The organism is Paenimyroides tangerinum, from assembly GCF_003865405.1.
GTDB classification, from domain to species: domain Bacteria; phylum Bacteroidota; class Bacteroidia; order Flavobacteriales; family Flavobacteriaceae; genus Flavobacterium; species Flavobacterium tangerinum.
Window position 1 is genome coordinate 1 of record NZ_RQVQ01000005.1, and the last position, 57671, is coordinate 57671.

The window sequence follows — 57671 nt, forward strand, 5'->3', positions numbered from 1 at the left end:
ATAATGTCGTAATTGATTATGTTGGATACGTAACTTATTTAATTCCAAAAGAAGATTTAAATAATCCCAATCTTACGATTTTCTTAAAACCAAGCGATGAAAACCTGGCTGAAATGATTATTGACGCTTCACCTTTTTCTCGTAAAGAAATGATGAAATGTTTCAAAAAGTATTTTCTAGGAACAACTGCAAATGGTAAAAGTTGTAAAATCTTAAACGAGAAAGCAATCGTTTTTTATTTCGATAGAAAAACAAATACTTTATTTGCTGAATCTTCAGAACCTTTAATTATTGAAAACAAAAACTTAGATTATAAAATTCGATTTGTCTTAGAAGAGTTTCAAGCCAATTTCAATGCGCGTTCTTTGGAATTCTTTAATTACAAAGGAAGTAGTTTTTTTGGATATAGCTCTTATACCGATGTCAGTTCCAATGAAAAAAGCGTTAAGCACAAGCGAAAAAAAACGTACGAAAACGGCATTCCTTTTTTTCTAAAAGCTTTGGCTACAGATGAGCTTCAAGCTAATAATATTGTTTTTTATTTAGGTCCACTTCCAACGGATGAAAAAGAATTCTTTAAAAGCGAAGAAAATGACGAAGGTTATACAATCCAAGTTTTGAAAGTGCCAATGAAGAAAGTACCTGATGTGAGTAAACTTCCAAAAAAAGATGGACGTTTTGTTATTGTTGCAGGGCAAGAAGGACCAACAAAGGAAGTTCCTACAAACTTAAATGTGTTACAATCTAAAACAAAAAATCAATCGATAGTTCAATTGAATTCAGAACAAATTCAAATCGATAAAAATGGAAATCTTCTTTATCCAAGTCAAGTGTTTTTTGGAGGTTTTTTTGGTGATTTAAAATTAGGTGATATGCTACCAGTCGATTATGAATACATAAAATAGAGCAAAAAAATGAGGTTGTTATAACCTCATTTTTTGTTTATATTCCTTGTTTCTTTACCACCGTTCGTAAAAAGATGAATGCTAATATCGCACCTGAAAAAGCCATTCCAACACCAACTAAAACTGGGGAGTTATAAGCTAATCCTAAAGTAATTGGAATTCCTCCAAAATAAGCTCCTAACGTATTTCCTAAATTAAAACTCGCTTGACCTGCTGCAGCGGCTAAAGTTTCTGCTCCTTTTGCTGTATTGATTAACATCATTTGTAACGATGAACCAATCGTAAATGAAACCATTCCAGTTACAAATGCCATTACAAACGACATATAATAAGATTCGGCTGTGAAATAAACCACGATTAAACAAAGTGCCATTGCAGTAAACGATGCCATTGCTGCTTTGGTTGGGGAAATACTATCTGCCAATTTTCCACCAATTAAGTTTCCAAAGAACATTCCTAATCCAATTAAAAACATGATGATCGGAATTTGATTTTCTGCTAATCCTCCTACATTCGTCACCATTGGTCCGATGTATGAAATCCAAGCGAATAATCCACCTGTTCCAATTGAAATAATCGCAACTAATAGCCAAGCTTCCCAACGTTTAAAAAACGAAAGTTGTCCAATGACATCATTTGATGATGAAGATTCTGTTTTTGGAAGCCAAAAGTAAATGGCTGCAAAAGTTACCAATCCTAAAAGTGCAATTATCGCATACGTATATCTCCAAGAATAATGATGTCCGATGTAAGTTCCTAATGGAACGCCTGCTAAATTTGCTATTGTCATTCCGGTAAACATAATCGCGATAGCTTGAGCTTCTTTTCCTTTTTGAGCTAATTGAGCTGCAACGACTGAGCCAACTCCGAAAAAAGCTCCGTGCGGTAATCCCGACATAAATCGAGTTATCATTAATGTTTCTTGAGTTGGTGCAATGGCAAATAATCCATTGAAAACGAAAAACAAAACCATTAAAAATAACAATACTTTTTTAGGTGGAAATTTACCTGTAAAAAGCACTAAAATTGGCGCGCCAACAACAACACCTAAAGCATAAATCGCAATTAAATGCGCAGCTTCTGGAATCGCAATATGTAAATCTTTAGCAATGTCTTGAAGAATTCCCATCATCGTAAATTCGGTCATCCCGATGGCTAAACCACCAAAAGCTAAAGCAATTAATCCTTTGTTCATAATTTTAATTTAAGCTTGCAAAATTACCACTTTTATTTTTTGATAAAAACATAAAGTATTTCCAATAGTTTATCTTTGCTCTTTATTCTAAAATATGGATGTGTTTTCACAGGTTCAATACCTAAAAAAAATAGATTATAAAGTTGAAATTTTAGCTGGATTAACCGTTGCTATGACGATGATTCCTGAATCGTTATCTTTTGCAATATTGGCTGGATTGTCTCCTTTAGTCGGACTTTACGGTGCGGTTATTATGGGAATTGTTACCGCAATTTTTGGTGGTCGTCCAGGATTAATTTCTGGTGGAGCAGGAGCTACGATTGTTGTTTTGATTGCATTGATTAATTTACACGGAGTTGAATACTTATTTGCGACTTTGATTTTAGCTGGAATTATTCAGTTTCTAGTTGGAGCTTTAAAGTTTGGAAAATTCATTCGTTTGATTCCTCAACCTGTGATGTACGGATTTTTGAACGGTTTGGCTTGTATTATTTTTATGTCGCAAATCAATCAGTTTAAAATTCAAGGAACTGATAATTGGCTTTCGGGATTACCACTTTATACAATGATCGGATTAACAGGTTTGACTATTTTGGTGGTTTATTTCTTCCCAAAAATAACCAATAAAATTCCGGCTTCATTAATTGCGATTTTAGTTGTTTTCGCAGCTGTTTACTTTTTAAATATCGAAACAAAGACGGTTGCTGATATCGCAAATATTGAAGGAAGCTTACCTTCTTTTCATATTCCAATGGTTCCATTAACATTCGAAACTCTAGAAATTATTTTTCCTTTTGCTTTAATAATGGCAGGAGTTGGTTTGATTGAAACCTTATTGACCTTAACAATGGTTGATGAAATTACAAATTCCAAAGGAAGTTCAAACAAAGAAGCAATGGCACAAGGCGGAGCTAACATTTTAAATGGTTTCTTTGGTGGAATGGGAGGTTGTGCTATGGTTGCGCAAACGTTTGTGAATTTAAATTCGGGTTCAAGAACACGAGTTTCTGGAATTGTTGCTGCTGTGACTATAATGTTGATTATTTTAGTAGGCGCTCCGTTCATTGAACAAATTCCTATGGCAGCATTAGTTGGCGTAATGATGATGGTTTCTATTGGAACGTTTCAATGGGCTTCATTTAAAGGTTTACGAAAAATGCCATTATCAGATGTTTTAATTAGTGTTTTGGTTGCCCTAATCACCATCTTTATGCACAATTTAGCTCTGGCTGTATTGGTTGGTGTGATAATTTCAGCTTTGGTTTTTGCTTGGGAAAGTTCAAAACGAATTTTAATAAAATCAAGTTTGATTAATGAAAACACAAAAGTTTATGAAGTTTCTGGACCGATTTTCTTTGGTTCAATAAGTTCATTTAATGAAAGTTTTTCTATTCAAGATGACCCAGAAGTTGTTATAGTTGATTTTAAAAACAGTAGAATTACAGATATGAGTGCGATTGAAGCTGTCAATTTATTGACTTTAAAATACGCTAAATTAAATAAGAAAGTTATTTTAAAACATTTAAGTTCGGATTCAATTTTGTTATTGAAAAATGCAAAAGGAATCATTGAAGTTAATATTGATGAAGACCCAACTTATAAAGTAATGCCATAAATGTAAAAGGAAGTTTCAGATTTTGAAACTTCCTTTTTTATTATTCTTTTCCTCTTTCGTATTGCGATGCCCAAGGGATTTCTTCGCCTAAATCAATTGCTGCTTGATAGACAAAATGTGGATTTCTTAAAAATTCACGAGCTACAAAAATCAAATCTGCTTGGTTGTTTTGTAAAATTTCTTCAGCTTGTTTAGCTGAATCAATCAATCCTACAGCTCCAGTTGTTGCACCGGTTTCTTTTTTAACTCGTTCTGCAAATGGAACTTGATAGTTTTTTGTTACCGGGATTTCTTGATGACGAACCAAACCTCCTGTCGAAATATCCATTACTTCAACACCTTTTTCTTTTAAAATCTGACAAAGTTTAACTGTTTCAAAACACGTCCATCCGCCTTCTGCCCAGTCTGTAGCAGATAAACGAACCCAAAGGGATTGTGTGGTTATTTCGGATTTTATGGCATCAACTAATTCTAAAATAAATCGAACTCGATTTTCAAAAGAACCACCATATTCGTCTTTTCTTAAATTCGTTAATGGCGAAAAAAACTGATGTGCTAAATAACCGTGAGCTCCGTGAATTTCAATGATTTCATAACCAGCTTTAACGGCTCTTGCAGCTGCAGCTTTGAATTGATTTACTATTGTTTTAATTTCTTCGATTGATAATTCGGTAGGCGGCCAATCCGTTTCATTAAACGTAAGAACAGATGGGGCAACGGTTTGCCAACCGTTTTCTTCGTTTGGTTTAAATTGGTCGCGATTAATCCAAGGTTTGTTTGTGCTTGCTTTTCTTCCAGCGTGTGAAAGCTGAATTCCAGGAATTGTTCCTTGAGATTTTATAAATGTATTGATTTCTGAAAGTTTCACGATATGTTCATCTTTCCAAATTCCCAAATCTCCAAAAGTAATTCTTCCTTCTGGGCAAACCGCAGTTGCTTCTTGAATGATTGCAGCCGCTTTTCCGATTGCATATTGACCTAAATGTACTAAATGCCAATTTTGAGCAAATCCATCTTCGGCGGTATATTGACACATTGGAGAAACAATGATTCGGTTTTGTAATGTATGATTCTTTAGATGTAGTTTTTCAAATAATTTTGACATAATTTCTCGATTTGGTATGTAAAATTACTGATTAAAGTTGATTTGATATTTATCTTTGTATCATAATATTTTGATTTATGAAGGATTCGTTGGTTAAAGTTTTTAAAAGTTGGGAGTTTGATGCCGAAGAAATTGGTGCAAAACTGATTATTGCGTTTTTAATTTTATTATTGTTCTTTTTGATCGCAAGACTTTCACGTAAAATATTTTTAAAATTAAATTCTAATCTGTTAAGCAAACATCCCGATGTTTTAAATTTATTATCTAAAATTATATATTACATATTTTTAATTTTTGGATATTTTTTATTTCTGAAAATTGTTGGTTTAGAGCAATATTTTTCTAAAATCCTTGCGGGTGCTGGAATTGTTGGAATTATTGCAGGTTTTGCTTTAAAAGATATCGCTTCAAACGCCTTTTCTGGTTTGTTGCTTTTTATTAAGAAGCCTTTTGTAAAAGGTGATTGGGTTCAGCTTGATGGACATTATGGAAAGGTTGAATTGGTTGGCTGGTTAACCACAGCTTTATCTAACAAAACGGGGCAGGAGATTTATATTTCGAATCAGTTGATTTATAGTGGAACTTTTATGAATTATTCTAAGTACAAAAAACGTAGAATTTGTCTTCAAGCTGATGTCCAAAATTTCATTGATGTTCCTAAATTGAAGCAATTGTTGAATGATGAAACTTCAAAGTTTTCGAATCTTTTACCAAATAATTTAATCAATTTTTATGTTACGAAAATTGGAGTTGATGGTGGATTTTCCTTTGAATTGTTATATTGGATACATTTTGATGAAGGACATAATTTTAGAGATTCTATTAGTAAAGCGCTTTTAATGATTAATAATATTGGATTAAATAATTCGATTACCATTAAAAATATCACTTGGCAATCGGATGAAGAAGATGAAACGTCAGCTGAAAGATTTGGAGTTGGAAGCTAGATTTAGCGGAAAGCTGGAAATAGCTTCTAATAAAAATTACTTTTCTTTGTGGTATAAATCTCTAACTTCTAATTGTTGTTTGTAACCGCGAGCAACTATTTTTTTATATCTTTTTTCAGAGCTAAAAGCATATTTTTCAACGATTGTATTAATGCATTTGATGAATTTAACCCAATAAATAGCTTTGGTTTTTGGAATTTGTAATTCGGTACAACTTGCTGTTCCGAGCATTTCCCAATTGTAACCGAGATTGGTTTTGTAAACAAAGTTTTTTAATAAGGTCGAATTGGTAAAAGTAACATTTTTAGGTTCGGTGTACAACGAATGTGCCAAAGCTACCGAATCTGTATCGGCTCCTTTTTGAGTTTTACTCCAAAGAAACAGCGCATCAACAGCTTGTTGTTCGTTTTCGACCAAAAGATGTTCTGGAATTCCGATTAAATAACCCACGTATTTCCAAAGATGTAAGGTTCCATCGATTTCTTTTTGTGTAGGATGGAAGTTTAGTTTCTTCAATCCATCGATATATGCGATTGAAAAGCCTAAATTGGTAGCCAACATATCCCAAAGATTTAAAGGGCGTCCCCAAAGTTCGGATTCCCATTCGGGATTTTTTTCTATCATAATCCTTGAATATGAATGAATTAATCGGGTGGTGACGGCGCTAAAGAATCCTTTTTCTTTTAGTTTTAATTGATTTTTTCCCGTGACATTAACCCAGAAAACTACGGTGTCTGAAAGACGTTTAACCGCACCTTTTTTCAAAGCGCCTGTAAAAATTAAAGGTTTGTTTATAGCAGATGATTCGTAGCCGCCCATTAACGAATAATCGCGTAAGGTTGCCAAACCTGAAGTTCCGGTTCTGTTGCTGAAATCACAACCTGCATCGATCAAATCGTAATTTATCCAGCTTGGAACGGTAAAGATTTGTTTGAGAAATTTTTGTGTGTTTTCAGAATACGTTTCTTTGTTATTTGGGTAGGAAGCTATGATTTGATGTAACATCCCAATGCCTTTTGCGAAACCGTATTTTACTAAATATTCTTCTGCAATGGCATCACCTAATTCGTCAACTTCAAAATAATACTTGATGTATTTTTCTGCATCTTTGGTAGTTATATTTTTCGAAAGTTTTGAATTAAAATAAATACTTGTTTTGGGATTCCAATAACTTGAAAAGGCAGTTGAATTTTCTGAAATATGTCGGGTCGGAATAGTCATTAGAGTTTAGATTTCGATTTATAAAATTACATAAAAAAAGTCGGAACAAACGTCCGACTTTTCTTAATAAAAATATAAATCAACTAATTAACTTAGAATAAATTCAAGATTGAAGAAGGACAAAGTCCCATTGCAATGTTTAATAATATAGCTAAAACAGCAACGGTTTTATAGATCCAACTGTGATTGGTTTCTGGTAATTCAGAAATTGCTTCTTGAGAATACATTTGGTTTATTACTTTGAAATAGTAGTAAACGCTAATGATTGAGTTGATAACACCGAAGATTACCAATTCTAAATGACCGCTTTGTAAGGCTGAATCAAATAGGAAGAATTTTCCAAAGAAACCTGCAAATATTGGAATTCCAGCCATTGATAATAAAGCCATTGTTAAAACAGCTGCCATCATCGGATTTTGTTTTCCCAAACCTTTGAAATGTTTGATTTTTTCGTCTTTGTAGTTTTTACAAACGGCAATGATAATTGCAAAAGCTGCAATACTCGCAAATGAATAAGCTGCTGCGTAATAGAATAATTCTGCTGTGGCATTAGCTGTATTAAACAAAGCAATCATCATAAAACCAGCGTGAGAAATACCCGAATAGGCTAACATACGTTTGATGTTATCTTGTTTTAGAGCCATGATGTTTCCAACAAACATAGTCACGATTGCCAAACAAATTAAAAGAACGGTAAATGCTTCTGAGATATAAGATTCAAAAATCGCATGTATTTTAAATAAGGTTGCCATTGCAGCGACTTTTGCCAATGTACTCATTGAAGCCGTTGTAATGGTTGGTGAACCTTGATATACGTCTGGTGCCCAAAAATGGAAAGGGAAAGCTGCGATTTTAAATAACATTCCAATGGTTACCAAAACAACTCCTAAAGAAAGGAAGTTTGGTGTTTCTGGATTTAAAATGGCGTTTGAAATGGTGTTTAAATCAAATGATGCAGTTGCTCCGTAAATCAATGCAATTCCGAATAGGATAAATCCTGAAGCAAATGAACCAAGTAAGAAATATTTCATTCCCGCTTCGTTACTTTTAATTTTTGTTGGATTGCTTCCTGCAAGAATATAAAGCGTGATTGATAAAATTTCTAAACCGATAAAGAACATCGTTAAGTTTCCGAAAGAAATCATACATACAGCACCGATTAATAGAAATATTTTTAAGGAAATATAATCGGAAATCTTTTCGTATTGTTCTTTATAAAAATCTTGGCTCATTGCGACTAAGAAAATCGTTATGACAATGAACAAACTACTAAACATTTTGCTGAAATTGGTTTCAACAATCATATTGTTATAGTTGTCTGAAAGTATTTGAACATCACAAAATGTAATTCCAAGTGCAGCCAACAAACCTAAAATGGTTAGTGGTACTATGGTTTTACGAAGGTTTATGATTTCTAAAACCAAAATTAAAACAGCTAATCCTGCTAATGCAATTAATGTATTCATAATATTTTTGAATTAAATGAAATCGGTTGCCCGAATGCATTTTAAATGATTAGTAAGTTATTAAATAGAGAAAAATAATAAATCGGTTATTGGTTTAGGATAAATTCCGAAGAAGATAACGGCAACTGCTAAAACGAATAAAACCAAAAATTCAATACTATTTAAATCTGCAAATGTTTTTACGTTTGTTTTTCCTAAAATAGCATCTTCAAACATCTTTAACATATAATAAGCTCCGAATATAATTGTTGAACCTCCAAGGATCGCGTAAATCCAACCGATTTGAGATAAACTATATAAAAGTGTAAATTCTCCAATGAAACTAAAAGTTCCTGGTAAACCGATGGATGCGAATAAGAAGATTAAAAAGAAAGAAGTAAACTTGATTGCGTGTGCACGAATTCCTCCTAAATCTTTAATTTCATAAGTTCTGTAACGTTTGTAGATGATTTCAACTAAGAAAAACAAAGCAACAATTACAATTCCGTGTGCTAACATTTGAACCACCGCTCCTTGCATTCCGTCTTGTGTAAACGTATAAGCTCCAGCTGCAATTAAACCAACGTGAGCCATTGACGAATAAGCCAATAATCGTTTTAGGTTGGTTTCGCGTAATGCGATTAATGATGCATAGATAATTCCGATGATACATAAAACCAAAACCGTATTTAAGACGCGTTCATCTACTTGCGGTGTTAACGGAAGTTGCCAACGTAATATAGAATAAACTCCCATCTTAAGCATGATTCCAGAAAGTAACATCGTTCCGATTGCAGGAGATTTTTCGTATGTGTTTGCTTGCCAAGTATGGAATGGGAAAATAGGTAACTTAATCGCATAAGCCAAGAAGAATGCTAAGAAAATCCAAGTTTGCTCATCGGCAGTCAAGCTGATTTGTGCTAAGTTTGGTAATAAGAAACTTCCTGATTTTTGATATAAATACAAGAAAGCAATTAACATAAATAACGAACCAGCAAAGGTATAAATAAAGAATTTGATGATTGCTGCTTTACGAATTTCCCACGTATCGCTTCCCCAAAGTAAAGCAATAAAGAAAATTGGTATTAAGGCTAATTCCCAGAAAATATAATATACAAATCCGTCTTCTGCTAAGAATGTTCCGGTCATAGCAAAAGCCATGAATAAAACTAAAGCAAATAATTTATGCGGGTTTTTATAATCTTTTCCAACAGCAGTTAAAAGAATTAACGGAGTTAAGAAAGTGGTTAAGGTTACCATTAACAAACTCAATCCGTCTGCTTTTAGAGAAATCCAAATGTTTGGTTTGGTCATCCATTGCGTTTGAAAAGAAACATCGATTCCGTTTTGAAATTCGCAAATGTTGAAAGCTGTTAAACCCAAGGCAACTAAACTTGTTAGTACCGCGACGTTTAAAGCCATTTTTTTACCGGCAACAAAAGTTAATATTGCTCCGATTAATAAGGTAAGTAAGATAAAAGTTACGTTCATTTTATATAAATTATCTTGCTATGAATAAATAGTAAATCATCGTACAAACTCCGAATACAAAGGCAAATAAATACAATCCGATGTTTCCGTTTTGTAATTTTTTTCCTTGGTAAGAAACTTCGCTAGCAAATTTTGCAAAGAACAGTACGATTCCAGAAATAAGTAACTCAATCACATTTTTAAAGAATCCGCCCAACATATTTAAAGGCTGAACAATGATTGCCATATAAATTTCATCTAAATAATATTTATTAGCTAATACTTTTTGGATTCCACGAACTTGATTGTCGTTAACCGGAATTTCCTGATTTTTGATGTATTTGTTGTATGCCAATCCAATTCCGATTAAAGCACCAATTACAGCAATTCCCATTAAAATATATTCCGTTGTTCCTAAATGATGTGGATGTGAGGCAGCATTATTTACAATCACCGGAGCTAAATATTCGTTTAACCAGCTATGTCCAGGTAAAGAAATCAATCCGCCAACAGCAGCTAAAATTGCTAAAACAATCAACGGAATAGTCATTGAAGCTGGACTTTCGTGTAAATGAGCTTCTTGTTCTTTTGTACCTCTAAATTTGTTGAAGAACGTTAAATATAACAATCTAAACATATAGAAAGCGGTCATGATTGAAGCTAATGAACCAATAATATATAATGGAATATTGTTATGGAAAGCAGTCATTAAAATTTCATCTTTAGAGAAGAATCCAGATAATGGTGGAATTCCAGAAATAGCTAAAGTTGAAACTAAGAATGTAGCATAAGTGATTTTCATATATTTCTTCAAACCTCCCATGTGACGCATATCTTGTTCGCCATGAATTGCGTGAATCACAGAACCCGATCCTAAGAATAAGCAAGCTTTAAAGAATGCGTGCGTGATTACGTGGAAAACTGCAATTTCATAAGCAGCAAATCCAATTGCCATAAACATCAATCCCAATTGTGAAACGGTAGAATATGCTAAAACTTTTTTGATATCGTTTTGCATCAATCCGATAGATGCAGCCATAAAAGCTGTTATTCCTCCAATTATTGCAATAATGTTTTGAACATCTGGAGTTAAATCAAAAAGGAAGTTTAAACGCGTAATCATAAAGATTCCGGCAGTTACCATCGTGGCTGCGTGAATTAATGCCGAAACCGGTGTTGGTCCTGCCATCGCATCAGGTAACCAAGTGTATAACGGTAATTGCGCACTTTTTCCGGTTGCTCCAATAAATAATGCTAAAGTAGCAAAGCTTAATAAAACTGCGAATGAAGAAGCTGTGATTCCCATCACCGTTTGTTCTCTTAACTCAACAAAATCAATTGTTCCGAAAATGTAAATGATGATAAAAGTTCCAACTAAGAAACCTAAATCTCCTACACGGTTCATGATAAAAGCTTTTTTAGAAGCGTTGTTGTATTCGCGGTTTTGATGCCAAAATCCAATCAATAAATAAGAGCATAAACCAACGCCTTCCCAACCGATGAACATCATTAATAAGTTGCTTCCAGAAACTAAAACCATCATAAAGAAGATGAATAAGTTTAAGTAAGCAAAGAACTTATGAAAGTTTTCATCTTCTTTCATATAGCTTGTTGAATATAAATGAATCAACGAACCGATTCCGGTTACAAATAATAACCAAAGCGCTGTTAGTTGGTCGAAATAGAAAGCGAAATCTATTTTGAAATTCTTTAAAGAAAACCATTCAAAAAGATGGATTCTTATAGCTTCTCCAGTTTCTTTTATATGTAAGAATAAACAAACGCTAATGATAAAAGAAATAACGATTGTTGTTGTTCCGATGATTCCAGAAAGGGATTTTCCTAATTTTTTACCGAATAAGAAATTGATTAAAAAACCTATTAACGGAATAATCAATGCGAATAAAAGTATGTTTGTATCCATTTAAATTAGCCTTTTAAGTTTTTTAATTTATCAATATCAATTGAACCAATATGTCTGTAAATCGATACCAAAATCGCTAATCCAATAGCAACTTCTGCGGCAGCAACTGCCATAGTAAAGAATACAAAAACTTGTCCTTGAGGATCTTGATGGTAGTTTGAAAACGCAACTAAAAGTAAGTTAGCAGCGTTTAACATAATTTCAATTGACATAAACATAACGATTGCGTTACGGCGATATAAGATTCCGAAAACGCCTACACTAAATAGTAAAATAGCTAAATAGATGTAGTTTTCAATTCCGATGATTTGTAAAACGTTCTCCATAATTATGCTATTTTTTTATCTTTTTTAGAAATTAATACGGCACCAATCATAGCCATTAATAATAAAACAGCTGTCATTTCAAACGGTACAACAAATTCATTCATTAATACTTTTCCTAAAACTTGAATGCTTTGGTAATCTTGTCCAGAATTTACATAAGCATCAAAAGCTGGAGCTGTTTGTGTTAATGCAGAAACCAATACTAATCCAACTAAACAGAAAGCTATAGTCGCGACAATTTTAGTTACTAATGGTTTTGAAATTTCGTTACTGATGTTCAAATTCATTAACATGATGGTGAATAACATCAAAATCATAATTGCACCAGAATACACAATAATGTGAACCATAGCTAAGAATTGTGAGTTTAATAAAGCGTAATGTCCAGCAATACTAAAAAAACAAACGACTAACCAAATGGCACTATGAATAGGATTTTTACTTAAAATGGTAATAAAAGCACTTCCTAATGTAATTGCTGAAAGCAAATAAAATAATATCTCGATCATAATTAGGCTTGCGTTTTTTGAGTGTTCTTGATAGCCATTTCTAACGGCATTACTAATTCTTCTTTTCCGAAGATGAAGCTTTCACGAGACGTATCAGAGAAAACAATTTGTTTTGACTTAGTTAAGTAAATTGCTTGTTTAGGGCAAGCTTCTTCACATAAACCACAGAAAATACAACGCAACATATTAATCTCATAGATTTCTGCGTATTTCTCTTCTCTGTATAAATGTTTTTCGTCTGCTGTGCGTTCTGCTGCTTTCATTGTGATGGCTTCCGCCGGACACGATAATGCACAAAGTCCGCAAGCGGTACAACGCTCTCTTCCTTCGTCGTCACGCATTAACATGTGTCTACCGCGGTAAACATCGCTAAACGGACGTGTTTGTTCTGGATAACTAATCGTTACCTTTTTCTTGAACATATGTTTTAAAGTAGTCCACATTCCTTTGGCAATCGCAATTATGTAAATGCGTTCAGCAAAAGTCATTTTTTTGTTGGCTACTTGTTTTTTTCTTCCTGATAATGATACCGTTTCTATTGACATTTTCAGTAGTTTATTGGTTTAATAAAATAACAACAGCAGTAATAATGATGTTGATTATCGCTAATGGAATTAATGTTTTCCAACCTAAATTCATCAATTGGTCGTAACGGAAACGAGGGATTGTCCATCGAACCCACATATATAGGAATAAGAAAAAACAGATTTTAATAAATAAAACTCCAATTCCAATTCCGTTTGCTACGTTAGTTCCCCAGTTTTCTGCTGCCCAAGTCATACCTGGATAATTGTAAGCTCCTAAGAAAAGAACTGCAAGTAGGGTAGAAGAGATGAACATAGCCGCGTATTCTGCAAATAAGAAGAATCCCATACGCATTGATGAATATTCGGTATGATAACCTCCAATTAACTCTTGTTCACATTCTGCTAAATCGAATGGTGTACGATTGGTTTCTGCAAACGAACAAACCAAGAAGATGAAGAATGCTAATGGTTGGTAGAAAATATTCCAATGCATTTCATGCTGACTTGCTGCAATATCACGTAAGCTCATTGAACTTGACATCATAATAACTGCAATTATTGAAAGTCCCATAGCAATTTCATACGAAATCATTTGAGAAGCTACACGCATCGCACTCATTAACGAATATTTATTGTTCGATGCCCAACCACCAATCATGATTCCGTAAACACTTACAGATAACACTGCGAACACATAAAGCATTGCCACGTTTATATCTGTAGCTTGAAGTAAAACTGTTCTTCCGCCAATTTCAAGTGAATCGCCCCAAGGAATTACAGCACTTGTCATCAAGGCCATAGTCATTGAGATTGTTGGACCTAATACGAATAAAAACGTATTTGGTGTGTTTGGCATAAATTCTTCTTTAGAGAATAGTTTTAAACCATCGGCAAGTGGTTGGAAAATCCCACCTGGTCCGGCACGGTTTGGTCCGCGTCTGTCTTGAATCCAAGCTGCAATCTTACGTTCAGCTAATGTACAATACATAGCAAACAACATCGTAATTGCAAAAACAATTAAGATGATTACTCCTTTTTCTATAATAATAGCTTCTTCCATAATTTATGATTTTGGCGTATTATCAATTACAGGAACATCAACCATAGAAATTTTCTTACGGTCTTGTTCACGTCCTTTCAGAATTTGTTTTTCTGTATGAATTTGAACCGGTTCCAATTTTCTTGTATAATTATTCTGATTGATAACTGAGAATTTCTCGAATTTACGAGGTCCTTCAATAACCCAATCTTTTACGTCTTTGTGATCAAAACGACATTCGTTACAAATGAATTCTTCAACTTCATGATATTCATCTTTACGTGCTGTTACACGTTGAATCTCGTTTCCGAACATCCAAAGAGTAGTTTTTCCACAACATTTATCACAATTTCTGTGCGCTGTAAATGGTTTGTTAAACCAAACTCTTGATTTAAATCTGAATGTTTTATCGGTTAAAGCTCCAACAGGACAAACGTCAATCATATTTCCTGAATATTCGTTTTCGATTGCTGCCGAAACACAAGTAGAAATTTGTGCGTGATCACCACGACCAACAACTCCATGAACGCGTCCGTCTGTTAATTGTTCAGCTGTGTAAACACAACGGTAACAAAGAATACAACGGTTCATATGTAATTGAATGTTGTTTCCTAAATCTTCAGGTTCAAATGTTCTCTTTTCTTCGTGGAAACGAGTTAATTCTTTTCCGTGGTTGTAACTTAAATTTTGTAAATCACATTCTCCCGCTTGATCACAAACAGGGCAATCTAATGGGTGATTCATCAATAAAAATTCGGTAACAGATTTGCGAGCTTCTGTAACTCTTGGAGACGAAATACTTTTCACTTCCATTCCGTCCATAACTCCAGTTACACAAGAAGCCATAAGTTTAGGCATTGGTCTTGGATCGGCTTCACTTCCTTTCGAAACTTCAACCAAGCAACAACGACATTTTCCGCCGCTTCCTTTTAATTTTGAGTAGTAACACATTGCTGGTGGAACACTTTCGCCTCCAATCAGACGAGCTGCTTGAAGAATTGTGGTTCCTGGCTCTACGTCTATTTCTTGTCCGTCTATAGTAACTTTCATGTTATTTATAGTTTCTTGGTTTACCTTTATGAGGTTAAATTGATTGTTTTTGTAATAGATGTTTCACTTTTTCAAATGGTTCATTGGTAAAGTGATCTCTGTTTTTAATTCTTTCAGGGAAACGAATATGATATTCAAACTCATCTCTGAAGTGACGAATTGCTGCTGCGACTGGCCAAGCTGCTGCATCTCCTAATGGACAAATCGTGTTTCCTTCAATTTTACTTTGGATGTCCCATAGTAAATCGATGTCTTCTATTCGTCCTTCACCGTTTTCAATGCGCCAAAGTACTTTTTCCATCCATCCTGTTCCTTCACGACAAGGAGAACATTGTCCACAACTTTCGTGATGATAAAAACGAGAGAAATTCCAAGTGTTTCTTACAATACAAGCAGTATCGTTATAAACGATGAAACCACCCGAGCCTAAAGATGAACCTGTTGCAAAACCACCATCAGCTAATGATTCGTATGTCATTAAACGGTCTTCGCCGTTAGCTGTTTTAAAAATTAAATGTTGCGGTAATATTGGAACTGAAGAACCTCCCGGAATTAATCCTTTTAACGGACGGTCATCAATCATTCCACCACAATATTCATCTGAATTCATGAATTCTTCAACTGTCATTCCCATTTCAATTTCATAAACTCCTGGTTTTTTTACGTGACCTGAAACTGAAAATAATTTAGTTCCTGTTGAGCGTCCTAAACCTATTTTTGAATATTCTTCACCTGAATTTAATACAATCCAAGGCACTGAAGCAATTGATTCTACATTGTTTACTACGGTTGGATTTTGCCATAAACCTTTAACCGCAGGAAATGGAGGTTTAATTCTTGGATTTCCTCTTTTTCCTTCTAACGATTCAATTAAAGCAGTTTCTTCACCACAGATGTAAGCACCACCTCCACAATGAACGTGTAAGTCTAAATCGTATCCTGTACCTTTGATGTTTTTTCCTAACCAACCAGCGGCATAAGCTTCTTTAATAGCTCTTTCTAAGGTTTTGAAAACCCACATATATTCTCCACGAATATAGATATATGAAAGATTAGCACCTAAAGCGAAAGAGGATACAATCATTCCTTCGATTAATAAATGCGGAATGTATTCCATTAAATAGCGGTCTTTGAAAGTTCCAGGTTCTGATTCATCGGCATTACAAACCAAATGTCTTGGATTACCTGACTTTTTATCGATGAAACTCCACTTTAGACCAACAGGGAAACCTGCTCCACCACGACCTCTAAGTCCTGAAGTTTTAACTTCTTCAGTGATGGCATCTGGATCCATTTTTAATGCTTTTTCCACCGAAGCATAACCTCCATTTCGACGGTAAACTTCGTAGGTTTTGATACCCGGAATATTAATTTTATCTAATAATATTTTTCTTCCCATGGTATTATTTATCGTGTAAAATTATTTTTCCAACTCTACAATCTTCGATTAATGAATCGATTTTTTCTTTAGTTAAATGTTCGTGATAGAAATCACCTAGTTGCAGCATTGGAGCATAACCGCAAGCTCCTAAACATTGAACGCCTACCACAGAAAACATTCCGTCTGACGTAACTTGTCCTGGTTTTACATTTAATTTTTCACATGCATATTCCATCATGTTCTCTGCTTTGTTAATGGCGCAGCAAGATGTAACACAAAATTCTAACATGTATTTGCCTATTGGTTTCTGATTGAACATCGTGTAAAACGTTGTTACTTCAAAAACTTCAATTGGTTTGATATTTAATATTTCGGCTACTTTGGTTTGAAGTTCTAAACTCAACCAATTGTCATGTGCGTCTTGAACTTCATGAAGAACTGGTAAAAGTGCCGATTTTTGTTTTCCTTCCGGATAATGACTAATCAATTCGTTGATTCTTGCCATTAATTCTGGAGTGAAATTTATGTCTTGTTTGTAGTTTGTTTTTTCCATAATTAACAGTCTAATTCTCCCGCAATAACGTTCATACTAGAAAGTGTGATAATAGCATCTGATAAACTTCTGCCTTTTACAATTTCGTTAAATGCTTGGTAATAAATAAAACATGGTCTGCGGAAGTGTAGACGATACGGAACACGACTTCCGTTTGTGATTAAGTAAAATCCTAATTCACCATTTCCACCTTCAACAGCATGATAAACTTCTGTATTTGGAACAGGTATTTCTCCCATTACAATTTTGAAGTGATAAATTAATGCTTCCATATTTTGATAAACATCTTCTTTTGGAGGAAGATAATATTCTGGAACATCTGCATGATAAGGGCCTTCTGGCATTTTAGCGATTGCTTGGCGAATTATTTTCATACTTTCCCAAACTTCAGCATTACGTACGCAAAAACGATCATAACAATCTCCGTTTTGTCCAACAGGAACATCAAAATCAAAATCCTCGTAAGAACAATAAGGTTGTGCCACACGAACATCGTAATCAATTCCAGCAGCACGAAGGTTTGGACCTGTAAAGCCGTAGCTCATTGCCATTTCTGCAGGAACAGCTCCAGCTCCGATGGTACGATCCATGAAAATTCTGTTTCGAGATAACATGTTTTCAAATTCAGACCAAACACCTGGGAATTCATTTAAGAATTCATCAATTTTTCTCCAAGCAGTTTCAGACCATTCGCGTTCAAATCCACCAATACGTCCCATGTTTGTAGTTAGACGAGCACCACAGATTTCTTCGTAGATTTCGTAAATTTTTTCACGGTATTGCATTACGTACAAGAAACCTGTTAAAGCTCCAGTGTCAACTCCCATTACTGAACTACAAATAATGTGGTCTGCAATACGAGCTAATTCCATAATAATTACACGTAAATATTGAACGCGTTTTGGGATTTCAATTCCTAAAGCTTTCTCAACCGTCATCCACCAACCTGTGTTGTTGATAGGAGATGAACAATAATTTAATCGATCGGTTAAAACGTTGATTTGGTAAAATGGACGGTTTTCAGCAATTTTTTCAAATGCTCTATGTATGTATCCAACAGTTCCTTCACCATCAAGAATTGTTTCTCCATCCATCAATAAAATGTTTTGGAAAATTCCGTGAGTAGCAGGGTGGGTTGGTCCTAAGTTTAAAACTGATAATTCAACACCGTCTTTTTTTAGGCGTTCTTCAATTTGTTTTTGAAAACGATTTTCTGGGGTTAATAGTAAGTCAGACATATGCGTTTTTTAACAATTATTAGGTATTCTTCCGAAGAAACGATCGTCTTTATCAGTACGTCCTTGGTCTTCCATCGGGAATTCTTTTCTAAGTGGGAATGATTCCATTTCATCCATATTTAAAATACGTTTCATTTGTGGATGATTATTGAATTTAATTCCATAGAAATCGTATGTTTCTCTTTCTTGCCAGTTTGCTGATTTGTAAAGATCTACCACAGAATCAACATTTGGATTATCTGTACTTGTAAAACACTTTATACGAATACGAACATTTTTATACCAATTGTGTAAATGATAAACGACAGCAAATTGTCTGTTTTTTTCGTAATCCGGAAAATGAACACCACAAACATCTGTCAAGAAATTAAAGTTTAAATCTTTATCTTCTTTCAAGAATTTAATGATTTCGTGATTTTTTTTACTGTTTATTTCAAAAGTTAAAATGTCGTGTGATTCGTGAAATTCTATAATATCTAAACCAAAAGTATCGACTAATTTCTTTTGAATGGTTTGGTTATCTAAGCTCATTTTATTTGATGTTATATGAGTTTAATAATTCTTTATATTCATCTGAACTTCTTCTTCTAACAGATTCGCTTTTAACGATTTCTTGTAAAGTTAAGATTCCATCTAAAATTTGTTCTGGACGTGGTGGACAACCAGGTACGTAAACATCAACTGGAATTACTTTATCGATTCCTTGTAAAACAGAATAGGTATCGAAAACACCTCCTGAAGATGCACAAGCTCCAACTGCAATAACCCATCTTGGTTCTGCCATTTGTTCGTAAACTTGACGTAAGATTGGTGCCATTTTTTTAGAGATTGTTCCCATTACCAGAAGCATATCCGCTTGACGGGGAGAGAAACTCATACGTTCAGCTCCAAAACGACCAATGTCATAAGTTGCTGCCATAGTTGCCATATACTCAATTCCACAACAAGAAGTTGCAAAAGGAAGTGGCCACATTGAGTTTGCACGAGCTAAACCTACTACTTCATTTAGTTTTGTAGCGAAGAAGCCTTCGCCAGCATAACCGTTTGGTGCATTTACCAAATTTGGTTTTGAATTTTTACTCATAACTTAAATTAAATTAATCCCACTCAAGTCCTTTTTTCTTGAATTCGTAAAGAAGTCCTACAACTAATAAAAACATAAAGATTCCCATTTTCCATAAGCCATCCCATCCAAATTCTTTGAAGTTTACTGCCCAAGGATACATAAAAATTACCTCGACATCAAAAAGAACGAATAAGATTGCTACTAAGAAATATTTTATATTGAAGGGAATTCTAGCGTTACCTATCGACTCAATTCCACATTCGAAATTTTGGTCTTTGTTTTTTGACGCTCTTTTTGGTCCTAAAAAGCTAGAACCAATAATTGTTAAAACAACGAAACCTGCCGCAAAGCCTAGCTGCATAAGTATCGGTACTAAATCAAATTGACTAGATTGCATATTTATGTTTTTATTTAACTTATAATTCACAAATATAAATTTATATTATAAATTTTTGAGTATAACATGTTTTTATATTTGATTCCGAAAGGGTTTTTGACTTAATTTAGAATGTTTATAAATAAAATCATCAGATTAAATTTAGATGATATTTTTTAGAATTAAATTATTTCTATAAAAAAGTACACGATTTGTAATTCTGTTAATGTAGTTTTTAAATAAAAAAAAGGGCTATTTCGTTAAGAAATAGCCCTTTTAAGTAAGGTGTAAATATATATTTAAATATAATTAGTCTATAACAACAACTTCTGATGCAATAGTACCTTTTTTACCGTCAGATTCTACGTAAGAAACTGAGTCTCCATCACGTAATTCTCTACTTTTGATTCCTGAGATGTGTACGAAGATGTCGTTACCTGTTTGATCATCAGTAATAAATCCGAATCCTTTTGATTCGTTGAAGAACTTAACTTTACCTGTTCTCATTTTAATATAAAATAATAATTAATAATATTCAAAGATATACTTTTTTTAAAAGTAGTCAAGTTTTTATCTTATTTTTTTTATTTTTTTTTAATAGAATATTTTTAAATGAAAAAAATCAGCCGTAAGGCTGATTTTTATTACTCTTCTTGCTTTTTTATAACAAATGAATCCATAAATGCAGTGGTGTAATTTCCTGCTACATAATCTGGATTGTCCATTAATTGTCTATGGAATGGTATTGTAGTTTTGATTCCTTCAATAACAAATTCATCTAATGCGCGTTTCATTTTGCTAATTGCTTCTTCACGTGTTTGTGCAGTAGTAATCAATTTAGCGATCATTGAATCGTAATTTGGTGGAATTGTATATCCAGAATAAACATGTGTGTCTAAACGAACACCGTGTCCGCCTGGAGCATGTAATGTTGTGATTTTTCCTGGAGAAGGTCTAAAGTCCATAAATGGATCTTCTGCATTGATACGACATTCGATTGAGTGTAGTTGAGGTAGATAGTTTTTACCAGAGATAGGCACTCCAGCAGCAACTAAAATTTGCTCTCGTATTAAATCGTAATCGATAACTTGTTCTGTAATTGGATGTTCTACTTGGATACGAGTGTTCATTTCCATAAAATAGAAATTACGATCTTTGTCAACTAAGAATTCGATAGTTCCAGCTCCTTCGTACTTAATGTATTCAGCAGCTTTTACAGCAGCTTCACCCATTCTTGTACGTAATTCGTCAGTCATAAATGGAGAAGGAGTTTCTTCTGTTAATTTTTGATGACGACGTTGGATAGAACAGTCTCTTTCTGATAAATGACAAGCTTTTCCGTAAGAATCTCCTACAACTTGAATTTCGATATGGCGTGGATCAACAATAAGTTTTTCCATATACATACCGTCGTTTCCAAATGCTGCAGCTGATTCTTGACGAGCACTTTCCCAAGCTTTATCTAAATCTTCAATATTCCAGATTTCACGCATTCCGCGACCACCACCTCCAGCAGTTGCTTTCATCATTACTGGTAAACCGATTTCTAAAGCTACTTTTTTTGCATCTTCTAATGAAGCTAAAAGTCCTTCAGAACCTGGTACGCAAGGTACACCGGCTGCTTTCATTGTTTCTTTAGCCGTTGCTTTATCACCCATTTTTTCGATCATCTCAGGAGATGCACCGATAAATTTGATTCCATGTTTTTGGCATAATTCAGAAAATTTAGCGTTTTCTGATAAGAATCCATATCCAGGGTGAATTGCGTCAGCATTTGTTATTTCTGCAGCAGAGATAATATTCGACATTTTTAAATACGAAAGATTACTTGGTGCAGGTCCGATACAAACGGCTTCGTCAGCAAAACGTACGTGTAAACTATCTGCATCTGCAGTTGAGTAAACAGCTACTGTTTTAATGCCCATTTCTTTACATGTTCTTATGATACGTAAAGCAATTTCACCTCTGTTTGCAACTAATATTTTTTTAAACATCTGATTTTAAATTGAAAGTTAAACAATTTGAAAAATTTGAAATCAATTCAAATGATTTTACTTCAAATTAAGATGGATCAACTAAGAATAATGGTTGATCAAATTCAACTGGAGAAGAATCGTCAACTAATACTTTTACAATTTTACCTGAAACTTCAGATTCGATTTCGTTGAATAATTTCATTGCTTCGATTACACATAAAACATCTCCTTGTTTAATTGTAGTTCCTACTTCTACGAATGCAGGTTTGTCAGGCGATGGTTTTCTGTAGAAAGTTCCGATAATTGGTGATTTTACAGTGATGTATTTACTGTTGTCAATAGCTTCTGTCGCTGCAGGTGTTTCAGTTGTAGCTGCAGGAGCTGCTTGTGTAGTAGCTGGAGCGATTGATTGAGTTTGAACAGGAATTTGTTGAATATAAGCAGTTTCAGCAGCACCTTCTGTTGTTGTTTTGATGGTGATTTTGAAATCATCCATTTCTAATTTAACTTCAGTAGCACCAGATTTCGCTACGAATTTAATTAAATTTTGAATTTCTTTAATGTCCATATAATTCTGAGTTAGTTTGTTAGTTTTTTTATTGTTTACTTGTATAAGCCCATTTTAAATAGATTGATCCCCATGTAAATCCACCACCAAAAGCAGCAAAAATTAAGTTATCTCCCTTTTTAAATTTATCTTCAAAATCAGCTAATAATAATGGCAAAGTAGCTGATGTAGTATTTCCGTATCTGTGAATGTTTATTAGTACTTTAGATTCTTCTAATTCCATTCTGTTTGCTGTTGCATCAATAATTCTTTTGTTAGCTTGATGAGCAATTAACCAATCTATATCATTGTTGGTTAGATTGTTTCTTTTCATGATTTTTTCGCTAACGTCAGCCATTCCAGAAACAGCGTATTTGAAAACTGTTTTTCCATCTTGATGAACAAAATGTTGTTTGTTTTGGATGGTTTCAATTGAAGCTGGTAGTATAGATCCGCCTGCATCGATTTTTAAAAATTCTCTTCCAATACCATCGCTTTTTAATATTTCATCTTGAATTCCTAAACCTTCTGTGTTTGGTTCGAATAAAACAGCTCCTGCACCGTCTCCAAAAATGATACAAGTTGCACGGTCAGTATAGTCTATAATTGAAGACATTTTATCTGCTCCAATTAATAAGATTTTTTTGTATCGACCAGATTCAATATAAGCTGAAGCTGTTGACATTCCAAAAAGAAAACCTGAGCAAGCTGCTTGTATATCATATGCAAATGCGTTTGTTGCACCAATTTGCGTTGCTACGTAAACTGCTGTTGAAGCAACTGGCATGTCAGGCGTTGTTGACGCTATGATTACTAAATCAATTTCTTTTGGGTCTGTGTTAGATTTTTTTAATAAATCTTCGGCTGCTTTAATTGCCAAGAATGAAGTTCCTTGACCTTCTTCCTTTAATATTCTTCTTTCTTTAATTCCTGTTCTAGAAGTAATCCATTCGTCATTAGTTTCTACCAAAGTTTCTAAAATAGTATTTGATAATACAAACTCAGGTAAATATTTACCAACGGCTGTAATGGCTGCTGTAATCTTTGTCATAAGGGTTTACTTTGTATTTTTTAAAAGACCAAAAAGTCTCGAAAATTACAAAAAAAAATCGAAATAGAGCTTTTTTTTGTTGAGAATTGTAAAAAATCGGGTTTTTTTGAATGATTTCGTCAAAAAAAAAACTCCCACAAACGTGAGAGTTTAACTTAGTTTTTTACAAAATTAAGCTACAGCTTCAGTTTTGTCAATTACAACTTGACCTCTGTAGTATAATTTTCCTTCATGCCAATGTGCTCTGTGGTATAAATGAGCTTCACCAGTTGTTGGGCAAGTAGCGATTGTTGGTGCTACTGCTTTGTAATGAGTTCTTCTTTTATCTCTTCTTGTTTTCGAGGTTTTTCTCTTAGGATGTGCCATCTTACAATATTATTTATCCGTTAATAGTTGTTTTAATTTATCCCATCTAGGGTCAATTTCTTTATTTGTATTCTCTTGTTCTTCTTCTGTTGAATCTTCTTCTTCAATTTCGATGTCTATTTCATCATCAAAATCTAAAAAGTCGAAATCGTCTTCATCTAGAATTTCGTCTAATAATTCTGGTCTTACTCTTCTGTAAGGTACCGAAAGAACTATCATCTCATAAATGTATTGACTTACGTTGATTTGAAATTCTCCGTGAGGAATTATTAATAATTCTTCGTTGTCGTTGTTGAATTCCTCACCAAACTTAATAATAAGATTTAGATTTCCTTCTGTTTCTAAATCAAAATCTTCGTTTGATACATCGCAAGGTACATTTACTGTTCCTGTGTGATTGAATGAAAGCTCAAGCATTGTAGGTTTTTTATTTAAAACTAAATCTACTTTTACGTCAGCTTCATTGTAATCTTCATATTCAAATAAATCAAAAAATGATTTTGTAATATGATATTCAAATTGATGTTTTCCGTCTTTTAATCCTACAAAAGGAATTAAAAAATCTTTTTCAGTTACCATAACGGACCTATTTGAGCGTGCAAAGATAAAAAAATAATATTATAACAAATGGGTTATGAACATTTTTTTGTTATTAATTTTTTTTATTCTCGTAAAGCGGAGCTTCTTTGCTTTTTAAATACGCGTTTCTATTTTTATAAATGTCTAAAGCTGCATAAATTGCTTCTGTGAACGATGTGTGATTTGCTATGTTTTTACCTGCGATATCATAAGCTGTTCCGTGATCTGGTGAAGTTCTTATTTTTTCTAAACCAGCTGTGTAATTCACGCCTTCTCCAAATGATAACGATTTAAATGGAATTAAACCTTGGTCGTGATAACAAGCAACAACGGCATCATAATTTAAATATTGTTCGTTTCCAAAAAAAGCATCTGCAGAGAATGGACCGTTTACGATATAACCTTCGTTTAATAATTCTTTAATGGTTGGGAAAATAGTTTCGATTTCTTCTTTACCAATTACACCGTTATCTCCGCTGTGAGGATTTAATCCCAATAAAGCAATTTTAGGTTTGATGATGTTGAAATCTTGAATCAAACTTTGATTAATTGTTTTTATTTTCTGTTTGATTAATTCAGGTGTGATTGCTTCAGAAATTTCGTTTATTGGTAAATGGTCAGTAAGTAATCCAATTCTTAAATTCTCGGAAATCATTAGCATCAATGCATTTCCTTCGATTTGTTCGTTTAAATAGTCTGTGTGTCCAGGAAAATGAAAATCTTCTGATTGAATGTTGTATTTGTTGATTGGTGCAGTTACTAAAATATCAATTTCGTTTTTCTTTAATGCTTCTGTTGCAGCAACAAATGATTTAATTGCATATTTACCAACTTTGTCGTCAAGTTTACCAACTTCTAAATTAACTCCTTCTTTCCAAATGTTCAGAACATTGATTTTTCCTAATTGTATTTGGTCTATGGAATCAATGGAATGAATCGATAAAGTACAACCAACTGATTTCTTGATGAAAGAAACTAATTTTGCATTTGCAAAAATAACCGGCGTACAAAGCTCCATCATTCTTGTATCTTCAAGAGATTTTAAGATAACTTCAGGACCGATGCCATTCATGTCACCGATTGAAATTCCTAATATTATATTTTCTCCTTTTTTACACATAACTAATTTTAATTATTGCTAATTTTGTTGCAAATTTAGTAAAATAATTCAAGATATGTTTACTGGTATAGTTGAAACCTTTGGTGAAGTTAAGGAAATTGTTCACGAAAATGATAATGTGCATTTATTTGTACAATCAAAAATAACAAATGAGTTGAAAATTGACCAAAGTGTTGCTCATAATGGTGTATGTTTAACAGTTGTTGAAATCAAGGATTCGATTTATAAAGTTACTGCGATTAAAGAAACGGTTGAGAAGACTACTATTGGGAATTGGCAAGTTGGTAATTTTGTTAATTTGGAACGTGCAATGTTATTGGGTGCTCGTTTAGATGGACATATTGTTCAAGGACATGTTGATCAAACTGCTGTGTGTGTTGCTATTGAAGATGCAAACGGAAGTATCTATTTTACTTTCGAATACGATTTTGCTAAAAATAATATTACAATCGAAAAAGGTTCAATTACTGTTGATGGAACGAGTTTGACTGTTGTGAATTCAGGTAAAAATACATTTAGTGTCGCGATTATTCCTTATACGTTAGAGAATACATTGTTTAAAACATATAAAGTTGGAACTCAAGTTAATTTAGAATTTGATGTAGTAGGGAAGTATGTTTCTAAACTGATGAGTTTAAAATAGATATAAAACCAAAAAATCCTGCATCAGCAGGATTTTTTTATAACTATAAACTAAGAAATTAATCGTGTAATTGTTCTTTTAAGAATTCAACTTCACCATTATCAACATTATAATATGCTCCAGCGATTCCGATTTCGCCACTCATAAATAATTCTTTTAATACATCGCTTTGTTCTAAAATAGCGTCCATTGTGTGGATTACGTTATGGTTTGCAACTGCTTCGATAAACTCAGTTGAAGACTGCTCTACATTTGGCATTTCTTCTTTTACTTCTTTGATTGAAACATCGAATTTGTTTAAAACCTGACCTAATTTACCTGGTGCTCCACCTTTACAAGCTCCGGTTGCAGCTCCACATTTACTGTGTCCTAAAACTAAGATAACTTTTGTTCCAACATATTTACAAGCATATTCCATACTTCCAATCATATCGTCAGTTAAAACATTTCCTGCAACTCTTAAACTGAAAATATCTCCAATACCTTGGTCAAAGACCAATTCAGATGAAGTACGGCTATCCATACAACTTAAGATAATTGCAAATGGAAATTGTCCGTCTTTTGTTTCGTTAACTTGATTTAAAAGATTTCTATTAACTTTTAAGTTGTTGATAAAACGTTGGTTACCTTCTTTTAAAAAATCGATTGCTTTAGCTGGTGTCATTGTTGCTAAAGTTTCTGCTGTATGTGCTTTCATAATGATATTATTCTTTAAAAATTAATTATATGGGCTAAATTAAATAGCGCCATTGTGAGTGATGTTAATGTGTGAATTTTTGTCTTCTGCGTATTCTTTATACGAAGTTTTGAAGCCAACTAAATTCACAGTAATGTTTTCTTCTTTTGCTCTTACGTTTGCAAAATCTTGAATTAATTCTAAAACATCTGTTGTGATATAAGAAGTTCCAGAAGCGTCAATCGTAACCTTTGAACCAGGTTTTACATTTTTAATTGTTTTTTTGATTGCTGCTTTGTTTAAGAAAGAAACTTCTTCCGCTAATTTGATTGTGAAATCATCTGTTTCGTTTAATTCTTCACGGCTTAAATAGTAAGCGCGTTTCATATTTCCTTGTAGGATATAGATGATTGAAATTAATAATCCAATTCCAACTCCTTTTAATAAATCTGTAAATACAACAGCTAAAACAGTTGCTAAGAACGGAATGAATTGGTATTTTCCATTGTGCCAGAAATGCATAAACGTTGCTGGTTTAGCTAATTTATATCCTACTAAAATCAATACCGCTGCTAAAGTTGCAAGTGGAATTAAGTTTAAGATGAATGGAATAGAAATTACACAAACCAATAATAAAACTCCGTGGATGATTGCTGATGTTTTTGAAGTTGCTCCTGCGTTTGCATTTGCAGAACTACGAACAACAACAGAAGTCATAGGTAAACCTCCAATAACAGAGCTAATTAAGTTTCCAATTCCTTGAGCTTTTAATTCTAAGTTTGTATCAGTAATTCTTCTTTTTACGTCTAAACGGTCAGAAGCTTCGATACATAATAACGTTTCAATAGAAGCTACAATTGCAATCGTTGCTCCAACAATCCAAACTTGTGGATTTGCGAATCCTCCGAAATCAGGAATTGTAATTAAGTTTTTGAAATCCTCAGCTGATTGTGGAACGGGTAAAGTAACTAAATGTTCAGAGCTAATTGCTAATGAACTTCCTGTTGCGATAAATAATTGATTAAGTAAAATACCTGCAACAACAGCAACTAATGCTCCTGGTAACATTTTGATTTTCTTTAATGTTGCAACGTTATCCCAAGTCAAAAGAATAGCCATAGAAACCAACGTAACTATGATTGCTCCTGTGTGAACTGATGAGAATAATTCTGAGAAATAAGACATATTGAAACCGTCTTCAAATAAAGTTTGGTTTCCTTCATAATCTTTATCAAAACCTAATGCGTGAGGAATTTGTTTTAAAACAATGATTATACCGATACCGGCAAGCATTCCTTCGATAACGTTATTTGGAAAATAATTTGAAATACTTCCTGCGCGAATAAATCCTAAAACCAATTGAATGATTCCGGCGATTAATCCTGCTGTTAAGAATAATTCAAAAGTTCCTAATTCTGTGATTGCTGATACAATAATTGCAGTTAAACCAGCTGCTGGTCCAGAAACACTGATGTTTGAATTACTAATAAATCCAACAACAATTCCTCCGATAATACCTGAAATAATACCTGATAAAGGTGGTGCTCCAGAAGCTAATGCAATTCCAAGACAAAGTGGTAAGGCTACTAAAAAGACAACCAAACCGGGTGCGAAATTTTGAGAAATTCCGTCTTTAATATTACTAAAACTCATTTAAATTTTGTTAAGTTAAAACATAAGTGGTACATCCAGATGTGAAAACATTGGATATAAATCGTTAAAACTTAAGCTAATTCGGGAGGTGGTGATGGTATTTTTAGGACTAAATCGTCGTTAATAGAATGAATGGTTTCTGTACCAAATTCATTCATGTATTTAGAGTCCGTATTAAAAAAAGGTGTGAAAAATAAAGAAAGATATTTTAAATCTTCTTCTTCAGAAATTGGATTATTTTTTTTATTTGAAGAATGTGTTTCTTCTTCTTCAGACATTGTTAATCCAGCCATAGGTAAATCTATATCCAAAACCGACGCTACAGTCGGAGCAGACATAAAATTCATAAAGACGAATAGTAATAAAATATTTATTGCTTTTACCATGTTGCTAAATTACTTCAATATTTTAAAAACTTAAAGCATCTTTAAAAAAAATAAGAAAAAATTAACGTGTTTTACCTAGTGTTTAATGTATGTTTCGTAAAATTAAAGATAATGTAATTTTAATTTGTTTTTTTTGTTTACTACATAAATTTCTATGGTTGATTATATTATTATATTTTTGTAAATCAATATAAATCTACTAATTAGTTTCTTTTAACTTATGAAAAAACCAAATTATTTAAAACCACAAGACAAAGTTGCAATTGTTTGTACAGCGCGAAAATTTACTGCTATTGAAGCACAACCTGCGATGGATTTACTGAAAAGCTGGGATTTAATTCCTGTTTTAGGAATTACAATTGGTTTAGATAATTTTCAGTTAGGTGGTTCTGATGAGGAACGTGCTGCAGATTTTCAAGCACAACTTGATAATCCTGAGATAAAAGCCATTTGGATTGCTCGTGGCGGATATGGTTCTGTTCGAATCATTGATAATTTAAACTTTGATAAGTTTCTTCAAAATCCAAAATGGATTGTTGGATTCAGCGATATCACCGTTCTTCATTCGCATATAAATACTTTAGGTGTTTCAACGATTCACGGAATTATGCCTTATACAGTTCCGAATACAATTGAAACTTCTATCGAATCGCTAAAGAAAGCTTTATTTGGAGAATCTTTATCGTATGAAATTTCTTCTCATTCTGATAATCGAATAGGAAAAACTACAGGTGAGTTGGTAGGTGGAAATTTATCTATTATTTATAGTTTGTTAGGTTCAGAATCAAGTATTGATACCAATGGTAAAATTTTGTATATTGAAGATTTAGATGAATATTTATATCACATTGACCGAATGATGCAAAATTTGAAACGCAACGGATATTTTAAAAATTTAAAAGGTTTGATTGTTGGCGGAATGACCGATATGCATGATAATTCAATTCCGTTTGGTTTGGATGCCATTGGAATCATTAAGGATGTAACTTCAGAATATGATTTTCCAATATGTTTTGATTTTCCTGCGGGTCACGTAAAAGACAATCGTGCGTTGCGATTGGGTCAAGAAATTTCATTTGAAGTTACCGAAAATAAAGTTGAAGTAAACTTTTTGTAAATGGCAGAACACAACGATTTAGGTCAATTTGGTGAAGATTTGGCAATTTCTTTTTTAGAAGAAAAGAAATATAAAATTCTGCAACGTAATTATCGTTTTCAGAAAGCCGAAATCGATATCATTGCACAATTAGAAAATACTTTAATCGTTGTTGAAGTGAAAACCAGAACTTCGATTGCTTATGGTTTACCGCAAGATTTTATCAAACCAGCTAAAATTAAATTATTAGTAAAAGCAATTAATCATTACGTTGAAACGAATAATCTTGATTTCGAAATCCGTTTTGATGTAATCGCTATTCATAAAAATAAAGAAGGTGTTTTTGATATCGAACATATCGAAGATGCCTTTTATCATTTCTAATCAAAAAATAACTTCTCGTTTTGTATTAAGTCTTTGGTTTTTTGTAATTTAGAAAAAAATAAACTAAATTATGGAAGATTTTAGATTAGAAACCGATTTGTTAGGTGAACTTCAAGTACCTGCAAATGCATATTATGGCGTTCAAACTCAGAGAGCTGTTAACAATTTCAAAATATCAAATCACAAATTATCAGATTATAAAGAATTTATTCGTGCTTTAGGAATTGTAAAGCTTGGAGCTGCAAAAGCAAATTTTAAGTTGGGTTTATTATCTGAAGATATTTATAAAGCTATTGAATTTGGTTCAAACGAATTAATTCAAGGTAATTATTTCGACGAGTTTCCAGTTGATATGATTCAAGGCGGTGCGGGAACTTCTGTAAATATGAATGCCAACGAAGTAATTGCTAATCTTGGTTTAGAATTTTTAGGAAAAGCCAAAGGAGATTATACTTTTTGTTCTCCAAATGACCACGTAAACTTATCACAATCTACAAACGATGCGTATCCAACAGCTTTGAAATTGGCTTTGTTTGATATGAATAAGCAATTGGTTTTCGCTCTTGAAAAATTGTTTTTTGCATTTGATAAAAAAGCAGGTGAATTTCATCACTTAATAAAAATGGGAAGAACGCAACTTCAGGATGCTGTTCCGATGACTTTAGGACAAGAATTCGAAGCTTTTGCCATTACTTTAAAAAAAGAAATTATAGCTTTAAGACGTGTGAGTTTATCATTTCTTGAAACAAATATGGGAGCAACTGCCATCGGAACAGGTTTAAATGCTGCTCCTGGTTACGCCGAATTATGCACCAAAGAAATTGCCGAATTGTTGAACGAACCTGTTGTTCTTGCAGAGAATTTGGTTGAAGCAACTTCAGATACAAGTGCTTTTGTTGAATATTCAGGTGCATTGAAAAAGTTGAGTATTAAGCTTTCTAAAATATGTAATGATTTACGTTTGTTAGCTTCTGGTCCGCGTGCTGGTTTATTTGAAATTAATCTCCCACCAAAGCAGCCTGGTTCTTCAATTATGCCAGGGAAAGTAAATCCGGTAATTCCAGAAGTTGTAAATCAAGTTTGTTTTAAAGTTATCGGAAATGATTTAACCGTTGCTTTTGCTGCTGAAGCTGGTCAATTGCAATTAAACGTAATGGAACCGATTATTGGTTTTTCGATTATGGAATCAATGCAATATTTGACTAACGCTATGGATACTTTACGAAAAGAATGTATTGATGATATTACTGCAAATGCAGAACATTTAAAAAATGAAGTCCAAAATAGCATTGGGATTGTAACTGCCTTGAATCCGCATATTGGTTATAAAGCAAGTACAAAAATAGCAAAGCAAGCTTTAGAAACTGGGGAAAGTGTTTATCAATTGGTTTTAGACCAAAATTTATTGAGTAAAGAACAATTAGATGAAATTCTCGACCCGAAAAATATGGTTGGACCGCTATGAAAATTGTAATTTATTTATGCTTTATGATTTTGTTTTCTAATTTTGGATTTGCTCAGGAAAACTTAAATAGTCCAGAAGATAGAATTCATAATTTTGTTCAGCAAAAAGCAAATCCTTCAGAAAAAAATATCGATGACTATAAAAAGACATTGATGGTTGACATGAAATCTAAATGGAATTTGAGTTTTTCAGAAGTTATTTTAAAATTTATTGTCGAAAAAGATGGAAGCATTTCTAATTTAATTGTAATTTCTGAAGAATGGAAGCCAACAGAAAATGACATGATTCAGTTAAATGACTTAATTTCTGAGAAGGGAAAATGGAACCCTGCAAAATATAAAGAACTTAATGTTCGGTCTAGTTTAAATATAAAATTAATTTTTCAGCAGTAATATAATGATAAAACCTCCTGAATTACGGGAGGTTTTATCTTTTTGTTTTAAATTTATTAATATTGGTCTAATAAATACTTCACAATATCGGTTGTAGTTACAATACCAACTATTTCTTCGTTTTCAATTACTGGAAGCGAATGGAAACTTTGATTATAAAAAATCTCAGCAACATCTTTAATGTTTGTATCCGCCGTTACCGTAATCGGATTTTTAACCATTACGTTTTTTAATTCAAACGAATCGTAAATTGCATTTAAGGCTTCTGAGTTTTCTTCGCTTGTTCCGAATCCTAATTTTTGAACATCGTTTTTACTAATAACTCCAATAATTTTTGAGCCATCAACAACCGGAATATGACGAATTCCATATTCATTGTACATTTGGTTTACTTCACTAATTTTTTTTGTTGGATTCACAACAATTAAAGCTTTTGCCATAATTTGAGAAACGGGAACTCTTTGTTTCATAATTTATCTAGTTTTAGGTTTTTCTGTATAACAAAAGTCCGAATAGAATGTGTGAAATGAGCTGATTTTTATTAGTTCAAAATTGAATTATATTTTGTATCTTAATGTGTTATTTAAAAAAATAAAACCGAGTTTTTGACTCGGTTTTGATTTCTATAAGCTCAACATATAAGCTTCTAATGATTTTATTTCTTCATCTGAAAATGATTTGATAATCGCGAAATTCGTTTTCATAACTTCATACTGCGATGGATCAACAATTGGTTCAGATTTCTGACGTAAAAAATCAAAAATCGAAGCGTTTTGTTCTTTGTATATTTTTGCAATATCTTTTATACTCGGACCAATTACTTTTTTGTCTGCTAAGTGACAAGATGCACAAGCAGCTTTATTACTTTCAAATAATTCTTTTCCGTTTGAAATTAATTGTTCTTCTGCAGATAATGCAGTTTCAGGATATAAAACCTCTTCTTTTTTTTCTTCTTTCTTTCCGCAAGATGCTAAAGAAATAGCGATTAATGCTAATCCTAAAATTTTTTTCATATCAATTTATTTTTTGTTTAATAAAACCGCAGCTTCTTTCGCAAAATAAGTTGAAATTAAACTAGCTCCAGCACGTTTAATACACATCAATTGTTCCATCATAATTTTATCGTGGTCTAACCATCCTTTTTCTGCAGCAGCTTTAATCATAGCATACTCGCCAGAAACGTGATAAACCGCAACCGGAACATTAACGTTATCTTTTACTTCACGAACAATATCTAAATAGGCTGTACCTGGTTTAACCATAACCATATCAGCACCTTCTTCTGCATCCCAAACTGCTTCTTTAATAGCTTCAATTCGGTTTGCATAATCCATTTGGTATGTTTTTTTATCTTTAGGAACAACTTCTCCAGTTTCTTTTGGAGCTGAATCCAATGCGTCACGAAATGGTCCGTAAAATGCCGAAGCATATTTAGCAGAATAACTCATAATACCAACATTGATAAATCCGGCTGCATCCAAACCTTCGCGTAAACGTAAAATTCGTCCGTCCATCATATCAGAAGGAGCAACAAAGTCAGCGCCAGCTTCTGCGTGAGAGATGGCCATTTTTACTAAAGCTTCTACAGTTGTATCGTTTTCAACGTCACCGTTTTTGATGATTCCATCGTGACCGTACATTGAATATGGATCCAAAGCAACATCCGGCATTACAATCATTTCTGGAACTGCATTTTTGATGGCACGAATTGCGTTTTGCATCAATCCATTCGGGTTCCAAGCTTCTTTTCCTGTATTGTCTTTTAAATCGTCACTAACTTTAACGTAAATATTTACAGCACGAATTCCTAAATCGAATAATTCTTTAACTTCCTTAACTGTTAAATCAATTGAACGACGGAAAATTCCAGGCATCGATGAAATTTCAATTTCTTGATTTTCTCCTTCCACAATAAACATTGGGAACATAAAATCTGCTGGACTTAAACTTGTTTCACGAACCAAACTTCTGATTGATTCGTTTTGTCTTAATCTTCTACCTCTGTGTAATGGAAACATATTTTTTAATTTTTAGCAACCTGCTATTTGTTTTTACTTTTGATATTATAATTTTATTGGAATGAGATTTAGAGCATCATCATATATTTTTTTTGCTTTTTTAGGCGTTTTAAATCGATATCCAACTTCAAATTTGATTGCATTAAAAGTATTGTTATAATTTTCTCTACGATTTTCGAAAGCTAATGAAGTACCATTATATCCAATTGACGAAAAGAAATTGTCTGTATTGTATCCGATTTTAATATTCGTTGCTAATTCAATTAATGGATCCACAACACCGTTAACAATATTTGCACCTATTCCTAAATTGACACCTGCACCAATTAATATTTTCTTATTAATTACAAAGTTATAATAATATGACGGAGAAGTTGTTATCGAATAGATGTTTATATTTAATTCATCTTCTTTTTTTTCAGATTCCAACTTTGAATAATATCCTGTAAAATGCAAAATAAAACTTCCTGTACTTTTACTTTGCCATTCATTTGGATTAAATAAGGTTTGATAGGAATACTTTTTATTGAAAATGTACGAAGTAGTTCCACCTACTTTTGTCGATCTAAATTGCGGAAAGTAAAAATGTTCAATAGTATTGTCAAGATCTAAATAAAACCCTCGTTGATTTAAATACATAAAAGATTGCGACCATTGTTTATGATTCAATCTGAAAGCGAAATTAAAATTTCTTGATCGATTCTGTGCTTTATTCGATTTTAGAAAATTTGGTGTATATCCAATGGCAAAATCAATTATTTTGTACGTAAAATTAAAATTTAATTTTCGTTCAAAATTAGGTGTTAATTCTGCTTTGTATTTTTCTAAATGATCTTTGTAACCTATATAAAAAGTGTCATTAATTTCTTCAATCGAAATGCTTGTTATTATCATTTCATCATATGAAATAAAATAATTATTAAGCGTATCATTCTGTGAAGAAAGTATATTGCAACAAAAGAAAAATATTATTGAAATAATGATTTTATTCATCAAAGCTTTTTTGTTTTACAAGTATTATTCTAATTGTTGTTAAAGTTTTTTCGGTATCAATTTTATTGCGTCATCATATACTTTTTTTATTTTTTTAGGTGGATCAAACCTAAAACCAACTGCTATCAAAGCATTCAATGAAGTGTCGTCTAAACGAGCTCTATTTTCGTTGAACAGAATGTTGGTGTTATTGACCTCCAAGTAACTATAAAAAGAAGTTGTATTATAACCTAATTTTGAATTAAATATGACCTGACAAAGTGGAGATGTTTTTTTGTTATGAATTTCAACACCTGCGCCAACACCTGCTCCACCAGATAAAAACACCCTTCGGTTTATAACCCAAGTATAATAATAGGATGGCGACAATGAGAAACTATACATCTGTAAATTGAAATCTGCCTTATCATCTTTGTTTAATAAGCTGGTATAAAAGAATGAAAAGTTTGGTACAAAACTTCCCGCACTTTTGATCTGCCATTGATTTTGATTGAATAATGCCGAGTATGAAAATTTCTCATTGAAAACATATGAAGTCGTTCCGCCAATTTTAATGGATCTAAAAGATGGTAAATACAAACTTTTGTCATCAAGAAATTCTGTAAAAAAGCCCATTTGTTTAACGAATTCTACTGATTGATACCATTTTTTATGATTAAATCGCGTAGCAAAATTCATGTTACTAGCCTTATATTTATCAGCATTTGATCTTAAAAACCACGGAGTATAACCAAATGATATGTCAATCATTTTGTATGTTAGCCCAAAGGTTATTTTATTTTTAATATTTGGATAGAATTCTAAATTGCGTCTTTCGCTATCAATATCCTGGCTTAAAACAAACGAATCTGTATCGCTTTGAAAACTCGCACTTACAATAACTTTTTCAGCATACGAAACCATATATTGATTCAATGAATCTTTTTGTGCAAAGTTTTGTTGTGCGCAAAAGCAAATAAAAATTATATTTAAATATATTAATCTACCCATTTTTTTGGTTGTGCTAAAACCTTAATTAATTTTTCTTCTATCGAACCCGCTTCTGGTTGATGGTCATAAACCCATTGAACGTGCGGAGGTAAGCTCATTAATATCGATTCAATACGACCGTTTGTTTTTAACCCGAAAATAGTTCCTTTATCATGAACTAAATTGAATTCAACATATCGACCTCGACGAATTTCTTGCCAAGTTCTGTTTGCTTCTGTAAAAGGTAAATCTTTTCTTTTTTCCACAATCGGAACATAAGATTCTAAGAAACTGTTTCCAACTTCGGTGACAAAATTGTACCAATCTTCCATTGACATCTCATCGTTTTCAATCAAATGGTCAAAGAATAAACCGCCAATTCCACGTGCTTCGTTTCTGTGTGCATTCCAAAAATATTCATCACATACTTTTTTGTATTTCGGATAAAATTCAGGATTGTGTTTGTCACATGCTGTTTTACAAACTTGGTGAAAATGAATCGCATCTTCATCAAATAAATAATACGGCGTTAGATCTTGTCCACCACCAAACCAAGAACCGACTTTATTTCCCTCTTTATCATACATTTCAAAGTAACGCCAGTTTGCATGAACCGTTGGAACCATCGGGTTTTTAGGATGAATAACCAAACTTAAACCACATGCAAAGAAATCTACATCACCTACGTTAAATGCTTTTTGCATGGTTTCTGGTAAATGACCGTGAACGGCAGAAATGTTTACGCCGCCTTTTTCAAAAACAGCACCGTTTTCAATAACACGTGTTCTTCCACCGCCACCTTCTGGACGTTCCCATAAATCTTCTTGAAATTTCGCTGCGCCATCAACTTCTTCTAATTTTGAAGTAATAGTATCTTGTAATTTTTGTATATATTGGTAAAATTTATCTTTCATTTTTTTGATGATTTTTATTATTCTGTTAAAATGAATATCATGTTACAAAGCATAACAGCTAATAAAATAACTAACGGAATAATAATTAATTCTAGATTTCTTTTATAATGTATTTTATTGAACCAATTAATAGCAAATAATCCCCATATAGTACCTAATGAAACATAAAAGGTATGAGATATGTTTATAAATAACTTATACGGTTGGTAAGGATTTATCCAATAATCAGTAATAGCATATAAGTTGTAAATAGACCATATCCAAAAAACTATAATTGGAATAGTTGCCAGTTTAATTTTTAACATAAATTATAATTTCGCCATCTTATTCATAATTTCAAACGAGAACATTTTACTTTCGTTTAAAATAAATTGATATAAATGTTTGGCTCTTTCTTTTAATAATTCATTTGGTTGCTTTTTTTCAAAACCGACTAAAATATCAGTAAAGGTTTCCATTTGTTCCCAAGGCCATTCGTTTTCTATAAATTTCTGAAAGAAAACATTTTCATCTTCGTTTAGAATTTCTTCTTGTGAAAATCCGCTTTCTTCAATGGTTTCCCAAAACAAAGCTTCGTTCCAATTATCAGGGACAAATGTAATTCCAGATAAACGTTGTAATATGGAATTTAATCTTTGTTGAATTTCGTCTTTTTTACTTGTGAGCATTTTAGTAGTTTTTAGTTCTCAGCATTTTGTCCTGCAAGGTTTTGTAAACCTTGTAGGTATTAAAGTTAGCAATAATCTATTATAATTTAACTTATTCAAGTGTATAATTTTCTATTAGAATTTCAAATTCTATTTGATGTGAACTAATGAAATTTGACTGATTAAAAAACAATTCGAGTACTTTATTTCTTGCAAGTTTAGTTTCTTTATTAGTTATAAACGCTTGATATGATGAGAATCTATATTTTTCAAAATCTAAATCTAGATGATGGTATGGGTTTTTATGAATATAAATGATTAAGTTTCTTAAATAGGTTTCATTTTGAAGTTGTATTCTTTTGAAATGTTTCTCAAATAAACTTCCAGTACGATTTTCTTGTTTATTGAATCCTTTAGCATAAGCATTTAATACATTTGAAAGTTTTTGAATTACTTCATTCTCGTTTAAAATTTTAACTAAAAAATGAAAATGATTATCCATTAAACAATATGCATAAATTTCAAGAACATTTTCTAATTGTGTTTTTATCTTATTTAAGAAATATTGCTTGTTTTTGTCTGATTTGAAAATATTACAGCCATTTATTCCACGATTATAAATGTGGTAAAAATGTTCGTTTTGTAATTTTTCAAGTTTCACAAATTTTATTTTTAAAAAAGAATCCTACAAGGTTTTTAAAACCTTGCAGGATCAGTCCTATTTATTATATTCTTTCACAGCTTCAATAAATGCTTTCGCGTGATCTACTGGAATATTTGGTAAAATTCCGTGGCCAAGGTTTACCACTAATTTATCTTTTCCGAATTCGTCAATCATTTCGTGAACCATTTTCTTGATTGTTGGAATTGGAGAAAGCAATCTTGATGGGTCAAAGTTTCCTTGAAGTGTGATTTCGTTTCCTGCAAACAAACGTGCGTTTTTAGGAGAACAAGTCCAATCAACTCCTAAAGCAGATGCTTTTGATTTTGCCATATCGCCTAAGGCAAACCAACATCCTTTTCCGAAAACAATAACTTCAGTTTCTTCAGCTAAAGCTTCAACAATTTGGTTGATGTACTTCCAAGAGAATTCCTGATAATCTACCGGAGAAAGCATTCCTCCCCAAGAATCAAAAATTTGAACAGCATCAACACCAGCTTTTACTTTTTCTTTTAAGTAAGCGATAGTTGTGTCTGTGATTTTTTGTAATAATACGTGAGCAGCTTCTGGTTGAGAGAAACAAAATCCTTTTGCTTTGTCAAAGCTTTTAGATCCTTGTCCTTCTACAGCATAACAGAAAATAGTCCAAGGTGAACCTGCAAAACCAATTAACGGAACTTCATTGTTCAACATTTCTTTGGTAATTTTAATTGCTTCCATTACATAGCCCAAAGTTTCTTCAATATTCGGAACAATTACTTGTTCTACATCTTGAGCTGTACGAATAGGATTTGGTAACCAAGGTCCAACGTCTTCTTTCATTAGAACTTCAATGTTCATTGCTTGTGGAACTACTAAAATATCGGAAAATAAAATAGCAGCATCAGACTTTACAATGTTGATAGGTTGAACAGTGATTTCTGCAGCAATTTCTGGCATTCTACAACGTGTAAAGAAATCGTATTTTTCACGTATTGCACGAAATTCTGGTAAATATCTACCTGCTTGACGCATCATCCAAACTGGAGGTCTTTCAACAGATTCTCCTTTTAAAGCTCTTAGAAATAAATCGTTTTTTAACATATCTTCTGTTTGTATTTGCAGCTAATAGCAAAGCTAAAAGCTAAAATCTATTTGTAATAATTAATACATTGTTCTATTACATTTTCAACGGTTTGTTGGTTTGCAATAACAATGTTTGTTGTGATTCCTGAAAGTGCCTCGGCAGTTGTAGTGCCTATGCAAAAACAGATTTGGTTTTCGATTTTGTTTTGGTTTAAGTAACTGTAAACTCCAGACGGACTAAAAAATAAAATAGCATTTACAACTGAATTTATTTTTTCGTGGTTTGGAGTGTTTTCATAAACCAAATATTCATCATATATAATGTTTGCTTTTTGCATTGCAATAGGCAAAACGTTACGTCTTAAATTTCCTGCAAAAAAAGCAATATGATTTTTATTGAATTTGTTTTGAATAATAGGAGCGAGGTCGCTAGCATATTCTTCAGATTCTAAAACCGTAAAACCATTGTCTTCTAAAAGTTTTTTGGTTTTAGATCCAACACAAATTGCAGGTGTTTGTTTTAATTCATTAAGTGTTTCACTTTCTAAAACGCTTTTTACACCGTTTTGTGAAGTGAAAAGTAATAAATCAGGTTTGTTTTTTATTTGAAATGAAATCGATTTTATTTTAATGAAATCAGCTTCATCAACTGAAAAATCTGCATTCAACAAAAGTTCCTTTTGATTGCTCTTTAGTTTTTTTGTCGATAAAATGCTGATGTTTTTCATTTTATTTTTTTAATTGACTGCGTAATTCTTCCATTAATTGAGCTCCTCCTTTTTCTAAAATTTCTTTAGCAGCGAAGAATCCTAATTTTTTCCATTCAATCAATGGAACTGTTTTTTCTACTTCAAACTTTTGTTTTCCGTCTAAAGAAAACAAAGCTCCTTTGAAATACATCGTATCATCTTTCTCGTTGTATTTTGCAATAGCTCCGATTGGTGCTGTACATCCACCTTCTAATGTACGTAAAAACTGACGTTCAATGTAAGTTGCGATTTCTGTTTCTAGATGATTTAGTTGTCCAACTGCATCCAAAACATATTCATCATCTTGCATCGCAACAACTAACATCGCACCTTGAGCAGGAGCAGGAATCATCCAATCTAAATCAATAAATTCAGAAGGTTTTAAATTGATTCTTTCCAATCCAGCAGCGGCAAAAATAGCTCCGTTCCAGTTGTTGTCTTTTAATTTTTGCATACGGGTGTTTACGTTTCCACGTAAATCTTCAACTAAATGCGTTGGGTATTTGTTAAGCCATTGCGCTTTTCTTCTTAAACTTCCAGAAGCAATTGTTCCGTTTTCGTTTAAGAAATCAAAATTCCCTTTGTGAACTAAAATGTCTAAAGTATTGGCTCTTTCCAAAACAGCTGCCTGAATAATCCCTTGAGGTAAAGCTGTAGGAACATCTTTCATTGAATGAACTGCAATATCAACTTTTCCGTTAATCATTGCAACATCTAATGTTTTTGTGAAAATTCCTGTAATTCCTAATTCATATAAAGGTTTATCAAGAATAATATCTCCGTCAGATTTAACTGCGATAATTTCTGTTTTATAACCTAAATCGTTTAATTTTTTTTGTACAGTATGCGCTTGCCAAAGTGCTAATTCGCTATCGCGCGTACCAATTCGTATAACTTTACTCATTTTTAGCAGTTTCTAATTGGAACACTTTTTCAATCCATTCAATACTATTTTCGATTTCAGTTTCTTCACTTTTTAAGTGATTTGCGAAATGTGTCGTAATTTTTTGAATGATTCTACTACTTATTAAATCGGCTTGTTCTTCGTTGAAATCAACAATTTTCTTTTTCTGATAATTCAGTTCATTAGATTTGATTTCTTCAAGCTTTGCTTTTAAGGCGTGAATCGTAGGAGCGAATTTTCTTGCTTGTGTCCAAGTAATGAATTCTTCTTTTATTTCTTCGATGATTGCCATTGCTTGCGGAACGTATTGTTTACGTTTTTCAAGGGTATCATCTGTCATTTGAGATAATTGGTCAAGGTGAATTAATTCAACACCTTCTAATTCCAAAACATTGTCATTAACATTTTTTGGAATCGATAAATCTAAAATTAAAATAGGTTTCTTTAAATTTAAGATTTCTTTATCTATGGTAGGATTTTGTGCGCCAGTTGCAACTATTAAAACATCAGCTTTCTGAATCTCTGCTTGTAAATCTGCATAATCTTTTACGATTAAATTAAATTTACCTGCGATTTTCTGAGCTTTATCCTTTGTGCGATTTATCAAAGTAATTTGATTATTCTTAGTGTGTTTTACTAAATTCTCGCACGTATTTCGACCGATTTTTCCTGTTCCGAAAAGTAAAATATTCTTATCGCTAATGTTTTCAACGTTGTTCATTATATATTGAACAGACGCAAACGAAACTGAAGTTGCACCAGTGCTAATTTCTGTTTCATTCTTAATGCGTTTACTAGCTTGGATAACAGCGTTTACTAATCTTTCGAAATAATTTGTAGTTAAACCTTTTTCTCGGGCATCAGTGAATCCAGTCTTTACTTGGCTGATGATTTCAAAATCACCTAAAATTTGACTATCCATTCCTGTTCCTACTTTGAAAAGGTGAGAGATAGCTTCGTTGTTTTTGTGCACGTAAGCAACACGCTGAAAATCTTCAACGGTTCCATTACTATATTCACATAATAAACTGATTAATTGAAAAGGATGTTCTGCAAATCCATACAATTCAGTACGGTTGCAGGTAGAAATAGCAATCATAGATTCAATTCCATTACATTTAGCTTGCTCAAGCAATTGAGATTTTGCTTGTTCTGTTAAACTAAATTTCCCTCTTGTTTCGGCATCTGCCTTTTTGTAATTCAATCCAACTACATAAAAATGCGTATGCTTCATTTTGTTGTTTTCTTCCATTCTTACTAATCCTAATAAAAAGTACACAAAGTTAAGACAACTAAATGTATAAAAACAACGCTAGAAGGACTAATTTTATCGGTTGTTGATTTTATGTTTTTTTTAGCGTTAGATTTGACGTAAAATATCTATTTTTGTAGTGTTTATGTATTCTTTGAATGAAATAATTTAGATTAATTCTAAATAAATATTCTCTATACAAAGATTTGTTAAATCTATAAAAACAACGCTATGAGTTCAAAGGAAAAAATAATTCTAGAAGACGATTTTGTTTGTCTTCGTTTTAAGAATGATGCTGTAAATGAAGTGGTTGTTGAAAAAGAGCAGCCTCACGGAATTATGCAGTTTCATTTTTGTTTGAAAGGAAATGCAACTTTCTATTTCAATAAAGGAACTTATGAGATGAAATTACCAGAAGAAAAGGGGTTAATCTTGTATAATCCGCAACGTTCTTTACCTTATCATATTAAAGTTGATAAAAATTCGTGGGTTATTTCTGTTTTGATTTCCGTAAAAAAATTTCATTCTTTGTTCTCTACAGAAGCGGAGTTTATTCCATTCTTGAATAATGAAAATCGCGATAAAAAACATTATTCAGAAGTTCAGTTATCTCCATCAATAGCGATTGTTTTAAATCAGATTATGAATTTTCATTTGAATCCGATGGTTCAGAAAATTTATTACAAAGCTAAAGTTTATGAATTATTAAGTTTGTTGTTCAATACAAACGAAAATGAAGATGGCGAAAATTGTCCGTTTAGAGCTGATGAAGATAATGTAATCCGAATCAAACAAGCAAAAGATATTTTAATTCGTAATATGGTTGAACCACCAACTTTACAAGAATTAGCAGATGAAGTTGGATTAAATCTAAAAAAACTAAAACAAGGTTTTAAACAGATTTACGGAGAAACGGTTTATGGATTTTTGTTTGATTATAAGATGGATTTCGCTAGAAAACTTTTAGATAGCGGAACGTATAACGTTAACGAAGTTGGGATTAAAGTAGGATATAGTACAGCGAGTCATTTTATTGCGGCTTTTAAAAAGAAATACGGAACAACTCCAAAAAAATACTTGATGTCGATTAATATGAATTAAATCGATTTTAGAATAGATAAAAATTATAAAAATTTAAATTTAAATAGAACAAAGCGTAATACCTTTGTGAAAAATAAAGAAGATGAAGGGAGTTTTATTAGTAAATCTTGGTTCACCAGATAGTCCAGAACCTAAAGATGTTAAACCATATTTAGACGAGTTTTTAATGGATAAATATGTAATTGACGTTCCGTTTTTATTGAGAGCATTCTTAGTAAGAGGAATAATTTTACGTAAAAGACCAGAAGAATCTGCTCACGCTTACAAAAAAATATGGACAGATGAAGGTTCTCCATTAATCGTTCTTTCTGAAAGAATGCATAAAAAAGTGAAACCTTTGGTTGACGTTCCGGTTGCTTTAGCAATGCGTTATGGAAGTATGACTATTGAAAAAGGTTTACAAGAATTGCATGAACAAGGTGTTACAGATGTGATGTTGCTTCCTTTGTATCCACAATATGCAATGGCTTCGACTTTAACAATTGAAGTTTTGGCAGAGAAAATTCGTAAGAAAAGTTTCCCGAATATGAAACTTACCAATTTTCCTGCGTTTTATAACAAACCTGGTTTTATCAGAGTTTTATCAGAATCAATTAAAAAACATTTAGAAGGTTTCAATTATGATCAATTGGTTTTTTCGTATCACGGAATTCCAGAAAGACATATTCGTAAAACCGATGTAACCAAATCACATTGTAAAATTGATGGTTCTTGTTGCGCAACTGCTTCGGAAGCGCACGCATTTTGTTACCGTCATCAATGTTATGAAACGACACGTTTGGTTGCAGAATATTTGCAGTTGCCAAAAGAAAGTTATACCTTAACTTTTCAATCGCGCTTGGCTGGTGATAAATGGTTAGAGCCATATACCGATGTTGAAATTGACAATATGCCAGCAAAAGGAATTAAGAAAATTGCTGTTGTAACTCCTGCTTTTGTTACTGATTGTTTAGAAACTTTAGAAGAAATTGCAATGCGTGCTAATGAAGATTTTAAAGAAAACGGAGGCGAAGAATTTTTAGCTATTCCGTGTTTGAATGATGATGACGAATGGTGCGAAGTTGTTGCCGATTGGATTAAAGATTGGGTTAAAAACTAATATTTATGTATTTATACTTAAAAGCTTTACATATCATATTTATCGTATGTTGGTTTGCCGGACTTTTTTATATTGTTCGGCTTTTTGTGTATTATGCCGAAGCACAAACAAAAGAAGCTTTAGAACGTTCGATTTTGACTAAACAATTGGCTTTAATGACCAATCGATTGTGGTTTATCATTACTTGGCCAGCTGCTATTTTAGCTACGATTTTTGGAATCTGGATGTTGTTTGAAAATCCGTTTTTGTTACAACAACCTTGGATGCACGTAAAATTACTTTTTGTTGTTTTATTATGGATTTATCACATCAAATGCCATCAATTTGTAAAGCAGGTTGAAAATGATACACTGAAAAAATCAAATTCTTTTTTTAGAATTTGGAACGAAGGTGCGACAATAATCCTTTTTTCTGTTGTTTTTTTAGTAATTTTAAAAAGCGCTTTCAATTGGATTTTCGGCGTTGTTGGAATCATTGTTTTTTCAATGCTTTTGATGATGGGATATAAACTCTACAAAAGAATAAGAGAACGCAAAAAGAATTAATGACAAAAGGTTTTAGCATACAAAATTCATCTTTACGATTTAGGATTTTCATTTCGATGATTTTTCTAACACTTGTTTCATCCGTATTGATTGGAATTGTTGCTATTTATCAATTCAAAGAAGAAGCCAAATCGTATCATCAAGACCGTTTACTTCGAAAAGAAAATTCCATAAACGAACATGTTAAGTTTGTTCTTGATAATACTTCATATCCATTAACGACAGAAAATTTACCGTTGATATTCAAAGATAAAATTCACGAATTATCAACCATTCACAGTTCTCAAATCAATATTCACGATTTAGAAGGTAATTTGATTATTTCATCTAAGGGAAATTTTAAAGTTGATGGAACAAATCATTCTAAAATTTCGGATATTATTTTAAAAATTATTCGTTCTTCACCACAAAAACGTTTTGTCGATTTACGCTTATTAAACGGATACCGATTCCGTTCAGCATATAATTATATCGAAGATAATCAGTTTAAACCTTTGGGAATTATCAATCTTCCGTATAAAGAAGAAACCCAATTTTATGATGAAGAAATGCAAAGCTTCTTGATTCGTTTCGGTCAGATTTTTGTGTTTGTGTTTTTGATAGCAATTGTTTTAGCTTATTTTCTTTCGAGTTATATTACTAAAAATATTCAGTTGATTAGTGACAAAATTCAAATGACTCAGCTTAATAAGAAGAATGAACGAATTAATGTTGCACACGCTTCAAGCGAAATTCTCACGTTGATTGATGCATATAACACAATGGTTGATCAGTTGGAAGAAAGTGCGAAAAAATTAGCACAAAACGAACGTGAACACGCTTGGCGGGAAATGGCAAAACAAGTAGCGCACGAAATTAAAAATCCGTTAACTCCAATGCGATTAACCGTTCAAAGTTTTGAGCGTAGATTTAATCCAGAAGACCCAAATATTCGTGAAAAGCTAAAGGATTATTCGAATACTTTGATTCAACAAATCGATACGATGACTTCGGTTGCTTCTGCTTTTTCAAACTTTGCTTCAATGCCAGCTCAAGAAAATGAAACATTGAATATTGTTGAAACTGTTGAATTGGCTTTGGATATATTCAATGAAGATTATGTTACTTTTGAATCTTCGGAAGAAGAAATAATTACTACTTTTGATAGAACGCAAATTGTTCGAATTATCAATAATTTGGTAAAAAATGCAATTCAAGCTATTCCAGAATATGAACCTTTTCCTTCAGTTAAAGTTAAGATTTATCGAACAGGAACTGATGTTTGTATTGAAGTAAAAGATAACGGTAGCGGAATTCCGGTTGAAATCCGAAATCGAATTTTTGAACCACAATTCACAACTAAATCAAGTGGAATGGGATTGGGATTAGCAATGATTAAAAATATGGTAGAATCTTATGGTGGAAACATTCATTTTGAAACTATTATTGATAAAGGAACAACTTTCTTTGTGAAATTACCTATAACTAACTAAATATATAAAACATGAATTTCGAAAATATTTTAATCGAAAAAGAAAATGCAATCAGTACGATTATTATCAATCGTCCTACAAAATTAAACGCTTTAAACAAAGCAACGATTGAAGAGTTACACCACGCTTTTAAATCTTTAAATGAAGATAAAGAAACTCGTGTAATCATCATTACAGGAAGTGGTGAAAAAGCTTTTGTTGCTGGAGCTGATATTTCTGAATTTGCAAGTTTTTCAACTTCAGAAGGAGCGCAATTAGCGGCCAAAGGGCAAGAATTATTGTTTGATTACGTTCAGAATATGAACAAGCCGGTAATTGCTGCAGTAAACGGATTTGCTTTAGGTGGTGGTTTAGAATTGGCAATGGCTTCTCATTTCCGTGTGGCTTCAGATAATGCAAAAATGGGATTGCCAGAAGTTACTTTAGGAGTTATTCCTGGTTATGGAGGAACACAACGTTTACCTCAATTAGTAGGAAAAGGTCGTGCAATGGAAATGATTATGACGGCTCAAATGATTGATGCGCAAACGGCTTTAAATTACGGTTTAGTAAATCATGTAGTTACTCAAGAAGAGTTGTTAACTTTTACGAAAGGAATCGCAACTAAAATCGCTAAAAATTCTCCAAATGCAATCAAAGAAGCAATTGCTGCGGTTAATGATAATTTCAAAGACGGTGTAAACGGTTTTGAAACTGAAATTAAAAACTTCGGAGCTTGTTTCGGAACTGCCGATTTCATTGAAGGAACAACCGCTTTCTTAGAAAAAAGAAAAGCTGAGTTTAAATAAGATTTCAATATGTCATAAAAAACCTCAAAACGAAAGTTTTGAGGTTTTGTGTTTTATAAAATATATTTTATGCAATTTCAGAAACACGAATAGTATTCACCATTCCCTTTTCGATAATTGGCATCGAAGCTAAACTAATTGTAAAATCACCAGATTTAACGTAGTTGTGTTCTTTGGCAATATCGTTAATATCTTCAATTGTGATATCTGTACTTTCATATTTGTCATACCAAAAAGCGGTAACTCCCCAAAGTAAACTCAATTGAGTTAACATATTTTTGTTAGATGTAAAAGCTAAAATATGAGCTTTCGGTCTCCAAGCAGAAATTTGAAAAGCTGTATAACCCGAATTTGTTAACGTGTTAATCGTTTTCGCTTCAATATCATTAGCTAAAATGGCAGCATGTAAACAAATAGCTTTGGTTAAGAAACGATTTGTTTTGATTTTTGGATCGGTAACTGCTAGTTTGATTAAATCCGAATCTTCAACGCTCAAAATAATTTGGGACATTTTATCGATTACTTGCACAGGATAATTTCCTACAGAAGTTTCTCCAGAAAGCATTACCGCATCAGCTCCGTCCATAACAGAGTTTGCGACATCATTAACTTCTGCACGTGTTGGTGTTAAGCTTGTAATCATCGTTTCCATCATTTGTGTTGCAATGATAACCGGAATACGAGCTGTTTTTGCTTTAATAACTAATTTTTTCTGAATTAAAGGAACTTCTTGAGCTGGAATTTCAACACCCAAATCTCCACGAGCAACCATCAATCCATCACAATGAGAAATGATATCGTCAATGTTTTCAACAGCTTCTGGTTTTTCGATTTTTGCAATAACTGGTATTTTGTATTCAGAATGTTCTCTGATGATTTTGTGTAAATCTTCTAAATCTTCTGAAGTTCTTACAAACGAAAGTGCCATCCAATCTACTTTCAAGCCAGCTGCAAAAATGGCATCTTTGATGTCTTTTTCAGTCAAAGCTGGTAAAGAAACTTTTGTATTTGGAAGATTAACTCCTTTTTTAGATTTCAAAGGACCACCTTGAATTACTTTCGTTTTCACTTCTGTGTTTTTATCAGTCGCTAAAACTTCAAACATCAATTTTCCGTCATCAAGTAAAATAGTTTCACCTGGATTTACATCTTTCGGAAATTGTTTGTAATTCATATAAACACGATTTGCATCGCCTTGGAATTCTTTCTCAGTCGAAAATGTAATTTCATCACCTGGTTTTAAAACCACATCTTCTTTCATTACACCAACACGTAATTTAGGACCTTGTAAATCGGCTAAAATTGCAGTGTTGTATTTATGCGTTTCATTTAATTCGCGAATTATGTTTACTTTTTCTTCAATGTCAGCATAATCTGCATGAGAAAAATTGATTCTAAAAACATTAACTCCAGCTTCAATCATTTTTTGAATAGTTTCTTTAGTGCTGCAAGCAGGGCCTAAAGTTGCTACAATTTTTGTTTTTTTTCTTAATAACATATTTAAAATATTAAATTGTTTATCGATTTTATTTGTTCTGTATCAGCTAAATATACAGTTGATATGTGCTTTAAATTACTTAGTTTTGAAATAAACGAATCGATATCATAATAATCATCAATTTCGTCAATCTTTAATAGATAATCGAATTTGTTTAGTTCAGGAATCAAATTGATTTGCGAACTAAATTTATGGTCGATTTCTGTAAATAACGAGTTTTTTTGAGAGGTATTATTTTGAATAAAGGATTTGTTTTGAACCAAACTCCAGATTAAATCATTTCTAGAATCTTCAAATATGAAATGGCTAAAACTTCCAGTTCCAGTTTCGTTTGTAAATTCAATTTCTACGGGTTCTTTGATAAAGCGCATTTCTAACATTTTATTTAATGTAAATGCGACTTTATAATCTTCGAGATGTGTTTGTATAGCAATAAGTTTGAATTCCTCAAATGAGAATTCATCTAAACTTAATTTTACTATATTTTTTGATTTTTGGATTGCCATTACAAATTACTCTTTTACAAAATTACTACAAATAAGTAAGTTTAATTATAAAAAAGTAATAAAAAACAATTCCTTAATATTTAGGTTTGAAGTTTTCTTGTAATGCAAAATAAGCACGTTGAGCGGCTTTTTCTTCAGCTTTTTTCTTTGAAGTTGCTCTTGCTCTTGCAATAATTGATTCGTTGAAATATAAACGTACTGCAAAATATTTTGTATTCTCACAGCCATCATCTTCATATGAATCGAATTTGAAAGTCTTTTTTTGTTTTTGACAATATTCTATGAATAAACTCTTGTAGCTAGTTATTTTGCCTTCAAGCTTTTCGATATCTTCAAGTTTAACCAAAATATTTTTTTTGATGAATTCTTCGCAAAAGAAAAATCCTTTATCTAAATAAATAGCACCGATTAGCGCTTCTAAAATATTACCATAAATATTTTCTCCAAATTGATTTTTTTGGATTTTACTTTGTAATAAATCGATAAGTTTAAGTTCTTTTCCTAAAGTGTTTAGGTTTTCACGGCTTACGATTTTAGAACGCATTTTGGTAAGGTAGCCTTCGTCACCATTTGGTGAAGCGTGAAATAAATGAGAAGCAGTAACGGTTCCTAAAATGGCATCGCCTAAAAATTCTAATCGTTCGTAACTTATTTGATGACCTTTTTCGTCAATCTTGTTTGCTGAACGATGTGTAAAAGCTTGTTCGTAATAGGTAATATTACTTGGAGAGAATTGTAATAAAACGGAAAGTTTTTGGAAAAGAATCCCGCCTTCAACTGGGCGAGATTCTTTTTTAAATATATTAAATAAGAAATTCATTTAAGAAATCTTAGATATCTAATTTTTTTACTAAAACACAAGCATTGTGACCTCCGAATCCGAAAGTATTACTCATTACCACTTTCATGTCGCGTTTTTGAGCTACATTAAAAGTAAGATTTAGTTTGTTATCAATGTTTTCATCATCCGTGAAATGGTTGATTGTTGGAGGCACGATTCCGTGTTTGATTGAAAGAATACAAGAAATAGCTTCAACAGCTCCTGTCGCTCCTAACAAGTGACCTGTCATTGATTTTGTTGAATTGATATTCAAATTGTAAGCATGTTCTCCAAAAACCTGTTTGATAGCTTTTGTTTCAGCAATATCACCAAGTGGAGTAGAAGTTCCATGTAAGTTAATTCCATCTACATCTGAAGGTTGTAAACCAGCATCACGTAAACAGTTAATCATTACATTTTTAGCTCCTAATCCTTCTGGATGTGGTGCAGTAATATGATGTGCATCAGCAGACATTCCGCCTCCCCCAATTTCGCAGTATATTTTTGCTCCACGTGCAACAGCATGTTCGTATTCTTCTAAAATCAAAGTTCCAGAACCTTCACCTAAAACAAAACCATCACGGTCTTTATCCATAGGTCTTGAAGCTGTTTTTGGATCATCGTTTCTTGTTGAAAGTGCGTGCATTGCGTTGAAACCTCCCATTCCTGCAATAGTAACAGCTGCTTCAGAACCACCTGTGATGATTACGTCTGCTTGTCCTAAACGGATGTAATTAAAAGCGTCAATTATTGCATTTGTAGAAGAAGCACAAGCAGAAACAGTAGTGAAGTTTGGACCTCTAAATCCGTATTTCATTGAAATGTGTCCACCTGCAATATCAGCAATCATTTTTGGTATGAAGAAAGGATTAAATTTTGGAGTTCCATTTCCTTCATTGAAGTTTGTAACTTCGTCTTGGAAAGTTTGTAAACCACCAATTCCTGATCCCCAAATAACTCCAGCACGATCTAAATCTAATTTTTCTAAGTCAAAGTTGGCATCAGCCATTGCTTCCATAGTACTGACTAGGGCATATTGCGCATAGCGATCCATTTTTCTAGCTTCTTTTCTATCTATAAATTCTTCAACATTGAAGTTTTTTACTTCACATGCAAATTGTGTTTTAAAGTTTGAAGCATCGAAATGAGTGATTGGTGCAGCTCCACTAACTCCATTTATTAATCCATTCCAAAACTCTTGGATGTTATTTCCAATTGGTGTAAGTGCGCCTAAACCTGTAACAACTACTCGCTTTAAGTTCATATAATAATTTTTTATTATCGTTTATTTATTAAAAAAGGAAACCCAGCGTTTCGTAAATGATATTAGAAACATTGGGCTGCTATTTTCATTTGATTGTTACCAATCTTTGTTCTTTCTTTTAATTAAAGCTTATGCTTTTTTTAAAAATAATAACACTCACGTGCTTTCACACGTGAGCAATGCTGTTATTATTTCTTAGCTTCTTCGATGTAAGAGATAGCTTGACCAACTGTAGCAATGTTTTCTGCTTGATCATCTGGGATTTGAATATCAAATTCTTTTTCAAATTCCATGATAAGCTCAACAGTGTCTAATGAATCAGCCCCTAAATCATTAGTGAAGCTTGCTTCAACTACAACTTCGTTTTCGTCAACACCTAATTTGTCAACGATAATCGCTTTTACTCTTGATGCAATGTCTGACATAATCTTTTAATTTTAAGTTTAATTTACGGCGGTAAAGGTATAAAACCTAATTTAATTACCGCACAAAAAATGATTTTTGTAACTGCGAAATTAAAAAAATAATTAATACTTCCCAGAGTTTTTTATCGTTTTGTCGTTTATTATTCTTTTTTTTGCAGTCACAATTGACTCTTTTTATAACACAATTTTTTTTAACGAATGAAAAACATCGTTTTATTTGCCTCTGGTTCAGGAACTAATGTAGAAAATATTATTGAATATTTCAAGGATATTGACGTAAAAAATAATTTTTTTGTATTCACAAATAATCCAGATGCATTTGTGATTGAACGTGCAAAAAAATTAGATGTTCCTTATTTTGTTTTTAATAAACAAGGTTTGAAAGATGGTGCTGTTTTACATAAAATCATGGAAATTAATCCAGATTTAATTGTTTTGGCTGGGTTTTTATTAATGTTTCCTGCTTCAATCATAGAAAAACATCCTAATAAGGTAATTAATATTCATCCTGCTTTACTTCCTAAATATGGAGGAAAAGGTATGTATGGAATGCGCGTTCATGAAGCTGTTGTTGCAAATAAAGAATCAGAAACTGGAATTACGATTCATTATGTAAATGAAAAATATGATGAAGGAGCAATTATTTTTCAAGCTAAAACTAATATTGAGCCTGATTTTTCTCCACAAGATGTCGCAAATGCAATTCATAAATTAGAATATGAATATTTTCCTAAAGTAATTTCTGATTTACTTACTTAGTCTATATTCTAAATTTTTATAATAATATTTTTTTCCTAAAAGTTGTGTTTCATTTGTTTGAATCACAGCTTTTTTTGATTTTAAGTTAAAATTTTTAATACATTTGCTTTTAATTGTTAAAAGTACATATGAAAATATATTTCATTTCTTTTTGTGTTATTTTTTTTATTTTTTTTGGCTGTGTTGATAAAAATGCAAAAGATGATGTTTTGACTACTGCGCAACTTAATCATTCTGAAGATTATTATCTAAAAAAAATTCAATCTTTAGATACAATTCCTTTTTCTAAAAGAGAAGATTTTTTACAAAAAATACTTACCGATTTTGATGATATTTCGAATAAAGATACTATTCAGATTTATAATATAATTAAGTCTATACATTTTTCGAATATCAACAACCGTGATAGTGTCATTCTTCATTTAAACCGAATTAAAGGAAAAAATGAAATAAAAGTTTTGGAATTTTTATATAGATACAAATACGAGACTTATGGAAGCGATAAAATTTCTTATCAGAAAATCGATTCGCTGTACAGAATATTACATATTGCAGAAAATCATAATAGTAAGTTTACTCATTTGTTGTATGATGAATTGGCTCGAGCTTATTTTCAAAATGAAGATTCTGAAAAAGCTTTAGAATATACCAAGCTTTATTTTGAAAACACTCCGTTTAAAAATAACGAAAAAGTCATGCAACGCTATTTTGATATTCGTGTTATTATTGCTATCAGATTAGAAAATCTGGATGAAATGCTGACTTATATGGATAAGGCACGTGAATTAGCTTTTCATTTAAATGATACGATTGCTATTGCTAGAGCTTATGACTACAAATCGCAATATTTTATGAAAACGAATCAATTCAGTAAGTCTGTTAAAGCAGCTCAGAGGAGTTTTGCGTTTCATAAAAAAACAAACTTATTAAGTAATGCTGTTTATCACAATCTAGCATTTAGTTTCTTGAAAGATAAACAACCAGATTCGGCTATTTATTATTTAAATGCTGGGCAAAAATTTTTGAAAGAAAACGACATTCCGTCTGATATTAGTGGTTATTATCGATTGTTAAAAGATGTTTATCTATTCAAAAAGGATTATGAAACTGTGGTGAAAATTCATGATACGTTACTTAATCTTACCCATGTAAATCAGATTAAAGTAAAGAATGATAAAATCGCTGAGCTTGAATTGAAACTGAAAACCGAGAAAAAGGACAATGATATTAAAGTTCTTATAGAAACAAATAGTTTAAATCAACAAGTGATTTTACAGCAAAAATGGCTTTTGATTATAGGTGGTTTAATTTTGATTGTGATTTCTGTTTTGATTTACAATACATATAGTAAAAAATTACTTAAAGAGAAAAATGAAAAATTAGAGATTGATAAAAAACGTTATCTGTTGGAGCAAAAGGCAAGACAATCTCAGTTAAATCCGCATTTTATTTATAATGCAATTACCAATATGCAAGGACTTATTATGACGGATAAAAAAATGGAAGCGAATGTTTATTTGGTTGCTTTGTCTAAATATATTCGGGATGTTTTGGAATTAAATCGTCAGGAGTTTGTGAATTTGGATGATAAAATAAATGCGATTGAAAATTATTTAAAATTGCAACAAATGCGTTATGAGAATGTTTTTGATTATAAAATAAATATCAATATTCAATCTGAAGATTTGTTGATTCCGCCTATGATTGTTCAACCTTTTATTGAAAATTCTATCGAACATGGTTTCAAAAATATCGAACATAAAGGTTTGTTAGAAATCGATATCGAAGAAAGAGAAAATCAATTATATATTAAAATTCTAGATAATGGTTCAGGGAAAGGCGTTGATTCAATTACAGGAAAAAAATCACTTTCAAGAATCATTACTCAAGAACGTTTTGATTTGATTTTTAATCAAGATGGAAAAAGGAATGCGTTTTTCGAAGCTCGTCCGTTTAATGAAAATGACGTTTCTGGTTACATCGTTGAAATTTTCTTACCAATTATAAAAAGCTAATTTATGAAAGTTTATATACTTGAAGATGAAATGAATATATTGAGATATATTATTTCTTTAGTCGAAAATATTCCTTATTTACAAATTGTTGGATATTCTGCCGAAGTTGAAAAGGCTAAGATAGAAATTCCTAATCTTTTACCTGATTTGATTTTGGCTGATATTCAATTACGTGACGGAATTAGTTTTCAGATTTTTCAGGAAATCGAAATCGATACTCAAATTATTTTCATCACTGCTTTTGACCAATTTGCGATTGATGCGTTGAATCTTGGAGCTTTTGCCTATTTGTTAAAACCTGTTGATGTTGAATTGTTTAATAAAACATTGGATAGATGTTTTCAAAGACAAGAACAATTTAAATTTGATAAACATCAATTTCAATTGGTTGATAATCATTATTCCGAAAAGGAACCTATTTCTCGAATTGCTTTAAAAAGTTTTGATTATACTCAAATTGTTCAAATTATGGATATTGTATATTGTCAAAGCGATAAAGGTTATACAACATTTCATCTAATTGATGGTTCAAAAATATTGGTTTCAAAGGTTCTTAAAGAATACGAAAATCTACTTCCAAATACAACTTTTCTTAGATGTCATCAGTCTTTCTTGGTAAACGTAAATTACATAACCAAATACTTCAAAGACGGACAATTGGAATTGTCAACCAAACAATTAATTCCAGTTTCTGATCGGAAAAAAGAAATTGTTCAAGCTTATATTAATCGAATGATTTAATCAAATTTCGCTTTTTTACGAATCAAATATTTTTGATTTTCATGCAAATATTGAATTGATGTTCTCGAATATTTATTAATTATTTATTGAATCGGTCCTCGTTATATTTTTGGGGTATTATTTTAAATATGTTGATAAATAAATTATGAATATAGATGAAGCAAAACAGATAATCACTTGCGAATCTGATTATGAAAGAAAAATCGTTGTTAGAAATATAATTCTAATTATAATACTTATTATCGTAATTGTTGGATTGGTTATAAAGTACGCAATGCCTCAACTTAAAGATTATATTTCAGGTTTTGGATCTGATGAAAATCTAAATAGCCAGGGTTTCGGTGCTTATTACAAGTTTATTGTACCTGTGATATTATTGTTGGCGCTTATCAATCCAATAAAAAATCTAATTGCAATAAAGAATAGACGTAAACACATCGAAAAAGTTTTTGGTTTTTTGTCTGAAGGAAGCGAGTGTCAGATACACGGAAATCACACTAAGTATTTAACCATAATCGCATTAGCTAAAATTAAATTTAGTCTAAATCCTGTGCATTATTTGGAGATTGGAATCAATTCAAAAAATTATGCATTGCCGCTTCCAGAAAATTATGTTCCAGATGTAGTTCGTGTTTTTAGTAATGCAAATACAGCTTATTTTCAAGAAGTTATTTCTGAATTATATAATGATTCAGAGATAAAAGAAAATTATAAAACCGATTTAAAACCATTGAACGAATTTCAATCTTTTGCGCAAAATGAATTTGCAACTGAAATCGCTCAAATGGAAAGAGGAAGAAGGAAAAGTAAAAATATGATTTATCTTCAAACCATTATAGCTATTGCGTTTGTTGGTGGTTTTGTCTATTTATCTAGCACTGGAACGTCTTTGTTTACAAATTCAAATCAATTGATGTTCATTATTGGTGGTTTTTTACTTTTTACTTTAATTTTAGGTTATGGATTCAAATTTTATCACCAAAAAACAGCATCTGCAGGCGGGAATTATTTAGATTTCAAAAAAGCTATTTTATCAAGATTAGTAGCTTTTGTCAATCCAAAATTTCATTATATAGAGAAAACTTACATTGGAATCGACGAATTAAATCATTCTAATTTATTTGAAGATAAAAATTATAGTCTTTCAGGTGGCGACCAAATTATTGGACATTATAATGGCGTTGCTTTTCAATCTTGTAATTTGACAATTAGTTATAGACCTAATTTCTCAAATGAAAAAACACCAGATGATGTTGTTTTTTCTGGTAATTATTTCGTGGCTCGTTTCCCTAAAAAGTTTAATGGAAATATTATCATTCATCCAAAAAAAGGATTTTTTGGCTCATTAAAAAGTAATGATATTGCAGATTATCTGAAAACTACTGGAGATAAAATTCGACTTGAAGACCCTGAATTTCAAAAGCAATTCGAAGTTTATTGTGATGACCAGATTTTAGCAAGATATATTTTAACTCCTGCTTTTATGGAACGATTGAAAGAAATAAATGTTCGAAACAAAGGTGAAGTTTATATTTCAATCAATGAAAGTAATATTGTGATTGCTACAAATAGAACGAATGCTATTTCAAGAGGTGGTTCTGGAATTGATATGTTGTACGTCAAAATTAATATGGAATTATTGGATGATATTTATACAGAATTGACAGAACAACTAACTGTTATAGATACTTTAAAATTGAACGATAATATTTGGAGAAATTAATTTTTTGAAAGATGACAACAACACAATATATAATAATTGGAATTGGTATAGTGTTTTTATTATACATAATCAGTCTTTATAATAAATTATCGACAAAAAAGAATCAAATTCAAAATGCAATTTCTTCTTTGGATGCTTTATTTATTCAACGTGCAGATTTGATTCCAAATTTAATCGTAACAGTTAAGCAATATGTGACTTTTGAAAAAGAAACTTTGGAAAGAATTACAGAATTACGAAGACCTGCAAATCCAACAAAGAACGAAAATCCTTATGTACAACAAGAAGAAGGAAGCTCAACTTTGAAACAAATTATGATTCAAGTTGAAAATTATCCAGAACTTAAAGCGAATCAACAATTCAATCAATTGCAACACGCATTTAAAGATTGTGAAGAGCAGATTGCAGCAGGAAGACGTTTTTTGAGTGCTTCAATCACTGATTATAATGATAGTATTGTTGTTTTTCCGTCGAACTTAATCGCAACTATTTTCGGTTTCAAAAATCATCAATGGCA

Annotated in this window: 62 protein-coding genes (1 of these 62 running past the window's edge); 18 read left to right on the forward strand and 44 right to left on the reverse strand. The window is 32.1% G+C overall.

The window, feature by feature from the left end:
• The coding region (locus tag EG240_RS16430; RefSeq protein ID WP_158611975.1) for a hypothetical protein at positions 1-905 on the forward strand (905 nt) is incomplete at its 5' end.
• A gap of 37 nt (positions 906-942) precedes the next feature.
• Here EG240_RS16430 and EG240_RS02775 read toward each other — a convergent pair.
• Positions 943-2100: an MFS transporter gene (locus EG240_RS02775; RefSeq protein WP_125017189.1), complete on the reverse strand. Its 1158-nt coding sequence runs from the start codon at positions 2098-2100 to the stop codon at positions 943-945.
• A gap of 94 nt (positions 2101-2194) precedes the next feature.
• Between EG240_RS02775 and EG240_RS02780 the strand changes: the two genes are divergently transcribed.
• Positions 2195-3715, forward strand: coding sequence for a SulP family inorganic anion transporter (locus EG240_RS02780; protein WP_125017191.1), 1521 nt, complete (start codon positions 2195-2197; stop codon positions 3713-3715).
• A gap of 40 nt (positions 3716-3755) precedes the next feature.
• On the opposite strand, the gene EG240_RS02785 is transcribed toward EG240_RS02780, so the two are convergent.
• The gene (locus EG240_RS02785; protein ID WP_125017193.1) at positions 3756-4820 is read right to left on the reverse strand and encodes an NADH:flavin oxidoreductase/NADH oxidase; all 1065 of its coding nucleotides are present in this window, start codon (positions 4818-4820) and stop codon (positions 3756-3758) included.
• Positions 4821-4897: 77 nt separating this feature from the next.
• Here EG240_RS02785 and EG240_RS02790 point away from each other — a divergent pair, with 77 nt between their 5' ends.
• The gene (locus tag EG240_RS02790; protein WP_125017194.1) at positions 4898-5767 is read left to right on the forward strand and encodes a mechanosensitive ion channel family protein; all 870 of its coding nucleotides are present in this window, start codon (positions 4898-4900) and stop codon (positions 5765-5767) included.
• A gap of 36 nt (positions 5768-5803) precedes the next feature.
• On the opposite strand, the gene EG240_RS02795 is transcribed toward EG240_RS02790, so the two are convergent.
• The 22 genes from EG240_RS02795 to pdxA form a co-directional block, all read right to left on the reverse strand.
• Entirely contained in the window at positions 5804-6988 is a 1185-nt protein-coding gene (locus tag EG240_RS02795) for an oxygenase MpaB family protein (RefSeq protein WP_125017196.1), read from the reverse strand.
• 92 nt (positions 6989-7080) lie between these two features.
• Positions 7081-8454, reverse strand: a complete 1374-nt coding sequence (locus EG240_RS02800; protein WP_125017198.1) for an NADH-quinone oxidoreductase subunit N — start codon at positions 8452-8454, stop codon at positions 7081-7083.
• A 60-nt stretch (positions 8455-8514) separates the two neighbouring features.
• A complete protein-coding gene (locus tag EG240_RS02805; protein ID WP_125017200.1) occupies positions 8515-9924 on the reverse strand; it encodes a complex I subunit 4 family protein in 1410 nt (469 codons plus the stop codon).
• Between the two features lie 10 nt (positions 9925-9934).
• Positions 9935-11827 (reverse strand): NADH-quinone oxidoreductase subunit L, encoded by a 1893-nt coding sequence (gene nuoL, locus EG240_RS02810; protein WP_125017201.1) that lies wholly within the window; start codon positions 11825-11827, stop codon positions 9935-9937.
• A 5-nt stretch (positions 11828-11832) separates the two neighbouring features.
• Positions 11833-12153 carry an NADH-quinone oxidoreductase subunit NuoK gene (gene nuoK, locus EG240_RS02815; RefSeq protein ID WP_125017203.1) on the reverse strand — a complete coding sequence of 107 codons (321 nt, stop codon included), beginning with the start codon at positions 12151-12153 and terminating at the stop codon, positions 11833-11835.
• A 2-nt stretch (positions 12154-12155) separates the two neighbouring features.
• Positions 12156-12662: an NADH-quinone oxidoreductase subunit J family protein gene (locus EG240_RS02820; protein ID WP_125017205.1), complete on the reverse strand. Its 507-nt coding sequence runs from the start codon at positions 12660-12662 to the stop codon at positions 12156-12158.
• A 2-nt stretch (positions 12663-12664) separates the two neighbouring features.
• Complete coding sequence (locus EG240_RS02825) at positions 12665-13207, reverse strand: NuoI/complex I 23 kDa subunit family protein (protein ID WP_125017207.1); 543 nt, start codon at positions 13205-13207, stop codon at positions 12665-12667.
• Positions 13208-13217: 10 nt separating this feature from the next.
• A complete protein-coding gene (gene nuoH, locus EG240_RS02830) occupies positions 13218-14249 on the reverse strand; it encodes an NADH-quinone oxidoreductase subunit NuoH (protein WP_125017209.1) in 1032 nt (343 codons plus the stop codon).
• A 3-nt stretch (positions 14250-14252) separates the two neighbouring features.
• Complete coding sequence (locus EG240_RS02835) at positions 14253-15278, reverse strand: 2Fe-2S iron-sulfur cluster-binding protein (protein WP_125017211.1); 1026 nt, start codon at positions 15276-15278, stop codon at positions 14253-14255.
• A 34-nt stretch (positions 15279-15312) separates the two neighbouring features.
• Positions 15313-16677: an NADH-quinone oxidoreductase subunit NuoF gene (gene nuoF / locus EG240_RS02840; RefSeq protein ID WP_125017213.1), complete on the reverse strand. Its 1365-nt coding sequence runs from the start codon at positions 16675-16677 to the stop codon at positions 15313-15315.
• A gap of 4 nt (positions 16678-16681) precedes the next feature.
• On the reverse strand, positions 16682-17212 hold the full coding sequence (locus EG240_RS02845; protein ID WP_125017215.1) for an NADH-quinone oxidoreductase subunit NuoE family protein: 531 nt from the start codon (positions 17210-17212) through the stop codon (positions 16682-16684).
• Positions 17213-17214: 2 nt separating this feature from the next.
• Positions 17215-18450: an NADH-quinone oxidoreductase subunit D gene (locus tag EG240_RS02850; protein WP_125017217.1), complete on the reverse strand. Its 1236-nt coding sequence runs from the start codon at positions 18448-18450 to the stop codon at positions 17215-17217.
• Between the two features lie 9 nt (positions 18451-18459).
• Complete coding sequence (locus EG240_RS02855) at positions 18460-18981, reverse strand: NADH-quinone oxidoreductase subunit C (protein ID WP_125017219.1); 522 nt, start codon at positions 18979-18981, stop codon at positions 18460-18462.
• Position 18982: 1 nt separating this feature from the next.
• A complete protein-coding gene (locus tag EG240_RS02860) occupies positions 18983-19534 on the reverse strand; it encodes an NADH-quinone oxidoreductase subunit B (RefSeq protein WP_125017221.1) in 552 nt (183 codons plus the stop codon).
• Positions 19535-19547: 13 nt separating this feature from the next.
• Positions 19548-19913 carry an NADH-quinone oxidoreductase subunit A gene (locus EG240_RS02865; protein ID WP_125017223.1) on the reverse strand — a complete coding sequence of 122 codons (366 nt, stop codon included), beginning with the start codon at positions 19911-19913 and terminating at the stop codon, positions 19548-19550.
• 288 nt (positions 19914-20201) lie between these two features.
• The gene (locus EG240_RS02870; protein WP_125017225.1) at positions 20202-20399 is read right to left on the reverse strand and encodes a cold-shock protein; all 198 of its coding nucleotides are present in this window, start codon (positions 20397-20399) and stop codon (positions 20202-20204) included.
• Between the two features lie 137 nt (positions 20400-20536).
• On the reverse strand, positions 20537-21886 hold the full coding sequence (gene accC, locus EG240_RS02875; protein WP_125017227.1) for an acetyl-CoA carboxylase biotin carboxylase subunit: 1350 nt from the start codon (positions 21884-21886) through the stop codon (positions 20537-20539).
• Positions 21887-21953: 67 nt separating this feature from the next.
• On the reverse strand, positions 21954-22436 hold the full coding sequence (gene accB / locus EG240_RS02880; RefSeq protein ID WP_125017229.1) for an acetyl-CoA carboxylase biotin carboxyl carrier protein: 483 nt from the start codon (positions 22434-22436) through the stop codon (positions 21954-21956).
• 28 nt (positions 22437-22464) lie between these two features.
• A complete protein-coding gene (locus tag EG240_RS02885; protein ID WP_125017231.1) occupies positions 22465-23466 on the reverse strand; it encodes a beta-ketoacyl-ACP synthase III in 1002 nt (333 codons plus the stop codon).
• 171 nt (positions 23467-23637) lie between these two features.
• Positions 23638-23832 (reverse strand): 50S ribosomal protein L32, encoded by a 195-nt coding sequence (rpmF, locus tag EG240_RS02890; protein ID WP_125017233.1) that lies wholly within the window; start codon positions 23830-23832, stop codon positions 23638-23640.
• A 9-nt stretch (positions 23833-23841) separates the two neighbouring features.
• Positions 23842-24411, reverse strand: coding sequence for a YceD family protein (locus EG240_RS02895; RefSeq protein ID WP_125017235.1), 570 nt, complete (start codon positions 24409-24411; stop codon positions 23842-23844).
• A 73-nt stretch (positions 24412-24484) separates the two neighbouring features.
• The gene (pdxA, locus tag EG240_RS02900) at positions 24485-25531 is read right to left on the reverse strand and encodes a 4-hydroxythreonine-4-phosphate dehydrogenase PdxA (RefSeq protein WP_125017238.1); all 1047 of its coding nucleotides are present in this window, start codon (positions 25529-25531) and stop codon (positions 24485-24487) included.
• 55 nt (positions 25532-25586) lie between these two features.
• On the opposite strand from pdxA, the gene EG240_RS02905 reads away from it, so the two are divergent.
• Positions 25587-26174 carry a riboflavin synthase gene (locus tag EG240_RS02905; protein WP_125017240.1) on the forward strand — a complete coding sequence of 196 codons (588 nt, stop codon included), beginning with the start codon at positions 25587-25589 and terminating at the stop codon, positions 26172-26174.
• Positions 26175-26232: 58 nt separating this feature from the next.
• Here the strand turns inward: EG240_RS02905 and EG240_RS02910 are convergent, their stop codons facing one another.
• The 3 genes from EG240_RS02910 to EG240_RS02920 form a co-directional block, all read right to left on the reverse strand.
• On the reverse strand, positions 26233-26871 hold the full coding sequence (locus tag EG240_RS02910) for a carbonic anhydrase (protein ID WP_125017242.1): 639 nt from the start codon (positions 26869-26871) through the stop codon (positions 26233-26235).
• 39 nt (positions 26872-26910) lie between these two features.
• Complete coding sequence (locus EG240_RS02915; RefSeq protein WP_125017244.1) at positions 26911-28503, reverse strand: SulP family inorganic anion transporter; 1593 nt, start codon at positions 28501-28503, stop codon at positions 26911-26913.
• A 71-nt stretch (positions 28504-28574) separates the two neighbouring features.
• A complete protein-coding gene (locus EG240_RS02920) occupies positions 28575-28889 on the reverse strand; it encodes a hypothetical protein (RefSeq protein WP_125017246.1) in 315 nt (104 codons plus the stop codon).
• Between the two features lie 220 nt (positions 28890-29109).
• On the opposite strand from EG240_RS02920, the gene EG240_RS02925 reads away from it, so the two are divergent.
• The 4 genes from EG240_RS02925 (at position 29110) to EG240_RS02940 (ending at position 32226) form a co-directional block, all read left to right on the forward strand.
• Positions 29110-30006, forward strand: a complete 897-nt coding sequence (locus EG240_RS02925) for a S66 peptidase family protein (protein WP_125017248.1) — start codon at positions 29110-29112, stop codon at positions 30004-30006.
• Positions 30007-30369 carry a YraN family protein gene (locus tag EG240_RS02930; RefSeq protein ID WP_125017250.1) on the forward strand — a complete coding sequence of 121 codons (363 nt, stop codon included), beginning with the start codon at positions 30007-30009 and terminating at the stop codon, positions 30367-30369. It abuts the gene before it with no gap.
• Positions 30370-30439: 70 nt separating this feature from the next.
• Entirely contained in the window at positions 30440-31834 is a 1395-nt protein-coding gene (aspA, locus tag EG240_RS02935; protein ID WP_125017252.1) for an aspartate ammonia-lyase, read from the forward strand.
• On the forward strand, positions 31831-32226 hold the full coding sequence (locus EG240_RS02940) for a hypothetical protein (RefSeq protein WP_125017254.1): 396 nt from the start codon (positions 31831-31833) through the stop codon (positions 32224-32226). Before aspA ends, EG240_RS02940 begins: the two co-directional genes overlap by 4 nt.
• 56 nt (positions 32227-32282) lie before the next feature.
• Here the strand turns inward: EG240_RS02940 and EG240_RS02945 are convergent, their stop codons facing one another.
• From EG240_RS02945 to hemA, 12 genes are all read right to left on the reverse strand, one after another.
• On the reverse strand, positions 32283-32696 hold the full coding sequence (locus EG240_RS02945) for a CBS domain-containing protein (RefSeq protein ID WP_125017256.1): 414 nt from the start codon (positions 32694-32696) through the stop codon (positions 32283-32285).
• A gap of 153 nt (positions 32697-32849) precedes the next feature.
• On the reverse strand, positions 32850-33239 hold the full coding sequence (locus EG240_RS02950) for a c-type cytochrome (protein ID WP_125017258.1): 390 nt from the start codon (positions 33237-33239) through the stop codon (positions 32850-32852).
• A gap of 6 nt (positions 33240-33245) precedes the next feature.
• Positions 33246-34244, reverse strand: a complete 999-nt coding sequence (hemB, locus tag EG240_RS02955) for a porphobilinogen synthase (RefSeq protein WP_125017260.1) — start codon at positions 34242-34244, stop codon at positions 33246-33248.
• 45 nt (positions 34245-34289) lie between these two features.
• Positions 34290-35237, reverse strand: coding sequence for a DUF4421 family protein (locus tag EG240_RS02960; protein ID WP_125017262.1), 948 nt, complete (start codon positions 35235-35237; stop codon positions 34290-34292).
• A 39-nt stretch (positions 35238-35276) separates the two neighbouring features.
• Positions 35277-36227, reverse strand: coding sequence for a DUF4421 family protein (locus tag EG240_RS02965; RefSeq protein WP_125017264.1), 951 nt, complete (start codon positions 36225-36227; stop codon positions 35277-35279).
• On the reverse strand, positions 36215-37120 hold the full coding sequence (gene hemF, locus EG240_RS02970; RefSeq protein WP_125017266.1) for an oxygen-dependent coproporphyrinogen oxidase: 906 nt from the start codon (positions 37118-37120) through the stop codon (positions 36215-36217). Before hemF ends, EG240_RS02965 begins: the two co-directional genes overlap by 13 nt.
• Positions 37121-37428: 308 nt before the next feature.
• Complete coding sequence (locus EG240_RS02975; RefSeq protein ID WP_125017268.1) at positions 37429-37788, reverse strand: hypothetical protein; 360 nt, start codon at positions 37786-37788, stop codon at positions 37429-37431.
• Between the two features lie 91 nt (positions 37789-37879).
• Positions 37880-38428 (reverse strand): transposase, encoded by a 549-nt coding sequence (locus tag EG240_RS02980; RefSeq protein ID WP_125017270.1) that lies wholly within the window; start codon positions 38426-38428, stop codon positions 37880-37882.
• 57 nt (positions 38429-38485) lie between these two features.
• Positions 38486-39511 carry a uroporphyrinogen decarboxylase gene (gene hemE / locus EG240_RS02985; RefSeq protein WP_125017272.1) on the reverse strand — a complete coding sequence of 342 codons (1026 nt, stop codon included), beginning with the start codon at positions 39509-39511 and terminating at the stop codon, positions 38486-38488.
• 47 nt (positions 39512-39558) lie between these two features.
• The gene (locus EG240_RS02990; protein ID WP_125017274.1) at positions 39559-40221 is read right to left on the reverse strand and encodes a uroporphyrinogen-III synthase; all 663 of its coding nucleotides are present in this window, start codon (positions 40219-40221) and stop codon (positions 39559-39561) included.
• 1 nt (position 40222) lies between these two features.
• Entirely contained in the window at positions 40223-41146 is a 924-nt protein-coding gene (gene hemC, locus EG240_RS02995; protein WP_125017276.1) for a hydroxymethylbilane synthase, read from the reverse strand.
• Positions 41139-42398: a glutamyl-tRNA reductase gene (gene hemA / locus EG240_RS03000; RefSeq protein WP_125017278.1), complete on the reverse strand. Its 1260-nt coding sequence runs from the start codon at positions 42396-42398 to the stop codon at positions 41139-41141. Before hemA ends, hemC begins: the two co-directional genes overlap by 8 nt.
• Positions 42399-42629: 231 nt before the next feature.
• On the opposite strand from hemA, the gene EG240_RS03005 reads away from it, so the two are divergent.
• The 5 genes from EG240_RS03005 to EG240_RS03025 all read left to right on the forward strand — a co-directional run bounded on the left by EG240_RS03005 (position 42630) and on the right by EG240_RS03025 (position 47403).
• Positions 42630-43499 carry a helix-turn-helix domain-containing protein gene (locus tag EG240_RS03005; protein ID WP_125017280.1) on the forward strand — a complete coding sequence of 290 codons (870 nt, stop codon included), beginning with the start codon at positions 42630-42632 and terminating at the stop codon, positions 43497-43499.
• An 82-nt stretch (positions 43500-43581) separates the two neighbouring features.
• Positions 43582-44598, forward strand: coding sequence for a ferrochelatase (gene hemH / locus EG240_RS03010; protein ID WP_125017282.1), 1017 nt, complete (start codon positions 43582-43584; stop codon positions 44596-44598).
• Positions 44599-44603: 5 nt separating this feature from the next.
• Positions 44604-45143 carry a CopD family protein gene (locus tag EG240_RS03015; RefSeq protein WP_125017284.1) on the forward strand — a complete coding sequence of 180 codons (540 nt, stop codon included), beginning with the start codon at positions 44604-44606 and terminating at the stop codon, positions 45141-45143.
• Positions 45143-46615: a sensor histidine kinase gene (locus EG240_RS03020; RefSeq protein WP_125017286.1), complete on the forward strand. Its 1473-nt coding sequence runs from the start codon at positions 45143-45145 to the stop codon at positions 46613-46615. Before EG240_RS03015 ends, EG240_RS03020 begins: the two co-directional genes overlap by 1 nt.
• A gap of 11 nt (positions 46616-46626) precedes the next feature.
• On the forward strand, positions 46627-47403 hold the full coding sequence (locus tag EG240_RS03025) for an enoyl-CoA hydratase/isomerase family protein (protein WP_125017288.1): 777 nt from the start codon (positions 46627-46629) through the stop codon (positions 47401-47403).
• Positions 47404-47470: 67 nt separating this feature from the next.
• Here EG240_RS03025 and pyk read toward each other — a convergent pair whose 3' ends face one another.
• From pyk to EG240_RS03050, 5 genes are all read right to left on the reverse strand, one after another.
• Positions 47471-48901, reverse strand: a complete 1431-nt coding sequence (pyk, locus tag EG240_RS03030) for a pyruvate kinase (protein WP_125017290.1) — start codon at positions 48899-48901, stop codon at positions 47471-47473.
• A 2-nt stretch (positions 48902-48903) separates the two neighbouring features.
• Entirely contained in the window at positions 48904-49407 is a 504-nt protein-coding gene (locus tag EG240_RS03035) for an IPExxxVDY family protein (protein WP_125017293.1), read from the reverse strand.
• A 73-nt stretch (positions 49408-49480) separates the two neighbouring features.
• Entirely contained in the window at positions 49481-50227 is a 747-nt protein-coding gene (rnc, locus tag EG240_RS03040; protein WP_125017302.1) for a ribonuclease III, read from the reverse strand.
• A 10-nt stretch (positions 50228-50237) separates the two neighbouring features.
• Entirely contained in the window at positions 50238-51491 is a 1254-nt protein-coding gene (fabF, locus tag EG240_RS03045) for a beta-ketoacyl-ACP synthase II (RefSeq protein WP_125017304.1), read from the reverse strand.
• A gap of 188 nt (positions 51492-51679) precedes the next feature.
• Positions 51680-51916, reverse strand: a complete 237-nt coding sequence (locus tag EG240_RS03050) for an acyl carrier protein (RefSeq protein ID WP_125017306.1) — start codon at positions 51914-51916, stop codon at positions 51680-51682.
• 198 nt (positions 51917-52114) lie between these two features.
• On the opposite strand from EG240_RS03050, the gene purN reads away from it, so the two are divergent.
• From purN to EG240_RS03075, 5 genes are all read left to right on the forward strand, one after another.
• Positions 52115-52675 (forward strand): phosphoribosylglycinamide formyltransferase, encoded by a 561-nt coding sequence (gene purN / locus EG240_RS03055; RefSeq protein WP_125017308.1) that lies wholly within the window; start codon positions 52115-52117, stop codon positions 52673-52675.
• A 128-nt stretch (positions 52676-52803) separates the two neighbouring features.
• Positions 52804-54690: a tetratricopeptide repeat-containing sensor histidine kinase gene (locus EG240_RS03060; RefSeq protein WP_125017311.1), complete on the forward strand. Its 1887-nt coding sequence runs from the start codon at positions 52804-52806 to the stop codon at positions 54688-54690.
• 3 nt (positions 54691-54693) lie between these two features.
• Entirely contained in the window at positions 54694-55431 is a 738-nt protein-coding gene (locus EG240_RS03065; RefSeq protein WP_125017313.1) for a LytR/AlgR family response regulator transcription factor, read from the forward strand.
• Between the two features lie 145 nt (positions 55432-55576).
• Positions 55577-57154 carry a DUF3137 domain-containing protein gene (locus EG240_RS03070; RefSeq protein ID WP_125017315.1) on the forward strand — a complete coding sequence of 526 codons (1578 nt, stop codon included), beginning with the start codon at positions 55577-55579 and terminating at the stop codon, positions 57152-57154.
• 11 nt (positions 57155-57165) lie between these two features.
• A protein-coding gene (locus tag EG240_RS03075; protein ID WP_125017317.1) for a LemA family protein crosses the window boundary here: on the forward strand, positions 57166-57671 show its 5' portion. 58 nt of this gene lie beyond the right edge of the window; 506 of the gene's 564 nt are visible here — the first part of the coding sequence; the start codon lies at positions 57166-57168; its stop codon lies beyond the right edge, outside the window.

Bases quoted from the DNA above. Each gene is read 5' to 3' on its own strand.
- EG240_RS02775 (WP_125017189.1), bottom strand. From the start codon at position 2,100: ATGAACAAAGGATTAATTGCTTTAGCTTTTGGTGGTTTAGCCATCGGG.
- EG240_RS02780 (WP_125017191.1), top strand. From the start codon at position 2,195: ATGGATGTGTTTTCACAGGTTCAATACCTAAAAAAAATAGATTATAAA.
- EG240_RS02785 (WP_125017193.1), bottom strand. From the start codon at position 4,820: ATGTCAAAATTATTTGAAAAACTACATCTAAAGAATCATACATTACAA.
- EG240_RS02790 (WP_125017194.1), top strand. From the start codon at position 4,898: ATGAAGGATTCGTTGGTTAAAGTTTTTAAAAGTTGGGAGTTTGATGCC.
- EG240_RS02795 (WP_125017196.1), bottom strand. From the start codon at position 6,988: ATGACTATTCCGACCCGACATATTTCAGAAAATTCAACTGCCTTTTCA.
- EG240_RS02800 (WP_125017198.1), bottom strand. From the start codon at position 8,454: ATGAATACATTAATTGCATTAGCAGGATTAGCTGTTTTAATTTTGGTT.
- EG240_RS02805 (WP_125017200.1), bottom strand. From the start codon at position 9,924: ATGAACGTAACTTTTATCTTACTTACCTTATTAATCGGAGCAATATTA.
- nuoL (WP_125017201.1), bottom strand. From the start codon at position 11,827: ATGGATACAAACATACTTTTATTCGCATTGATTATTCCGTTAATAGGT.
- nuoK (WP_125017203.1), bottom strand. From the start codon at position 12,153: ATGGAGAACGTTTTACAAATCATCGGAATTGAAAACTACATCTATTTA.
- EG240_RS02820 (WP_125017205.1), bottom strand. From the start codon at position 12,662: ATGATCGAGATATTATTTTATTTGCTTTCAGCAATTACATTAGGAAGT.
- EG240_RS02825 (WP_125017207.1), bottom strand. From the start codon at position 13,207: ATGTCAATAGAAACGGTATCATTATCAGGAAGAAAAAAACAAGTAGCC.
- nuoH (WP_125017209.1), bottom strand. From the start codon at position 14,249: ATGGAAGAAGCTATTATTATAGAAAAAGGAGTAATCATCTTAATTGTT.
- EG240_RS02835 (WP_125017211.1), bottom strand. From the start codon at position 15,278: ATGAAAGTTACTATAGACGGACAAGAAATAGACGTAGAGCCAGGAACC.
- nuoF (WP_125017213.1), bottom strand. From the start codon at position 16,677: ATGGGAAGAAAAATATTATTAGATAAAATTAATATTCCGGGTATCAAA.
- EG240_RS02845 (WP_125017215.1), bottom strand. From the start codon at position 17,212: ATGGAAAAAACAAACTACAAACAAGACATAAATTTCACTCCAGAATTA.
- EG240_RS02850 (WP_125017217.1), bottom strand. From the start codon at position 18,450: ATGTCTGACTTACTATTAACCCCAGAAAATCGTTTTCAAAAACAAATT.
- EG240_RS02855 (WP_125017219.1), bottom strand. From the start codon at position 18,981: ATGAGCTTAGATAACCAAACCATTCAAAAGAAATTAGTCGATACTTTT.
- EG240_RS02860 (WP_125017221.1), bottom strand. From the start codon at position 19,534: ATGAGTAAAAATTCAAAACCAAATTTGGTAAATGCACCAAACGGTTAT.
- EG240_RS02865 (WP_125017223.1), bottom strand. From the start codon at position 19,913: ATGCAATCTAGTCAATTTGATTTAGTACCGATACTTATGCAGCTAGGC.
- EG240_RS02870 (WP_125017225.1), bottom strand. From the start codon at position 20,399: ATGAGAACAGGTAAAGTTAAGTTCTTCAACGAATCAAAAGGATTCGGA.
- accC (WP_125017227.1), bottom strand. From the start codon at position 21,886: ATGTTTAAAAAAATATTAGTTGCAAACAGAGGTGAAATTGCTTTACGT.
- accB (WP_125017229.1), bottom strand. From the start codon at position 22,436: ATGGACATTAAAGAAATTCAAAATTTAATTAAATTCGTAGCGAAATCT.
- EG240_RS02885 (WP_125017231.1), bottom strand. From the start codon at position 23,466: ATGACAAAGATTACAGCAGCCATTACAGCCGTTGGTAAATATTTACCT.
- rpmF (WP_125017233.1), bottom strand. From the start codon at position 23,832: ATGGCACATCCTAAGAGAAAAACCTCGAAAACAAGAAGAGATAAAAGA.
- EG240_RS02895 (WP_125017235.1), bottom strand. From the start codon at position 24,411: ATGGTAACTGAAAAAGATTTTTTAATTCCTTTTGTAGGATTAAAAGAC.
- pdxA (WP_125017238.1), bottom strand. From the start codon at position 25,531: ATGTGTAAAAAAGGAGAAAATATAATATTAGGAATTTCAATCGGTGAC.
- EG240_RS02905 (WP_125017240.1), top strand. From the start codon at position 25,587: ATGTTTACTGGTATAGTTGAAACCTTTGGTGAAGTTAAGGAAATTGTT.
- EG240_RS02910 (WP_125017242.1), bottom strand. From the start codon at position 26,871: ATGAAAGCACATACAGCAGAAACTTTAGCAACAATGACACCAGCTAAA.
- EG240_RS02915 (WP_125017244.1), bottom strand. From the start codon at position 28,503: ATGAGTTTTAGTAATATTAAAGACGGAATTTCTCAAAATTTCGCACCC.
- EG240_RS02920 (WP_125017246.1), bottom strand. From the start codon at position 28,889: ATGGTAAAAGCAATAAATATTTTATTACTATTCGTCTTTATGAATTTT.
- EG240_RS02925 (WP_125017248.1), top strand. From the start codon at position 29,110: ATGAAAAAACCAAATTATTTAAAACCACAAGACAAAGTTGCAATTGTT.
- EG240_RS02930 (WP_125017250.1), top strand. From the start codon at position 30,007: ATGGCAGAACACAACGATTTAGGTCAATTTGGTGAAGATTTGGCAATT.
- aspA (WP_125017252.1), top strand. From the start codon at position 30,440: ATGGAAGATTTTAGATTAGAAACCGATTTGTTAGGTGAACTTCAAGTA.
- EG240_RS02940 (WP_125017254.1), top strand. From the start codon at position 31,831: ATGAAAATTGTAATTTATTTATGCTTTATGATTTTGTTTTCTAATTTT.
- EG240_RS02945 (WP_125017256.1), bottom strand. From the start codon at position 32,696: ATGAAACAAAGAGTTCCCGTTTCTCAAATTATGGCAAAAGCTTTAATT.
- EG240_RS02950 (WP_125017258.1), bottom strand. From the start codon at position 33,239: ATGAAAAAAATTTTAGGATTAGCATTAATCGCTATTTCTTTAGCATCT.
- hemB (WP_125017260.1), bottom strand. From the start codon at position 34,244: ATGTTTCCATTACACAGAGGTAGAAGATTAAGACAAAACGAATCAATC.
- EG240_RS02960 (WP_125017262.1), bottom strand. From the start codon at position 35,237: ATGAATAAAATCATTATTTCAATAATATTTTTCTTTTGTTGCAATATA.
- EG240_RS02965 (WP_125017264.1), bottom strand. From the start codon at position 36,227: ATGGGTAGATTAATATATTTAAATATAATTTTTATTTGCTTTTGCGCA.
- hemF (WP_125017266.1), bottom strand. From the start codon at position 37,120: ATGAAAGATAAATTTTACCAATATATACAAAAATTACAAGATACTATT.
- EG240_RS02975 (WP_125017268.1), bottom strand. From the start codon at position 37,788: ATGCTCACAAGTAAAAAAGACGAAATTCAACAAAGATTAAATTCCATA.
- hemE (WP_125017272.1), bottom strand. From the start codon at position 39,511: ATGTTAAAAAACGATTTATTTCTAAGAGCTTTAAAAGGAGAATCTGTT.
- EG240_RS02990 (WP_125017274.1), bottom strand. From the start codon at position 40,221: ATGAAAAACATCAGCATTTTATCGACAAAAAAACTAAAGAGCAATCAA.
- hemC (WP_125017276.1), bottom strand. From the start codon at position 41,146: ATGAGTAAAGTTATACGAATTGGTACGCGCGATAGCGAATTAGCACTT.
- hemA (WP_125017278.1), bottom strand. From the start codon at position 42,398: ATGGAAGAAAACAACAAAATGAAGCATACGCATTTTTATGTAGTTGGA.
- EG240_RS03005 (WP_125017280.1), top strand. From the start codon at position 42,630: ATGAGTTCAAAGGAAAAAATAATTCTAGAAGACGATTTTGTTTGTCTT.
- hemH (WP_125017282.1), top strand. From the start codon at position 43,582: ATGAAGGGAGTTTTATTAGTAAATCTTGGTTCACCAGATAGTCCAGAA.
- EG240_RS03015 (WP_125017284.1), top strand. From the start codon at position 44,604: ATGTATTTATACTTAAAAGCTTTACATATCATATTTATCGTATGTTGG.
- EG240_RS03020 (WP_125017286.1), top strand. From the start codon at position 45,143: ATGACAAAAGGTTTTAGCATACAAAATTCATCTTTACGATTTAGGATT.
- EG240_RS03025 (WP_125017288.1), top strand. From the start codon at position 46,627: ATGAATTTCGAAAATATTTTAATCGAAAAAGAAAATGCAATCAGTACG.
- pyk (WP_125017290.1), bottom strand. From the start codon at position 48,901: ATGTTATTAAGAAAAAAAACAAAAATTGTAGCAACTTTAGGCCCTGCT.
- EG240_RS03035 (WP_125017293.1), bottom strand. From the start codon at position 49,407: ATGGCAATCCAAAAATCAAAAAATATAGTAAAATTAAGTTTAGATGAA.
- rnc (WP_125017302.1), bottom strand. From the start codon at position 50,227: ATGAATTTCTTATTTAATATATTTAAAAAAGAATCTCGCCCAGTTGAA.
- fabF (WP_125017304.1), bottom strand. From the start codon at position 51,491: ATGAACTTAAAGCGAGTAGTTGTTACAGGTTTAGGCGCACTTACACCA.
- EG240_RS03050 (WP_125017306.1), bottom strand. From the start codon at position 51,916: ATGTCAGACATTGCATCAAGAGTAAAAGCGATTATCGTTGACAAATTA.
- purN (WP_125017308.1), top strand. From the start codon at position 52,115: ATGAAAAACATCGTTTTATTTGCCTCTGGTTCAGGAACTAATGTAGAA.
- EG240_RS03060 (WP_125017311.1), top strand. From the start codon at position 52,804: ATGAAAATATATTTCATTTCTTTTTGTGTTATTTTTTTTATTTTTTTT.
- EG240_RS03065 (WP_125017313.1), top strand. From the start codon at position 54,694: ATGAAAGTTTATATACTTGAAGATGAAATGAATATATTGAGATATATT.
- EG240_RS03070 (WP_125017315.1), top strand. From the start codon at position 55,577: ATGAATATAGATGAAGCAAAACAGATAATCACTTGCGAATCTGATTAT.